Annotated in this window: 46 protein-coding genes and 1 pseudogene; 36 read left to right on the forward strand and 11 right to left on the reverse strand. The window is 69.9% G+C overall.

Annotation, left to right across the window (positions count from 1 at the left end; all coding sequences use genetic code 11):
- The 5 genes from HV824_RS13855 to ybaK form a co-directional block, all read left to right on the forward strand.
- A partial coding sequence (locus tag HV824_RS13855) for a VWA domain-containing protein (protein ID WP_176423483.1) occupies positions 1-1,288 on the forward strand: 1,288 nt, incomplete at its 5' end.
- Between the two features lie 160 nt (positions 1,289-1,448).
- Positions 1,449-3,263 (forward strand): long-chain fatty acid--CoA ligase, encoded by a 1,815-nt coding sequence (locus tag HV824_RS13860; protein ID WP_176419470.1) that lies wholly within the window; start codon positions 1,449-1,451, stop codon positions 3,261-3,263.
- A gap of 189 nt (positions 3,264-3,452) precedes the next feature.
- Positions 3,453-3,950, forward strand: a complete 498-nt coding sequence (gene purE, locus HV824_RS13865) for a 5-(carboxyamino)imidazole ribonucleotide mutase (protein WP_176419471.1) — start codon at positions 3,453-3,455, stop codon at positions 3,948-3,950.
- Complete coding sequence (purK, locus tag HV824_RS13870; RefSeq protein ID WP_176423484.1) at positions 3,947-5,089, forward strand: 5-(carboxyamino)imidazole ribonucleotide synthase; 1,143 nt, start codon at positions 3,947-3,949, stop codon at positions 5,087-5,089. The genes purE and purK overlap by 4 nt, the downstream gene beginning before the upstream one ends.
- Before the next feature lie 4 nt (positions 5,090-5,093).
- The gene (gene ybaK / locus HV824_RS13875; protein ID WP_176419473.1) at positions 5,094-5,570 is read left to right on the forward strand and encodes a Cys-tRNA(Pro) deacylase; all 477 of its coding nucleotides are present in this window, start codon (positions 5,094-5,096) and stop codon (positions 5,568-5,570) included.
- A 7-nt stretch (positions 5,571-5,577) separates the two neighbouring features.
- Here ybaK and HV824_RS13880 read toward each other — a convergent pair whose 3' ends face one another.
- A complete protein-coding gene (locus tag HV824_RS13880) occupies positions 5,578-6,606 on the reverse strand; it encodes a zinc-binding dehydrogenase (protein WP_255208020.1) in 1,029 nt (342 codons plus the stop codon).
- Between the two features lie 69 nt (positions 6,607-6,675).
- Here HV824_RS13880 and HV824_RS13885 point away from each other — a divergent pair, with 69 nt between their 5' ends.
- Positions 6,676-7,881: a hypothetical protein gene (locus HV824_RS13885; protein WP_255208021.1), complete on the forward strand. Its 1,206-nt coding sequence runs from the start codon at positions 6,676-6,678 to the stop codon at positions 7,879-7,881.
- 105 nt (positions 7,882-7,986) lie between these two features.
- Positions 7,987-9,174 (forward strand): EAL domain-containing protein, encoded by a 1,188-nt coding sequence (locus HV824_RS13890; protein ID WP_255208022.1) that lies wholly within the window; start codon positions 7,987-7,989, stop codon positions 9,172-9,174.
- Positions 9,175-9,616: 442 nt separating this feature from the next.
- On the opposite strand, the gene HV824_RS13895 is transcribed toward HV824_RS13890, so the two are convergent.
- Positions 9,617-10,153, reverse strand: a complete 537-nt coding sequence (locus HV824_RS13895) for a DUF192 domain-containing protein (protein ID WP_176423495.1) — start codon at positions 10,151-10,153, stop codon at positions 9,617-9,619.
- A 17-nt stretch (positions 10,154-10,170) separates the two neighbouring features.
- Positions 10,171-10,569 carry a motility regulator PlpA gene (gene plpQ, locus HV824_RS13900; RefSeq protein ID WP_002639025.1) on the reverse strand — a complete coding sequence of 133 codons (399 nt, stop codon included), beginning with the start codon at positions 10,567-10,569 and terminating at the stop codon, positions 10,171-10,173.
- Between the two features lie 25 nt (positions 10,570-10,594).
- Here plpQ and HV824_RS13905 point away from each other — a divergent pair, with 25 nt between their 5' ends.
- From HV824_RS13905 to HV824_RS13915, 3 genes are all read left to right on the forward strand, one after another.
- A complete protein-coding gene (locus HV824_RS13905) occupies positions 10,595-12,955 on the forward strand; it encodes a tetratricopeptide repeat protein (protein ID WP_176423486.1) in 2,361 nt (786 codons plus the stop codon).
- 66 nt (positions 12,956-13,021) lie between these two features.
- On the forward strand, positions 13,022-13,549 hold the full coding sequence (locus HV824_RS13910) for a hypothetical protein (protein WP_163782400.1): 528 nt from the start codon (positions 13,022-13,024) through the stop codon (positions 13,547-13,549).
- Between the two features lie 71 nt (positions 13,550-13,620).
- The gene (locus tag HV824_RS13915) at positions 13,621-14,088 is read left to right on the forward strand and encodes a nuclear transport factor 2 family protein (RefSeq protein ID WP_176419476.1); all 468 of its coding nucleotides are present in this window, start codon (positions 13,621-13,623) and stop codon (positions 14,086-14,088) included.
- Between the two features lie 13 nt (positions 14,089-14,101).
- Here HV824_RS13915 and HV824_RS13920 read toward each other — a convergent pair whose 3' ends face one another.
- Positions 14,102-15,073: a homoserine kinase gene (locus HV824_RS13920; protein WP_176419477.1), complete on the reverse strand. Its 972-nt coding sequence runs from the start codon at positions 15,071-15,073 to the stop codon at positions 14,102-14,104.
- Positions 15,074-15,209: 136 nt separating this feature from the next.
- Between HV824_RS13920 and HV824_RS13925 the strand changes: the two genes are divergently transcribed.
- Entirely contained in the window at positions 15,210-16,790 is a 1,581-nt protein-coding gene (locus tag HV824_RS13925) for a tetratricopeptide repeat protein (protein ID WP_176419478.1), read from the forward strand.
- Here HV824_RS13925 and HV824_RS13930 read toward each other — a convergent pair.
- The 3 genes from HV824_RS13930 to HV824_RS13940 are packed head-to-tail and all read right to left on the reverse strand — an operon-like array spanning position 16,782 to position 20,776.
- Positions 16,782-17,282 (reverse strand): hypothetical protein, encoded by a 501-nt coding sequence (locus HV824_RS13930; RefSeq protein ID WP_176419479.1) that lies wholly within the window; start codon positions 17,280-17,282, stop codon positions 16,782-16,784. The genes HV824_RS13925 and HV824_RS13930 overlap by 9 nt on opposite strands.
- A 7-nt stretch (positions 17,283-17,289) precedes the next feature.
- Entirely contained in the window at positions 17,290-18,621 is a 1,332-nt protein-coding gene (locus HV824_RS13935; protein ID WP_176411073.1) for a cyclic nucleotide-binding domain-containing protein, read from the reverse strand.
- Positions 18,622-18,661: 40 nt separating this feature from the next.
- Complete coding sequence (locus tag HV824_RS13940) at positions 18,662-20,776, reverse strand: FHA domain-containing protein (protein ID WP_176423487.1); 2,115 nt, start codon at positions 20,774-20,776, stop codon at positions 18,662-18,664.
- A gap of 177 nt (positions 20,777-20,953) precedes the next feature.
- Here HV824_RS13940 and HV824_RS13945 point away from each other — a divergent pair, with 177 nt between their 5' ends.
- The 20 genes from HV824_RS13945 to HV824_RS14040 all read left to right on the forward strand — a co-directional run bounded on the left by HV824_RS13945 (position 20,954) and on the right by HV824_RS14040 (position 43,463).
- Positions 20,954-22,435, forward strand: coding sequence for a TldD/PmbA family protein (locus tag HV824_RS13945; protein WP_176419480.1), 1,482 nt, complete (start codon positions 20,954-20,956; stop codon positions 22,433-22,435).
- A 15-nt stretch (positions 22,436-22,450) separates the two neighbouring features.
- Positions 22,451-23,797, forward strand: coding sequence for a TldD/PmbA family protein (locus tag HV824_RS13950; protein ID WP_176419481.1), 1,347 nt, complete (start codon positions 22,451-22,453; stop codon positions 23,795-23,797).
- A 95-nt stretch (positions 23,798-23,892) separates the two neighbouring features.
- Positions 23,893-24,900: a ParB/RepB/Spo0J family partition protein gene (locus HV824_RS13955; protein WP_176423488.1), complete on the forward strand. Its 1,008-nt coding sequence runs from the start codon at positions 23,893-23,895 to the stop codon at positions 24,898-24,900.
- Positions 24,901-24,932: 32 nt separating this feature from the next.
- A complete protein-coding gene (locus tag HV824_RS13960) occupies positions 24,933-26,345 on the forward strand; it encodes a sigma-54 dependent transcriptional regulator (RefSeq protein ID WP_176419483.1) in 1,413 nt (470 codons plus the stop codon).
- A gap of 193 nt (positions 26,346-26,538) precedes the next feature.
- Positions 26,539-27,453, forward strand: a complete 915-nt coding sequence (gspC, locus tag HV824_RS13965; RefSeq protein ID WP_176419484.1) for a type II secretion system protein GspC — start codon at positions 26,539-26,541, stop codon at positions 27,451-27,453.
- 25 nt (positions 27,454-27,478) lie between these two features.
- Positions 27,479-30,049, forward strand: a complete 2,571-nt coding sequence (gene gspD / locus HV824_RS13970; protein ID WP_176419485.1) for a type II secretion system secretin GspD — start codon at positions 27,479-27,481, stop codon at positions 30,047-30,049.
- Positions 30,050-30,054: 5 nt separating this feature from the next.
- Positions 30,055-31,872 (forward strand): type II secretion system ATPase GspE, encoded by a 1,818-nt coding sequence (gspE, locus tag HV824_RS13975; protein ID WP_176419486.1) that lies wholly within the window; start codon positions 30,055-30,057, stop codon positions 31,870-31,872.
- A 40-nt stretch (positions 31,873-31,912) separates the two neighbouring features.
- Positions 31,913-33,169: a type II secretion system inner membrane protein GspF gene (gspF, locus tag HV824_RS13980; protein ID WP_176419487.1), complete on the forward strand. Its 1,257-nt coding sequence runs from the start codon at positions 31,913-31,915 to the stop codon at positions 33,167-33,169.
- A gap of 11 nt (positions 33,170-33,180) precedes the next feature.
- A complete protein-coding gene (locus HV824_RS13985; protein ID WP_176419488.1) occupies positions 33,181-33,336 on the forward strand; it encodes a hypothetical protein in 156 nt (51 codons plus the stop codon).
- A 61-nt stretch (positions 33,337-33,397) separates the two neighbouring features.
- Positions 33,398-33,820: a type II secretion system major pseudopilin GspG gene (gene gspG / locus HV824_RS13990; protein ID WP_176419489.1), complete on the forward strand. Its 423-nt coding sequence runs from the start codon at positions 33,398-33,400 to the stop codon at positions 33,818-33,820.
- A 40-nt stretch (positions 33,821-33,860) separates the two neighbouring features.
- Complete coding sequence (locus tag HV824_RS13995) at positions 33,861-34,310, forward strand: type II secretion system protein GspG (RefSeq protein ID WP_176419490.1); 450 nt, start codon at positions 33,861-33,863, stop codon at positions 34,308-34,310.
- Positions 34,307-35,029, forward strand: a complete 723-nt coding sequence (locus tag HV824_RS14000) for a prepilin-type N-terminal cleavage/methylation domain-containing protein (protein WP_176419491.1) — start codon at positions 34,307-34,309, stop codon at positions 35,027-35,029. The genes HV824_RS13995 and HV824_RS14000 overlap by 4 nt, the downstream gene beginning before the upstream one ends.
- Entirely contained in the window at positions 35,026-35,880 is an 855-nt protein-coding gene (locus tag HV824_RS14005) for a prepilin-type N-terminal cleavage/methylation domain-containing protein (protein WP_176419492.1), read from the forward strand. The genes HV824_RS14000 and HV824_RS14005 overlap by 4 nt, the downstream gene beginning before the upstream one ends.
- On the forward strand, positions 35,880-36,551 hold the full coding sequence (locus HV824_RS14010; protein ID WP_176419511.1) for a type II secretion system protein GspJ: 672 nt from the start codon (positions 35,880-35,882) through the stop codon (positions 36,549-36,551). The genes HV824_RS14005 and HV824_RS14010 overlap by 1 nt, the downstream gene beginning before the upstream one ends.
- A gap of 3 nt (positions 36,552-36,554) precedes the next feature.
- Positions 36,555-37,925, forward strand: a complete 1,371-nt coding sequence (locus HV824_RS14015; protein WP_176419493.1) for a general secretion pathway protein GspK — start codon at positions 36,555-36,557, stop codon at positions 37,923-37,925.
- Position 37,926: 1 nt separating this feature from the next.
- The gene (gene pilM / locus HV824_RS14020; protein WP_176419494.1) at positions 37,927-39,528 is read left to right on the forward strand and encodes a pilus assembly protein PilM; all 1,602 of its coding nucleotides are present in this window, start codon (positions 37,927-37,929) and stop codon (positions 39,526-39,528) included.
- Positions 39,529-39,530: 2 nt separating this feature from the next.
- Positions 39,531-40,088, forward strand: coding sequence for a type II secretion system protein GspM (gene gspM / locus HV824_RS14025; RefSeq protein WP_176419495.1), 558 nt, complete (start codon positions 39,531-39,533; stop codon positions 40,086-40,088).
- Positions 40,089-40,091: 3 nt separating this feature from the next.
- Positions 40,092-41,060, forward strand: coding sequence for a type II secretion system protein GspN (gene gspN / locus HV824_RS14030; RefSeq protein ID WP_176419496.1), 969 nt, complete (start codon positions 40,092-40,094; stop codon positions 41,058-41,060).
- 97 nt (positions 41,061-41,157) lie between these two features.
- A complete protein-coding gene (locus HV824_RS14035) occupies positions 41,158-42,798 on the forward strand; it encodes a sigma 54-interacting transcriptional regulator (protein ID WP_176419497.1) in 1,641 nt (546 codons plus the stop codon).
- 161 nt (positions 42,799-42,959) lie between these two features.
- Positions 42,960-43,463, forward strand: a complete 504-nt coding sequence (locus tag HV824_RS14040; protein WP_176419498.1) for an RNA polymerase sigma factor — start codon at positions 42,960-42,962, stop codon at positions 43,461-43,463.
- Positions 43,464-43,475: 12 nt separating this feature from the next.
- Here the strand turns inward: HV824_RS14040 and HV824_RS14045 are convergent, their stop codons facing one another.
- Both HV824_RS14045 and HV824_RS14050 read right to left on the reverse strand, forming a co-directional pair.
- Positions 43,476-44,132 (reverse strand): hypothetical protein, encoded by a 657-nt coding sequence (locus HV824_RS14045; protein WP_176423489.1) that lies wholly within the window; start codon positions 44,130-44,132, stop codon positions 43,476-43,478.
- Positions 44,132-46,309, reverse strand: a complete 2,178-nt coding sequence (locus HV824_RS14050) for a S46 family peptidase (protein ID WP_176423490.1) — start codon at positions 46,307-46,309, stop codon at positions 44,132-44,134. Before HV824_RS14050 ends, HV824_RS14045 begins: the two co-directional genes overlap by 1 nt.
- 247 nt (positions 46,310-46,556) lie before the next feature.
- Between HV824_RS14050 and HV824_RS14055 the strand changes: the two genes are divergently transcribed.
- Complete coding sequence (locus HV824_RS14055; RefSeq protein ID WP_176423491.1) at positions 46,557-47,591, forward strand: hypothetical protein; 1,035 nt, start codon at positions 46,557-46,559, stop codon at positions 47,589-47,591.
- Between the two features lie 99 nt (positions 47,592-47,690).
- Positions 47,691-48,428, forward strand: a complete 738-nt coding sequence (locus HV824_RS14060) for a M50 family metallopeptidase (protein ID WP_176419502.1) — start codon at positions 47,691-47,693, stop codon at positions 48,426-48,428.
- A 76-nt stretch (positions 48,429-48,504) separates the two neighbouring features.
- On the opposite strand, the gene HV824_RS14065 is transcribed toward HV824_RS14060, so the two are convergent.
- Entirely contained in the window at positions 48,505-49,095 is a 591-nt protein-coding gene (locus HV824_RS14065; RefSeq protein ID WP_176423492.1) for a hypothetical protein, read from the reverse strand.
- A 293-nt stretch (positions 49,096-49,388) separates the two neighbouring features.
- Here HV824_RS14065 and HV824_RS14070 point away from each other — a divergent pair, with 293 nt between their 5' ends.
- The 3 genes from HV824_RS14070 (at position 49,389) to HV824_RS14080 (ending at position 51,444) form a co-directional block, all read left to right on the forward strand.
- A complete protein-coding gene (locus tag HV824_RS14070; protein ID WP_176423493.1) occupies positions 49,389-50,105 on the forward strand; it encodes a double-CXXCG motif protein in 717 nt (238 codons plus the stop codon).
- Positions 50,106-50,284: 179 nt separating this feature from the next.
- Entirely contained in the window at positions 50,285-51,217 is a 933-nt protein-coding gene (locus tag HV824_RS14075) for a VOC family protein (RefSeq protein ID WP_176419504.1), read from the forward strand.
- A gap of 26 nt (positions 51,218-51,243) precedes the next feature.
- The gene (locus HV824_RS14080) at positions 51,244-51,444 is read left to right on the forward strand and encodes a hypothetical protein (protein WP_176419468.1); all 201 of its coding nucleotides are present in this window, start codon (positions 51,244-51,246) and stop codon (positions 51,442-51,444) included.
- A 61-nt stretch (positions 51,445-51,505) separates the two neighbouring features.
- Here HV824_RS14080 and HV824_RS14085 read toward each other — a convergent pair.
- A pseudogene (locus HV824_RS14085) lies at positions 51,506-51,875 on the reverse strand (hypothetical protein); the annotation flags it as partial.

A 51,875-nucleotide genomic window follows, 5' to 3' on the forward strand; every position in this document is an offset into this window, starting at 1 on the left:
GCGCTGCGTCCCCGCCACGGGGGGCTCGCTGACGCTGACGAGCCGGCTGTCCCATCCGTACATCCCCACGGGCGCCTCCGACCTGTTCGCCACGTTCGACCTGTCGGGTGCGCAGGTGCCGGGGGCGCAGCGCAGCCCCGTCAACCTGGCGCTCGTCATCGACCGCTCGGGCTCCATGAGCGGCTACAAGCTGGCCCAGGCCAAGCAGGCGGCGCGGCACCTCATCGGGCTGCTGAGTGACGCGGACCGGCTGGCCATCATCCACTACGGCTCGGACGTGAAGAGCCTGCCGTCCCTGGAGGCCACGGCCGCCAACCGCGAGCGGATGTTCCAGTACGTGGACGGCATCTGGGACGAAGGCGGCACCAACATCGGCGCGGGCCTGTCCGCCGGGCGCTACCAGCTGTCCACCGCGCAGCGGAACTACGGCGTCAACCGCCTCATCCTCATGAGTGACGGCCAGCCCACCGAGGGCCTCACCTCCGACGACGAGCTGACGCGGGTGGCGCGGGAGCTGCGCGCCACCGGCATCACCCTGAGCGCCATTGGCGTGGGCACCGACTTCAACGAGGACCTGATGCAGGCCTTCGCCGACTACGGCGCCGGCGCCTACGGCTTCCTGGAGGACGCCGCCCAGCTCTCCACCCTCTTCCAGAAGGACCTGCAGCAGGCCGGCACGACGGTGGCGCGCGGCGTGACGATGACCTTCACCCTGCCCCCTGGCACGTCCCTGGGCGAGGTGCTGGGCTACCGCGCCAGCCAGTCTGGCAATCAGGTGCACGTGTCGCTGCCCGACTTCTCCGCGGGCCAGTTGGAGCGCGTGGTCATGCGGCTCAACGTCACCGGGGACGCGGCGGGGCGGACGGCACGGGTGATGGACCTCAAGCTGGCGTACACCGACCTCATCCGCGACGCGGACGTGGCCACCGAAGCCTCTCTGTCCGCGGTGGTGACCCACCGGCGCGAGGAGGTGCTCGCCCGCCAGGACCGCGAAGCCACCGTCTACGCCGCCCGGGCGCGCAGCGCCGTCAACATGCAGAAGGCGGCCGAGGCGCTGAGCGAGGGACGCAAGGACGAGGCGAAGCTCTACCTCCAGCGCAACCAGGCGCTCTTCGACGAGGCCAGCGAGGTGTCCGGGAGCGCCGCGGTGGCGGCGGACCAGGCCGAGCAGCGGGCCGTCATGGATGCGTACGACAGCGCGGAGGGCGAAGAGGCCCGGCGCTCGCTCGTGAAGCAGAGCAAGGTGAAGGCCCTCAAGAGCTTCGGCAAGCTCGGCTCCACGTACTGAGAGTCGTCCCGCACGTCACCCAGACGCCCCGCCGCACTGCGTCGTGTTCACGATTATGTGCAGGTGGAGCGTGAAGTTTCAGGAATGGGCCCACCCGGGACGCGTTCAGCCTTAAGCTGCGGCGCCTCAAACCAACCTGTTTCCGAGTGGAGCCCCCCTCATGCAGCTCCCGCAGTTCCAGACCCTCATCGACATCTTCAAGCGCAGCACCTCCACCTTCGGCAGCCGCGACCTCTTTGGGGAGAAGAAGAACGGCCAGTGGGTCTGGACGACCTACTCCCGCTTCGGAGAGATGGTCGACGACCTGCGAGGCGGGCTCGCACAGTTGGGCGTGGGCGTGGGCGACCGCGTGGCCGTCATCTCCAACAACCGCCTGGAGTGGGCGGTGGGCGCGTACGCCACGTACACGCTCGGCGGCGCCTACGTCCCGATGTACGAATCGCAGCAGGTGAAGGAGCTGCAGTTCATCATCAACGACAGCGGCGCCAAGGTCGTCTTCTGTGCCACGGATGAAATCGCGCAGCGCATCCAGTCCGTGCGCGCGGAGCTGCCGCACCTGGAGCACATCATCCGCCTCAGCGGCACCCCCAGCGACGCGGACAGCTTCGCGACGCTGCTGCGGCGGGGCGCGGAGACGCCCACGCCGCTGGTGAGCCCCAAGCCCACGGACCTGGCCGGCCTCATCTACACGTCGGGCACCACGGGACAGCCCAAGGGCGTGATGCTCAGCCACGCGAACATCGCCCGCAACGTGTCGGCGATGCACGAGGTGTTCCCCATGAGCACGGAGGACCGCTCCCTGGCCTTCCTGCCCTGGGCGCACGTCTTCGGCCAGACGGTGGAGCTGCACGCGCTGCTGTCCATGGGCGCGTCCATGGCCATCGCGGAGGCGGTGGAGAAGATCATCGACAACCTCTCCGAGGTGAAGCCCACGCTGCTGTTCAGCGTGCCGCGCATCTTCAACCGCATCTACGACGGCCTGCAGAAGCGCATGGCCGGCGAGAAGGCGGTGACGCGGTTCATGTTCCACCGCGGCCTCGCGGTGGCGGCCCAGCGGCGCGCGCTCGCGGAGGCGGGCAAGTCGAGCGGCCTGCTGGACTTGCAGCACGCCTTCTTCGACAAGGTGGTCTTCTCCAAGGTCCGCGCGCGCTTCGGCGGGCGGCTGAAGTACGCCTTCTCCGGTGGGTCGGCCATCTCCAAGGAGGTGGCGGAGTTCATCGACAACCTCGGCATCACCGTCTACGAGGGCTACGGCCTCACGGAGACGTCGCCCATCGCCACGGCCAACTTCCCCAACAACCGGAAGATTGGCTCGGTGGGCAAGGCGCTGCCCGGGGTGCGCATCGAAATCGACACGGCGGCCACCGGCGAGGCGACGCAGGGCGAAATCGTCGTCCACGGCCACAACGTGATGATGGGCTACTACAACAAGCCCGAGGAGAACGAGAAGGTGTTCACCGGGAACGGCGGCTTCCGCACCGGTGACATGGGTGTCCTGGACGCGGACGGCTACCTCTACATCACCGGCCGCATCAAGGAGCAGTACAAGCTGGAGAACGGCAAGTACGTGGTGCCCAGCCCCATCGAGCAGTCGCTGACGCTCTCCACCTACATCGCCAACGCGTTGGTCCACGGCATGAACAAGCCGTACAACGTGGCCATCATCGTCGTGGACGTGGACACGCTGAAGAAGTGGGCCACGGAGAAGGGCCTGGACACGACGTCCATGCCGGAGCTGCTCAAGCGCCCCGAGGTGCTCCAGCTCTACCGCGAGCAGGTGAACGAGTTCACCCGCGACGTGAAGGGTTATGAGCGGCCGCAGCGCTTCCTGCTCGTCAGCGAGGACTTCACCGTCGCCAACGACATGCTCACCCCCAAGATGAGCGTGAAGCGCCGCAACGTCGTGGCCCGCTACAACGACGCCATCGAGGCCCTCTACCGCGAGGGCAGCGACCGCAACGTCTCCGCGGCCTAGCCGTCTGGGTGGCGGGCAGGGGCTCCTCCCCTGCCCCACCCTGTGTGCGGGTGCACACCGGGAATGCGGGAAGGCCGGCGTGTCATCCGTGTCACCCGCGCCTTTCCGTGTTGACCCGCGGAATCCCCCCGCCCTATCTCCGCGTTCCTCCTGGTTTCGGCGGGACAGCGCACGGAGGCGCGCACACCAATGGCGAGCACGGTCACCCCATGGGTCGGGGTCATCATGGGCGGGAAGAGCGACCTGGAGCACCTGCAGCCCGCGGTCGACATCCTCAAGGAGCTGGGCATCCCGCACGAGGTGCGCGTGGTGTCCGCGCACCGCACCCCGGACTGGATGATGGAGTACGCGTCCACCGCGGAGTCGCGCGGGCTGTCCGTCATCATCGCCGCGGCGGGCGGCGCGGCGCACCTGCCGGGCATGGTGTCCAGCAAGACGCTGCTGCCCGTCATCGGCGTGCCCATGCCCACCACGCTGCTCAGCGGCCTGGACGCGCTGCTGTCCATCGTCCAGATGCCCAAGGGTGTGCCCGTGGGGACGCAGGCCATTGGCAAGCCAGGCGCGGCCAACGCAGCCCTGCACGCCGCGGCCATCCTCTGCCTGAAGTACCCGGAGCTGCGCGAGCGGCTCGGGGCCTGGCGCAAGGCGCGCACCGACGAGGTGCTGGCGCACCGGGAGCTGTCATGAGCTCGCGCGTGGTGCTGCCCGGCGGCACGATTGGCATGCTGGGCGGCGGCCAGCTGGGGCGGATGATGGCCCTGGCCGCGCGCACGCTCGGCTTCCAGGTCCAGGCGTTGGACCCGGACGCGGACTGCCCGGCCCACTCCGTGGTGGACCGGTGTGTCACCGCGTCCTTCGGTGACACCGCGGCCGCGGAGACGCTGGCGCGCGCGTGCGACACCGTGACGCTCGAAATCGAGAAGATTCCCCTCGCCACGCTGGAAGCGGTGGCGCGGCACGCGCCCATGCGCCCGGGCGCGGACGTGCTCCGCGTGATTCAGCACCGGGGCCGGCAGAAGGGCTGGCTCGCCAAGGGCGGCTTCCCCCTGGGCCCCTGGCGCGAGGCGCACTCCGCCGCGGAGCTGGCCGAGGCCATCCAGGCGCTGGGCGGACGCTGCTTCGTGAAGTCCAGCGAGGGCGGCTACGACGGGCGCGGGCAGGTGGAGGTGACGTCCGCGGGCGAGGCCGCCCAGGCGTGGCGCGAGCTGGGTGAGCGCTCCGTGGTGGTGGAGGCCGCGCTGGCGCTCCAGTCCGAGCTGTCCGTGCTGGTGGCCCGCAGCCCCAACGGGGAGGTGGCGGTGTATCCGCCGGCCTTCAATCACCACGAGGAGCGCATCCTCGCGTGGTCGCTGCTGCCGGGGCCGCTGCCGCCCGCGGTGCTGGACAAGGCCACGGAGCTGGCGCGCGGCATCACCGAGTCGCTCCAGGTCGAGGGCCTGCTCGTCATCGAGCTGTTCCTGCTGAAGGACGGCGGCGTGCTCGTCAACGAGCTGGCGCCGCGCCCGCACAACAGCTTCCACTCCACCGAGGTGGCGTGCCTCACCTCGCAGTTCGAGCAGGCGGTGCGCGCGGTGTGCAACCTGCCGCTGGGCTCCGTGGAGGTGGTGCGTCCGGCGGCCATCGTCAACCTGCTCGGGGACTTGTGGCTGAAGGACGGCGGCCCGCGCTTCCAGCAGGTGCTGGCCATGCCTGGCGTCCGCCTGCACCTGTACGGCAAGCGGGAGGCGCGCAAGGGCCGGAAGATGGGGCACCTGTCCGCGGTGGGCAGCTCGCCCGAGGACGCGCTCGCCCGCGTGCAGGCCGCCGCCACCGCGCTGGGGATGTAGGGCCGTGAAGACGAACGCCGCCCGGCTCCTGGACTCGCTCGGCGTGACGTACTCGCTGCGCGACTACGACGTGGACCCGGAGGACTTGTCCGCGGAGACGGTGGCGGCCAAGGTGGGCATGCCCGCCGAGCAGGTCTTCAAGACGCTGGTGGCGCGCGGCGACCGCACCGGCGTGTTGATGGCGGTGGTGCCCGGCAACGCGGAGCTGGACTTGAAGGCCCTGGCCCGGCTCAGCGGCGATCGCAAGGTGGACACCGTGCCGCTCAAGGAGCTCCAGCCGCTCACCGGGTACATCCGGGGCGGCTGCACTGCCATCGGCGGCAAGAAGGACTTCCCCGTGTACGTCGACGAGACGATGGCGCTGTTCGACGCCATCGCCGTGTCCGCGGGCGCGCGTGGCACGCAGCTCGTGCTCGCTCCCGCGGACTACCTGCGCGTGACAAAGGCCAAGACGGGCCCCATCTCCCGCGACAAGGCGTGAGTCCGGCTCACGGTGACTGCCCCTGCCCGGGCATGAAGAGCACCTTGCCGGACGTCATGTCCGCGGAGGCGATGCGCACCGCCTCGCCCGCCGACTCCAGCGGGAGCCGGGCGCGCACGGGCGTCTCCAGCGTCTGGCCCACCAGCGATGGCACGCCCATCAGCGCCTTGATTTGCGCGGCGCCGAAGCCCTGGCGGTGCCACTCCGACAGCCAGAAGCCCTCCACCCGCTTGCGCCCGAAGATGAGGTCCGCGGGCGCGATGCGGCACTCCTGTTCGGAGAGCGCCCCATACACGATGACCGTGCCGCCTTCCGGCAGCGCGTGGAGCAGTTGCCCGGTGAGCCGGCCGCCCACCGGGTCGAAGGCGAGCGACACCTTCAGCTCGTGACAGACGCGGAGCAGCCGCTCCTCGAACTCGGGCTCGTGGGTGCTCAGCACGTACTCCGCGCCCAGGTCCTGAAGCAGGGCCACCTGCTCCGGGCGCCGCACCACGTTCACCAGGGCCACGCCGCGTCGCTTCGCGAGCGCCAGCAGCATCCGTCCCATGGTGCCCGCGGCGGCCGTCTGGGCCAGCGCGGCGTGGCCGCCCTCCTTCGCGCGCTCCATCAACACCCACGCGGTGAAGGGGTTGATGAAGAGGCTGGCGCCTTGTTCGTCGGAGACCTGGGAGCGCAGGGGCAGGCACTGGCCCAGCGGCACCGCCGCGTACTCCGCCCACAGGCCGTCCCCCTCACCGGGCGCCACACACGCCACGCGGCGCCCCACCAGGAGCCGGCCCGCGACGCCGCCCGAGTCCACCACCGTCCCGCTGGCCTCCAGGCCCGGCACCACGGGCAGCGGCTTGCGGATGCCGTACTGCCCGCGCATGAACATCAAGTCCGCCGGGTTGATGGGCGCCGCGGCCACGCGAACCAGGACCTGGCCCGTGGTGGGCCGGGGCACCGGCCGGGACTCCACGCGCAGGGACTCCGGCCGTCCGTCATAGGCGGTGAGGACCAGCGCGCGCATCGTCTCGGGAACGACGGGGCTCTTCATCGCAGACCTTTTTCGCCACCCATGCGTGAAAGGAACAGTTCCTGCCCGGCCTACATCCGTGGGGAGTCGATGAACGCCACTCTATTGCAGCTCCATCACCGCGAGGCCTTCGAACAGACCGTGACGCGCGCGCTCACTGCGGGGGCCGGGGCCGGCATCCTGCATCTGGCCATCACGCGTCTGGGCCTGCCGCTGCCATTGGCGTGGATGGTCCCCGCCGCCGTCGTGCTCGGGTGTGCGCGAGGCGACAGGTGGGACCGCGTGCTGCTCGGGGGCCTGGGGGTGCTCCTCACCGCGCTGCCCTATGCCCTGGGCATGGCCCCAGGCTGGACGGTGGCGTTCAGCGCGGCGGCGGCGGGGGCGCTGCTGGTGCGCTCGCGACTCAGTGAGCGCGGGGAGAATGGCCAGGTGGCAGAAGCGCGCCCCACCCTCTTCCACTTCGGACTGGGCGCGGCGCTGTGCACGGGATTGACGCTGGGCGGCATGGAAGTGTCCCGCGTCTTCTCCGCGCGACTGACGGACCTGGCCACGCCGGCGCTGCTGGGCGCGGGCGTGGCGGGCGGCATCCTGGGCCTCTTCGTGGGACTGAGCGCGGTGGCCGCGCACCTGGCGCTGTCAGCGGACCCCGTGGAGGCGCGCGTGGAGGCGCTGTTGCCGCAGCTCGCCGGTGACTTCCATGCGCTGACCGAGCGGGCGTTGAACCTGTACCGGCAATGTGGCCAGTCCCTGGCGATGCTCCCTCGTGAGCCCGCGCGCGAGGAGCTGGCGCGCACGCTGGGGAAGATGACGCGCGACGCGGCGGAGCTCGCGTCCGAGTGGGCGGGCGTGGAGGCTCAACTCGAGGAGCACGCGCAAGCGGACCTCCAGGCCGAGCGCGAAGACTTGGAGCGCAGCGCCCGCGCCAGCACGGATGCCTTCGCGCGACGTCAGCTCGAGCTGGCCGCGGCCTCCCTAGGCGAGGAGGTGGAGCGGCTGGGCGGCCTGAAACAACGGCGCGAGCGCATCCTCGCCCGCCTGAGGGTAGAGGTGGCGCAGTTGGAGCGGGCCCGCGTGGCCCTGCTGTCACTGCGCAGCGGCCAGGCCCAGCTCAAGGCCGCGGAGCTGTCCGCCCTGGCGCGCCGCTTCCGGGCCCTCTCCTCCCTTCAGTCGGAGGAAGCTCAGTCCATGGAGGACGTAGTTCCAATGATTCAGGGGGCTTCCATGCACTCGGATGCGTCGGACGGCAGCCCGGCGTCTGGCTCGGCAGGCGAGCTGCCGAGGGTCCGCGAGCCTTGAGCGCCGGCCTCGCCCTGGCGTTTTGCCACGCCATGACATGCGGCCCTGCAGCTTCTTTCGGGGAGGGCATGGAGCCTGCGGTGGGTTCGGCTACAATTTCCACACATGAGCCTGCCCCTCTCCTCCGCACCAGCCCCCGCCTGGCTGTGGAATGGTGACGAGCCGAGCGTCACCTCGGTGTTTCAGCCCATCGTGGACTTGCTGCGAGGTGAGGTCATCGGGCACGAAGTGCTGTCGCGAGGACCAGGCGAGTTCCGCGAGCCGCACGTGCTCTTCACGCAGGCGCGCTTGGAAGGCTACACGTGGGAGCTGGAGCGCGCGTGCTGGACCTCCGCGCTGCGCTGCATCGCCACGCTGCCAGAGGCGCAACGCAGCGCGCCCTTCTTCTTCAACGTCAGTCCCGACGTGTTGAGCGACCCGCGCTTCGGGGATGGCTCCACGGAGGAGTTGCTGGCGCGCTACGGGCTGAACCCGAAGAACCTGGTGCTCGAAATCACGGAGAAGGCGGCGTTCGAGGACAACGCGCTGCTACAACGGCTGACGCGGCAGTGCTCGGCGCTGGGCTTCGGCATCGCGCTGGATGACTTCGGCGCGGGGCACTCCGGACTGGTGACGCTGGTGAACAGCGCGCCGCAGTTCATCAAGCTGGATCAGGCGCTGGTGCGGGACATCCACCGGCACAGCTACCAGCAGCACCTGGTGAAGTCGCTGGTGGCCTTCGCGGCCAGCGTCAACGCGACGCTGATCGCCGAAGGCGTGGAGACGTGGGACGAGCTGACCGTGCTGCTCCGCTTGGGCATCCGGCACGCGCAGGGTTACCTGGTGGCCCGCCCCGCGCCCGTGCCGGTGCTGCCCAGCGGCGAGTTCGAGGCGCGGCGCCATGAGGCCATGCGCGCGCTCGACTTCCGCGAGGACGAGGACGACGAGACGGTGGGCAGCATCGTCATCCGCCGCAACTGCGTGGAGCGGCCCGTCACGCCCGAGGAGTTGGAGCGGCTGTTCCAGCAGAAGGTCGACGTGGACCACGTCGCCGTGGTGCATGGCGAGCGGCTGGAGGCGCTGGTGCTGCGGCGCCTGACGGGCACGAAGGGCGCGGCGCAGGTGGCTCCGCTCATCGTCGAGGACCGGATGGCGCTCACCACCCTGGCGCGGCTCGCCATGGAGCGCGCGCCCGAGGCGCTCTATGACCCGGTGGCCGTCACGGATGCCCAGCAGCGGTTCCTGGGCACCGTCACCATTCAGCAGCTCATCCGCCGCGCCACGGAGCTCCTGGAGCGGCGCACGCCAGCTTGATTACGGGCAGGGCATTTCGGGCAGCCGCGCGATGACGTGCATCGACCTGCGTCCCCAGGCCACTGGCGTCGAGCCGCACGCACACCCGACTTGTCCGACGAGCGTCTGGTACGAGCTGGCGCTGTAATAGTCATACCAATCATCTGCATACCCCCTCGGTTGCGTCACGCGTTGTTGCCTCAACCACGGACTGTGATGGGGTGGAATCGGTCCGTCCATGACTTGCCGAGCAAGCGCGCTCATTCACAGACACGGGCTCGTGCCGTCCGCGCCTGGCGCTGACTCCAGTGCGCGTCGATTCGTGACGCGAACGACTCCAGCACGCCGGGTTCCGCGGGCAGCAACGTCTCGTCAATCTCATCGAGATTCGCCCACCACGCCGGGGCCCGGATTGTCCCACGGGTCGGTCATGTCACTTTGGTTCGGAGGTCGTGGCCGTTCCTCACGGCTCGATATCCAAGCCCGCCACGCCCTCGAAGCGGACGGTGCTGCCCTTGCGGATGCCGACCTTCTCCGTCCAGCCGCCAGGCACCTCCAGCACGTACTGGCTGGGCGCGCCCACGGAGCGCGTCGCACGCGACCGGGGCTCCGCGCGCGACACGATGCCCGCCACACGCAGGTCTGAAGTGATGAAGAGCATGTCCAGCGGAATGAGCGTGTTGCGCATCCAGAAGCCCTGGACCTCTTCGTGCGGGAAGAGGAACAGCATGCCCTTCCCATCCGCCAGCTCCTTGCGCCACATCATGCCCCGGGCCCGCGCACCCGCCGTCGCGGCGATCTCCACCTCCACCCGGTGCGCTCCACCGAATGCGTCCTCCAGCCGCACATATCCACGCGGAAGCGGCTGCATGACGTAGTCCTCGGCGGTGACGTCGGTGACGCGCGGCCGGGGCTCGGCGGCCTTCGGCGTGGCACGGGGCGCGCTGCCCTGCGCCTCTTGCTGGCAGGCCGATGCCAGCAGCGGCACCGCCACCACCATCCACCGAAGGCCGTGCTTCATGAGTGCGAGTGCAGCGGCTTGTTGAGCAGCTTCTCCGTCAGCTCGCCACCGAGACTGTCGGACATCAGCCCCTCCACCACCGTCTCGAACTCCACCCGCTGCGCTTCGCTGCTGTAGATGAAGCGGATGCCCATGCCGGGCTCGTCCGCGTCCGCCTTGGACCAGACGACCTCACCCAGCAGTTCGAAGGGGGCCTCCCGGTGTGGAACCGTCAGCTTGAAGAGGAAGCGCGTGCCGATGGGCAACGGCTTCTTCGTCTTGATGAACGTGCCACCCTTGCTGATGTTCTTCGTGTAGTCCGCGAAGAACGAGTTGAGCTTCTTGTAGTCGACCTTCAGCTCGATGGGCGCCCGCCCGTTCTGGCGGTGCTCTGGACCTGTCTTCTGTTCGGACATGCTGGCCGGGAGTATAGGAGAGGCCATGCGGCAAGTCCTCACCCGCGCCTCTGGCCTGTTGCGTCGCCCCGCCGTCCTGGCCACCGGCCTCCTGCTCGCGGGCGGGGGCTCGGCGCTCGTCCTGCTCCCCCTCTTCGGCGTCCCCGGCTTCGAGCTGAGCCTGGCCCTCTCCATCGCCGTGGGCCTGCTCGGAGGGGGGATGGGCATCGCCGCGGCCGCCCAGGAGCGCCTAATCCTCATGGGCACCGCCCCGACGCCCCCCGGGGCCCTCCGGCCCCAGACGCCCGCCGGCGCGGTGGCCCGGGCCCTGGGTGCCGCCCTGCTCCTCAACGTCGGCGTCCTGGTGCCCCCCTTCCTGGTGGCCACCCTGTTCGCCTGGCTGCGCACCGAGTGTGACCCGTTCGCACTGGTGGGCTTCTATCCGATGCTCACCCTCCCTTCGGCCGCGCTGGCCGCCTCGGCGGGCGTGCTGTGCGGCTTCACGGCCGAGCGCCCCCGCCGGGCCGTGGGGCTGTACGCCCTCCTCATCCTCGTCTCCGCCGTGCCCACCGCGTGGCCCATCGTCGCCGGGCCCCAGGTGTTCGCCTTCAACCACTTCCTGGGGCACATGCCCGGGCCCCTGTACGACGAGGCCCTGGGCGTCTCCGCCGCGCTCGGCTGGTTCCGCCTGGAGACGCTGCTGTGGGTCACCGTGCTCGCGGGGCTCTCCTGCGCCCTGCTGGACCTGGGCACCGGGCGCCTGCGCCGTACCGGCCTGCGCCGCGCGACGCTGGCCGCCCTGGCGCTGCCCCTGGCCGCCATCGCCTACATGGAGGCGCGCGGTCCCGCCCTGGGCCTGCGGATGACGGATGCGTGGCTCACCCAGGAGCTCGGCGGCCTGCGGGAGACGGAGCACTTCGTCTTCCACTACTGGCGAGGCAAGCCGCGCGAGGACGTGGACCGCTTCGCGAGGGATTTGGAGTTCCGCTGGGCCCAGACGCGGCACTTCCTGGGCGTGGCCCCCACCGAGCCCATCCACGTCTGGCTCTACCGCGACGAACACGAGAAGCAGCGCCTGGTGGGCGCCGGCCGCACCCAGTTCGCCAAGCCCTGGCGCCATGAGCTGCACATCCAGGACCGGCCGTTCCCCCACTCCGTGCTCCACCATGAGCTGGCGCACGTCATGGCAGCCCCCGCGGGCAGCGGCCCCTTCCGCGTCACCACCCGGCTGGGCGTCTGGCCGCTCATGGGCGTCATCGAAGGGTTCGCCGTCGCCGCGGACGGGCCGGTGCAGGGCGACCTCACGCTGCACCAGTGGGCGGCGGGCATGCGCCGGCAGAAGCTGGCGCCAGACATGCGCAAGCTGATGGGGCCGCAGGGCTTCTACCAGTCGGCGCCCGCGCGTGCGTACACCGTGGCGGGCTCGTTCCTGCGCTACCTGGCGGACACCTATGGCGCGGACCGGCTGCGCGCCGTCTATGCCCACGCGGACTTCGACGCCGCCTACGGCCGTCCCCTGGGAGAGCTCGTCACCGAGTGGGAGCAGTACGTGGACGCGCTCCCCCTGGACGACGCCTCCGTGGCGCGGGCCTTCGCGCGCTTCCGCGCCGGCAGCCTCTTCACCCGCGCCTGCGCCCGCGAGGTGGCGCGGCTGTCGGACGCCGCCCGGCAGGCGCTGGCGAGCGACCCCGAGGACGCGCTGGCGCGCTACCGCCGCGCCGCCGAGCTCCAGCCCGACGAGCCCTACTTCCGCCTGGGCGAGGCCGTCGCCCTGTCCCAGTTGGAGCGGTACGCGGACGCGGACGCCGTGCTCGCCGCGGTGGGCGAGCGCATGAAGGGACAGGCCGTGCTGGAGGCGGAGGTCGCCATGGCGCGGGCGGACGTCGCGCTGCGCCGTGAGCAGCCCGGCGAGGCCCGCCGCTTCCTCGACACCGTCCTGTCGAAGGACGCCGGGCCGGAGCTGACGCGCACCGCCCAGGTGAAGCTCGCCGCCATGGAGGACGCCGCGCGCCAGGCCCCCATCGACGCATACTTCCGGGCCGGCCAGGACGAGGTGCGCCTGCTGCTCCTCGCGCGCGCCCTGGACGCGGTGCCCACGGACCCGTTCCTCAACTACCTCATGGGCCGGCGGCTCCAGCAGGTGGGCTCGCCCACGCTGGCCACCGGCTACCTGCAACAGGCTCTGGCGGCGGAAGGCCTGCCGGACGCGCTGCGCCGCGAGGCCCTGCGCATGCGCGTGGAGTCCGCCTACTTGTCAGGCGACTGCGGCGCGGTGCGGCACGAGGTCGGTGCACTACCAGACTTTGGCGCCGCCTTCCGGGCCTCCGCCGACGAGTGGAGGGAGCGCTGCGACTTCGAGGAGAAGACCTTCCGTGGACTGCTCGTGCCACGACAGGCTTTCCGCTAGCCACGCTTTTCGGCTAGGCAGGCAGCCAGACAGCGGTGACGTGCCAGCCTGGCAAGGAGGACGTGGATGCGTTTCGAGTCGCGGCATCGGATTCAGGGGACGGTGGATGAGGTGGAGCGCGCGCTCCTCGACGAGCGGTACTTCGCGTTCCTGCTTCAGCACCACGGCGTGCTGCTGGAGCTGCAGCCCCTGGAGGTGAAGCCGGACGGAGACGTCGTGCGCCGCCGCGTGCGCTACCGCCCCAGGCCCGTCATCGAGAAGATTGGCCCCAAGACGGTGCCCCCGGAGTGGTTCGCGTTTGTCGAGACGTCCACCTATGACAAGCGCCGCAAGGAGCTGAGGTTCGAGAACGTCCCCACCTCGAACAAGATCTCCAAGATGTTGGTGAACACCGGCACCATGCGCTTCCGCGACGTGGGCGGTGGCCAGACGGAGCGGGTGATGGACGGTGAAATCGCCCTCAAGCTGCCCTTCCTCCTCAAGCCCCTGGGGCTCATCGCGGAGAAGGTCATCCAGTCGGAGGGCCTGAAGATTCTCGACAACGAGGTGCCGGTGCTCAACCGGTTCATCGCCGAGGTCATCCGCCCCGGTTAGTCGTCCACCCGCCCCTGGCGGGGCCTGGGAATGGGTTGACTTCCGTTGGGTTGTCCCAATAAGGCCCCGCCATGCTCAAACGCTTCCTCGCCTTCTGCGTCCTGTCCCTGCTGGCCGCGTGCGCCCCGAAGCGCATCCCCGGCACGGACATCGTCGACAACTCCGACACGCGCGCCATCCTGGCCGTCATGGAGCAGTACCGCACCGCGCTGGAGGCCCGGGACGCCCAGGCCATCCAGAAGCTCATCTCACCTTCGTTCCGGGATGATGGCGGCACGCCGAACGACCCCAGCGACGACCTGACGGCGGAGACCCTGGTGCCCTACCTGGAGCGGGTGTTCCCCCGCATCCAGGGCCCGCGCATCGAGCTGAGCATCCGCCGCATCCAGGTGGGCGAGGACGTGGCCGCCGCCATCTACTACTGGGACGCCACCTGGCGGATGCCGTCGCTCCACTCGCGCCCCATGAAGGAGTCCGAGCTGGAGCAGATGGTGCTGCGCAAGGAAGACGGCACCTGGAAGATCATCACCGGCATCTGACGCCGCCGGGCCCTCACAGGCCCAGCAGCGCGGCGAAGCCCTCGGGCCCCATGGCATTCAAGGCACGGGCCCGGTTCAGGTAGGTGCGGTAGTCCTTGCGCACCAGCTTGTCCGCCGGCAGCGGGGACAGGTGATAGTCGCGGATGCGGCTCGCCGTGAAGCGCACCGCCCCGTAGAGCGCATGGCCGAAGAGGTTCGTGCGCTCCACGGCGGACAGCGGCCGGACGTCCACGTAGCCACGGATGAAGGCCCGGCACAGCTCCGGCAGGTACTGCCCGCCGTCGAAGCACCAGGCATTGAGGGTGATGGCCACGTCCAGGCCGTAGTCCTCCCGGCACGCCATCTCGAAGTCGAAGAAGGCGCCCACGCGGTCCCCCAGCCACTTCACGTTGTCCATGAAGAGGTCCGCGTGGATGACGCCGCGAGGCTCCAGCCCCTGCCGCAGGGTGCGCGACGTCTCCATGTCGCGTTGAAGCTCACGCGCCACGGCCGCCAGCGCCGCGTCCGGGTGCGCCGCCAGCGCCTCCAGCCAGCCGCTCACCGTCTCCGGGCCGTAGGGATTCTCCCGCGAGCCGGAGAAGGACTGCGTGTCGCGGTGCAGCTTGCCCAGCTCCGCGCCCAGCCGCTCCAGGTGGTCGGCGGTGAGGGCCGGGTGGCGCAGCTCCTCGCCCGGCAGCCAGCGGAAGACGCTGACGCGGCCGCCCTCCAGCTCCAGGAAGGTCGCCCCGTCGAGCGTCGTCAACTGCACGGGCCCGGGGAAGTGGTACGCGGCCAGGTGCGCGAGCAGCGCGGATTCGAAGCGCAAGTCGTCCGCGGAGCGCACCGTGGTGTGCCGGACGAAGTAGCGCCCGCGCTGCGTCTCCACGCGGTGGTTGGTGTTGATGGAGCCCTGGGGAATGGGCGTCACCTCGTGCACAGCCCCCAGCCCGAATGCCTCCGCGACCCGCTCGAATGCCTCGGGGGGTAGCGCCGTGTGTACCGCCATACCTCTGACCTCCCACGTCCGTGTTCACGCCGCCGCCCCCCGTTGACAGCCCGGGGGACCATTCCTATCTGAGCGCGGCTCCTATACCCGGCATCACGGCCGGCGCACATCCAACTCCAGCGCGGGGGACAGGTCCATGGGCACCGAAGGGCGCAAGGACTGGCAGCGGCGCGAAAGTCTCACCAGCGCGCTGGTTCAGGTGGGCGTGGTGGCGGTGCTGCTCGCGGGAGCGGTGGCCCTCTTCGTCCACCGAGGCACCGTCCGCAAGCAGACGGAGGAGCACCTGCGCGCGGCCCGCACGGCCGCCATGCGTGGCAACCCCGCCGACCTCGCCCGCGCGATGACGGAGCTGGAGGCCCTGTTCCAGCTCGACGCAGAGGCCCGCGACGCCCAGGCCCTGGCCGCCGACATCCAGACGGTGCTGTGGCTGGAGCACCGTCAGCCCGGCGCGGACGCCAAGGCCCGCGAGCACCTCTCCCGCGCCGAGCAGTTGGAGTCGCAGTCCGGCGAGCGCTACGGCGCCCACGCCCTGCACCTGCTGGCCGCGGGCAAGGCCGCCGAGGCGGAGCAGTACCTGGCCGGGCTCGAGGCCCGCGGCGCCAACAACGCCCGGCTGACGCTGGCCCGGGCCCTGGCGCTCCAGGCGCGCGGCGACCTCCCCGGCGCGAGGCAGGCCTTCGCCCGCGCGGCGGAGGCGGCCTGGCGCGACCCACGCTTCACCACCGCATACGGCGAGGCCCTGCTGGATGAAGGCCAGTACCCGCAGGCGGTGGAGGCCTTCGCCAAGGCCACCAGCGTCAACCCGGACCACCTGCTGGCCCGCGTGTCCACCGCGCTGGCCCACACCTACCAGGGGCGCAAGGCGGAGGCGGCGCGGCAGGTGCTCTCCGGCGTGGAGGCCCGAGGCGCGGAGCTGACGCCCGGCCTGAAGGCCCGCGCGGGCGCGCTGAAGGCGGAGCTGGCGCTGGCCCGCGGCGCACCCGACGAGGCACTGAAGGCCGCGGACGAAGCGCTGAAGGCCGTCCCCGATGAGCACTACGCCCTCTTCGCCCGGGCCCGGGCCCTGGCGGTGAAGCGTGACGCCCAGGCGCGCGCGGCGTTCGAGGCGGCCGTGGCCCGGCGTCGCAACGCCCCCCTGCTCTACCTGGACGGCGCGCGGGCGCTGCAGACCGCGGGCGACACCGACGGCGCGGTGGCCCTGCTGGACGCATACGAGGCCACCTTCGGCCCGGTGCGGACCACCAGCCCGGACGGCACGCAGGTGGGCCTCCTGGAGAAGGACAGCCGCTACTGGCTGGCGCGCGGCGGCGTGCTGGAGGCCGCCTCTCGTCAGGACGATGCCCTGGCCGCCTACGACAAGGCCCTTGCCGCGCGCGGCGTGGACCTGGCCCGGGCCCAGTACGCCAAGGGCGCGCTGCTGCTGGCGCGCAAGGACTACGAGGGCGCCCGCCCGCTGCTGGCCGCCGTGGCCCCCGACAGCGGCGCGGGGTTGATGGCGGAGGCCTATACCGCCATGGGGGACCTACTCTTCGCGCAGGGCGAGCACGCCGCCGGCTGCCAGCACTACTTCTTCGGGCTCGCGCGAGCCCGGGCGCAAGGCACTCCGCGCGAGGCGCTGGCGGAGCGCGTGGAGGACATCCGCGAGCGGCTGGAGTCCGCCGGCCAGGCCCGCATGGCCAAGGCCTGGAAGGCGGAGTCGGGCTCGCTCCTAGAGTAGGTCCGTGGGGCTGATGGACTCAGGGCGGGCGCGCACCACGCGCCACTCGCCGTCCTCTTCCTTCTCGAAAGCGCCTTCGATGAGGTAGGCGCTCAGCACGCTGTCGGCGGCCAGGTCCTCCACCTTCTCCGCCTGCGAGCGGCCGAAGATGAAGCGCGCGTTGAACTCCCCTTCCGTGGGAGACACCTCGCGCACCTCCAAATTCGTCACGAAGACGCGCACCCACTGGCCGCGCAGCACCTGCGCGGTGAGGATGCCGCGCACGTCCTTCTTCGACCAGCCGCCCTGCCCGTTGGAGCGGAAGCGCTCGGAGACGTGCGCCATCACCCCGCCCACGTCCTTCTCCTCCGCCTCCCGCGTCATCACCACCACCTGGCGGCGAATGGCCTCCTCCACGGTGAGCTGCTGCCGAGGCCAGAAGTACAGCACCGCGCCGGCCGCCAGCAGCGCCAGCACCCCGCCCACCACCTGCGAGCGCGTCACGTTCACCATGGCCGCCTCACGCCGCCTCGGGCTCGAGCACCAGTTCGTCCGCGTCGATGATCTCCGCGGGCCGCAGCGCCTCGCCAATCTGCTTCAGCCGGCGGTCCGACAGCTGCTCCAGGTATGTGCGGATGTCCGGGACGGCCGTCACCAGCTCGTGGAAGGCCGCGCGCTCCAGGAAGGCCGCCGCCGTCTTGCGCGCCGCCGCCACCGTGGCCGTGGCGCGCAGGCCCGTCAGCAGGGAGATTTCGCCCGCCACCTCGCCCTCGCGCAGCATGCCCAGCGTCACCACGCCGCCCGCCGGGTCCTCCTTCTGCACCACCAGCTCCCCGGCCAGCACCAGGAACAACCCCGGCGAGTGCTCGCCCTCCACCAGCACCTTCTCCCGCGCCTGGAGCGCCCGGAAGGTGAAGCGCCCCAAGAGCGCGCCCCGCTCCGACTCCGGCATCGTCTGGAACATGGGCGAGGTGGCCATCAGGTTGCGCGCCATGCGCTGCTGCGCGAAGTCCGCCAGCACCTGCGGCACCGAGGGGTGGCTCTTGGCCACCGCGTTGAGGTGCTCGCGGCGAATCTCGAAGACCTCCGTGTCCGACACCGCGGACACCGTCGCCGTGGGCGGCGCGCCCGTCAGCAGCGCGATTTCACCGAAGATGGAGCCGCCGCCGAGGAAGCCCAGCGTGCGCGCCTCGCCCTCCATCTGCCGCGTCACCTCCGCCTTGCCAGCGACCAACACGTAGAGGGAGTCGGCGGGCTCGCCCTCGCGGCTCACCGCCTCCTCCGGCTTCACGCGGCGCCACGCCATCAGCCGCACCAGGTCCACGAAGGCATCCCGCTCCAGCTCCGCGAACAGCGGCAGCGGCGGACGGCTGTTGGGGTCCGCCGCGCCGCCCGGGTCCGTCGCGGCCAGCACTTCGATGGCGCGGCTGGACAGCTCCTCGCCCTGCAGCCCCATCAGGTCCGTCTCCACCTTGCCGTCGTAGAGGACCTCGGGCGGCAGCGGCGGGGGCACCACCGCGCGGCCCGGCGCGTTGCGCACCGCGCGCGCGTGCACGCGAAACAGCGTCTCCTTCAGGCGCCGCTCGTTGGGCGCCAGGTCCAACGCCAGCTTGCACGCGGCCATGGCGGACAGCAGGTAGTCACGGCGCAGCAGCCCCTCCGCGCAGGCGTGGTAGGCGGTGACGGCGCGCTCACGCTCGCCCAGCTCCGCCAGGCAGCGCGCGGCCAGCATCCGCGCGCGGTGGTCCGCGGGGACGCGGCGGACCGCCTCGGCGAATACGGCCAGGGCTCGCTCGAACTGGCGCTCCTCGATGAGGTCCATCCCGAGCTCACGCAGCGACGACTCGTTCATCCCTTTTCTCCCCGGCAAATCATGGTCGGCCCGCCGCCACTCACGGCTGCAGCTCGCTCAGATACATCTCCGCCTTGCGCTTGACGTCGGAGCCTTCCGAGGCCGTCTCGATGACGACCTTGAACATCTCCGCCGCGGCCTGCGGATCCCTGTCCCGCTGGATGTAGGCCCGGAGGAAGAGCTCCTCCGCCTTCTTCTGCAGGGTCTCCAGTCCCTCACGCGCCCGCCCGTCGCCCGGGTTGAGCCGCAGCGCCTCGCGGAAGTGCGCGCCGGCCGCGCCCAGGTCGCCCTTCTTGAGCGCGCTCTGCCCCGCCGCCAGCGAGGACGACGCGAGCTGTTCGTCGATGCTGTTCCCCAGCGAGCCCCGGAAGCCAATCTGGCGGTACAGCGCCGCCGCGCGCCGCAGGGGCTTCGCCGCCGCCTCCAGCGAGTTGGCGTCCAGCTTCTTCTGCCCGTCCTCCAGCGCGCGCCGGAACTGGGGAATCAGCCGCTTGAGGGCCAGGGCCCGGTCCTTCACGTCCTTCTCCGCCCGGTGCTTGTCCATCACCCGGTCACACTCCAGGACGGCGCGCTGGTAGTCCCCCCCGTTGAAGCGGCGCTCCACGTCGGCGAAGGCCTCGGCGATGAACTCCTTGCGCCGCTCCTTGGCCAGCTCCGCCGCGCGCGCCGCGGCGTTGCGGTTGCGCCGCGACGCGTCCTGGGCCTCCTTCGCCAGCTCGGCCTCCAGGTCCGTCAGCTTCACCTCGTAGGCCGGCCGGTTCAGCGGCGGCAGCTGCGAAATCAGCGGGCGAATCGTCTCCGGGTCGCGCGAGGCGAAGGACTCCTCCACCTGCTGGAGCCGCCAGGCGATGTCCTGCTCCTCCAGCTCCGTCGCCAGCTTGCGGCGCAGGTCATCCGTCTTCGCCGTGCCCTGCGGCGTCGCCTCCAGCTTCGCGCGCGCCTCGTCGAACTGCTTCTCCTCGATGAGGCCCCGCACCGCGTCCAGCGAGGTCATCACCTCCAACTGCGTGCGCGCCCCCCGGGCCAGGTTGTCCGCGTCGATGCCCGGCACCAGCTTCTCCGCCTCCCCGACGAGGCGGACGGCGTTGGCGAAGTCCTCCGCGCGCACGGACTCGCGCGCCTGCTGCATCAACACCTTCGCCCGCTCCACGTTCGGGTCCGGTGGAGGCGGGGGCGGCGGCCCGGACGGAATCAGCATCAGCCCGATGACCAGCACCACCACCAGCGCGCCACCACCGCCGATGAGCGCCTTCTGCTTGCCCGTCAGGGCACCGCCGCTCGAACGCGTCGGCGTGCTCCGGATGGGCGGACGGGACCGGGGCACGGCCACCGCGCCCTTGCCGCCGGAGCCCTCCTTGAGCGAGTCGGGCAGCTTGTAGTTGGCGTTGGTGGCCTCGTTGAAGCGCGGGTCGTTCGGGTCCGCCTCGCTGCCACGCGCGGCGGCCTGGTTCTTCCGCTTCTCCTCCGCCTCGCGGGCGGCCGCCTCGCGCTCGCGCTTCTCCTCCGCCTCGCGGGCCTCCGCCTGGGCGCGCAGCTCCTTGATCTGCTCCGCCTCGTCCACGAAGCGAAGGCGCGTCTTGCCCACGGAGATTTCGTCACCGTGCTTCAGCAGGCACTCGTCCACGCGCTGGTCGTTGACCTGGGTGCCACTGACGCTGCCTAAATCCCGCATCACCACGCCGGCCTGCCCGTACACCAGCTCCAGGTGCCGGCGGGACACGGACTGGTCCTCCAGCACGAAGTCGCAGTCCTTGTTGCGGCCCACCACCATCCGCACGCTCTGGAAGCGCTTCCTGCGGCCCTTGTCCGGCCCCTCCAGCACCTCCATCTGCACCGGAGGACCCGCGCGCGTGGCGTCCGCGTTGTCGTCTTCGTCCTCGTCGCGGGAGCGGCGCTCCGCCTCCACCGACTCGACGGAGGCCACGCGCGTCTCACCTGTGCGGGAGCGGCCCGGTTCCTCCTCACCGTAGAGGTCCGGGTTGGGCGGCCCGTCGTCTGGGTAGCCGTCCTCGCCGGATGCGGGCGCGGCGAAGTCCTCGTCCTCGGACACGGGGCGGCGCCGGGCGGGGGACTTCATGGAGTCTGGGTCCTCACCCGCAGCACCACCGGAACGACCGGCGCCAGCACGGGAAGAGGGAGGAGGACGAGGAGGCATGGGGCGGTTTCCAGTCTCGAAGCGCCGGGCATCTTAGAGCGCCGTCTCCATGGTGGGAATGCGGACAGGCCGCGGATCAGGGAAAGAACGGGGGCCCTTGAGCGTTGCTCCCGGCGGCGCCCCCTCCTATGTAGGCTGCCACATACCCCATCGACTTCACCGCGGGAGTTCCGAAATATGCCCCGAGCGTCTGCGCCCTCGAAGCGCGCCCCCTCTTCGAAGCTGGCCCCACCCGTGGCCCGGCGGTCCACGCCCGCCGCCCTGCTGCCCCAGCCGCTGCTCGAGCGCCTGCTCGCCGTGGCCATGGAGCGTGGGGGCGACTTCGCGGAGGTGTACGTCGAGCGCACGCTCACCACGGCGGTGCAGTTGGAAGAATCCCGCATCAAGAGCGCCCAGACGGGCCTGGTCCAGGGCGTGGGCGTGCGCGTCATCTCCGGCGGGAAGGTGGGCTACGCCTTCTCCGACGACTGGGACGAGCCCGCACTGCTGCGCGCGGCCTCCACCTCGGCCATGATTGCCCAGGGTGGCGGCGCCGAGCGCAGCTTCCCCGTGCGCCGCGCCGCGGTCCCCAGCCACTACCACGTCAGCACCCCGCTGATGGACGTGGAGGTGTCGCTGAAGACGGGCCTGCTCATGCGCGCCGACAAGGCCGCCCGCGCCTTCGACGCACGGGTGAAGCAGGTCAACGGCGGCTACGTGGACCAGACGCGGCGCATCGCCGTGGCCAACACCCACGGCCGCTACACCGAGGACACCCAGGACCTGTGCCGGCTTTCGGTGAGGGTGGTGGCCCAGGGCAAGGGCGGCGAGCAGCGCACCGGCATGTACGGCGGCGGCGGGCGCGTGCCCTTCAGCCACTTCGACGCCTTCTCCCCGGAGGACGTGGCCCGGGAAGCGGCGCGTCAGGCGGTGGCCACGCTGGGCGCGGTGGACTGCGCGGCCGGCCCGCAGACGGTGGTGCTGGCGCCGGGCTGGAGCGGCATCCTCCTGCATGAGGCGGTGGGCCACGGCCTGGAGGCGGACTTCATCCGCAAGGGCACCTCGCTGTTCGCGGGGAAGCTGGGTGAGCAGGTGGCGTCCGACCTGGTCACCATCATCGACGACGGCACCGTCTCCAGCGGGCGCGGCTCCATCAACATCGACGACGAGGGCAACCCCGGCGAGCGCAAGGTCCTCATCGAGAACGGCGTGCTCAAGGGCTACCTCTACGACAGCCTCAACGCGCAGCTCATGGGCCAGCGCAGCACCGGCAGCGGGCGGCGCGAGTCCTTCAAGCACCTGCCCATGCCGCGCATGACGAACACCTTCCTGGCCCCGGGTGACCACGCCCCCGAGGACATCCTCAAGGAGGTGAAGCGCGGCCTGTACTGCGCCACCTTCGGCGGCGGGCAGGTGGACATCACCAACGGCAACTTCGTCTTCGAGGTCAGCGAGGCCTATCAAATCGAGGACGGCAAGCTGGGCCGCCCGGTGAAGAACGCGACGCTCATCGGCGTGGGGCCGGAGGCGATGAAGAACGTGTCACGCGTGGGCTGCGACCCCATGCCGGACCCGGGCATGGGCATATGCGGGAAGAATGGCCAGTCCATGCCCGTGGGCGTGGGGCTGCCCACCGTGCGCATCGACAACATCACCGTTGGCGGAACCAAGGTCGCCTGAGAGAGAGCACCAACCATGGACTACCAGCAGCTCGCGAAGAGAATCGTCCAGCGCGCCAGGCGCAAGGGTGCCCGCCAGGCGGAGGCCTTCCTGGAGGTGGGCCGCCAGAGCAGCGTGCGCGTGCACCAGGGGCAGATTGAAGACCTCACGCAGTCCACCAGCAAGGGCGTGGGCGTGCGCGTGGTGCTCAAGGACCGCCTGGGCTTCGCCTATACGTCCGACTTCGAGCCCGGCGCCGTGGACCACATCGTGGACCAGGCCCTGAAGCTGGCCGAGTTCTCCGCCCCCAGCAAGCTCAACGGCCTGCCCTCCGGCAAGGACCTGGGCCGCTTCGGTGACACCGGCCTGCTCTTCGACACCCAGGTCGCCGAGCTCCCCGGGGACTGGAAGATCAAGACGGCGCTGGAGGTGGAGAAGGCGGCCCGGGCGGAGGACTCGCGCATCATCGCCTTCAACGGCGTGGGCGCCGGGGACTCCGTGTCCGAGGTCTACATGGCCTCCAGCGAGGGCGTGACGGGCGCGTACTCCGGCACCTACGTGTACCTGTACGCGGCGCCGGTGGCCTCCGACGGCAAGGGGCTCCAGACAGGCTACTGGATGGACTACCGCCGCTTCCTGGATGACCTGGACGGACCGGAGTCCATCGGCCGCGAGGCCACGCGCCGCGCGGTGCGGATGCTGGGCGCCAGGCGGGTGAAGACGCAGCAGGTGCCCGTGCTGTTCGACCCGCAGGTGGCCGCGTCCTTCGTGTCGGACGTGGCCGGCGCGGCGGACGGCAACGCCGTGTACCAGAAGGCCAGCCTCCTGGCCCCGCTGCTGGGCAAGCGCCTGGCGGGCGCGCACGTCACGCTGGTGGACGATGGCCTCATGCCCCGCGGGCTGGCCACCGCGCCCTTCGACGGCGAGGGCGTGCCCACGCGGCGCACGCCCATCATTGAACAGGGCGTGCTCAAGTCCTTCCTCTACGACGCGTTCACCGCTCGCAAGGCGAAGGCGCGCACCACCGGCAACGCGTCACGCGGCTACAACGGGCTGCCCTCCATTGGCACCAGCAACCTGTACCTGGAGGCGGGCTCGAAGACGCCGGAGGCGCTGCTGCGCGAGGTGGACAGCGGCTTCTACGTCACCGCCCTGCTGGGCCACGGCACCGACGCGGTGACGGGCGAGCTGTCCGCGGGCGCCAACGGCCTGTGGATTGAGAAGGGCGAGCTGACGCACCCCGTGCAGGAGGTGACGGTGGCGGGCAACCTGCTGCAGATGCTCAAGGACCTGGACGGCATCGGCAGCGACCTCCAGTTCCGCGGCGGCTCGGTGGGCGCGCCCACTGTCCGCTTCCGGCAGCTCACCGTTTCGGGCGAGTAGCCCACCCTGACACGTCCCCCCTACCGTGCGCCGGCGGGGGACGTGTCAGGGCCCCCTCGTAGAACGCTCCAAGCAGCACGAGGAGGGTGCAGCCCATGGCAGCGAAGTCCGCACGCAAGTCCCCCGCCGTGAAGAAGGCGGCCACGCCGCGCAAGCCCCGCCGCGAGAAGGCGGCGGCGAAGTCCCGGGGCCTGTCCCCCGCGGAGGTGGCCAGCGACTCGGTGGAGTACCCCACGCAGCTGCTGGAGGCGGTGCGCGAGGACGGCGGCGAGGTGCTCGGCGTGTACCGCGACCCGCTGGGCGGCCACCCTGTGGTGTTCTCCGTGCTGCCCATCGACAAGGTGGAGCCCACGCCCTACCAGCGCGACGTGTCCGAGCCCCACGTGAAGCGGCTGGCCGGCGCCATGGAGCGGTTGGACCGCTTCCTGGACCCCGTCATCGCCGTGCGCAAGGACGGACGGTACTGGACGCCAAACGGCAATCACCGCCTGCACGCCAGCCGGCTCCTGGGCGCCAAGTCCATTGTCGCCCTGGTGCTGCCGGAGGAGGACGTGGCCTACCAGATTCTGGCCCTCAACACGGAGAAGGCCCACAACCTCAAGGAGCGCTCGCTGGAGGTCATCCGCATGTACCGCGGCCTGGTGGGCGCGGAGCGCAGGGGGCCGGAGACGGCCTTCGCCCACCTCTTCGAGGAGCCCTCCTTCGTCACCCTGGGTGCCGCCTACGAGCAGCGCCCCCGCTTCTCCGCGGGCGCCTACCACCCCTTCGTGAAGGCGGTGGAGGACTTCCTCGACACGCCGCTCCAGGACGCCCTGCCCCTGCGCGAGGCCCGGGCCCGGCGGCTCCTGGAGCTGGATGACGCCGTGGTGGCCGTCGTGGACGCCCTCAAGGAGCGGGGCCTCCAGAGCCCGTACCTCAAGAACTTCGTCGTCGCCCGCATCAACTTCCTGCGCTTCCGCAAGGACGGCGGGAAGCCGGACTTCGACGCCACCGTGGACCGGATGCTGGCCAGCGCCCGGAAGTTCAACGTCGACAAGGTGCGGCGCGAGGACATTGGCCGGATGGGCGGAGGGCCACTGGAGCCGGACGAGGAATCCGCTTGAAGGAACACGACTTGCAGGAGGTTGCGCACAACATGACATCCCCCACGGTCCTGGTCGTCGACGACGACCGCGCGAACCTCGACTCGGTCGTCCGCATCTTCCAGCGCGAGGGCATGGCCACGCTGGCCGCCGCCAACGGCACGGAGGCGCTGGAGCTGCTGCGCCGGCCGGAGGTCGCCGCCATGGTGACCGACCTGATGATGCCCAACATGGACGGCCAGGAGCTGCTGCGCGCCGCGCGCGCCATCCGCCCGGACGTGGAGGTGGTGCTGATGACGGCCTACGGCACGGTGGAGACGGCCGTGGCGGCCATGAAGGACGGCGCCTACGACTTCATCACCAAGCCCCTCAAGCGCCACGCGCTGGTGAAGGCCATCCAGAAGGCGCTGGAGAAGCGGGCGCTGGTGGCGGAGAACCAGTCGCTCAAGGCGAAGCTGGCGGAGATGAGCGCGGCGGGCGGGCGCTCCATGGTGGGCCAGTCCCCCGCCTTCCGCGCCATGCTGGACACCATCCGCCAGGCGGCCCCCTCCACCGCCACGGTGCTGCTGCTGGGGGAGTCCGGCACGGGCAAGGAGCTGGCCGCGCGCTCCGTCCACGAGTTCTCCCAGCGGGTCCGTGGCCCCTTCGTCGCCGTCAACTGCGGCGCGCTGCCGGAGAACATCCTGGAGGCGGAGCTCTTCGGCGTGGAGCGCGGCGCCTTCACCGGCGCGGTGGCCCGGCGCGAGGGCCGCTTCGAGCGCGCCCACGGCGGCACCCTCTTCCTGGACGAAGTCGGGGAGATGCCGCTGCCCGCCCAGGTGAAGCTGCTCCGCGCGCTGGCCGAGGGCGAAATCGAGCGGCTGGGCGGCACGCAGACGGTGAAGGTGGACGTGCGCCTCGTCGCCGCCACCAACAAGGACCTGCAGAAGGAGGTGGCCGAGGGCCGCTTCCGCGAGGACCTCTACTACCGGCTCAACGTGGTGGAGCTTCGCGTGCCCGCGCTCGCCTCACGGCGCGAGGACATCCCCCTGCTGGCGGACGCCTTCCTGCGCCGCTTCGCCGCCAAGAATGGCAAGGTGCTGCGCGGCTTCTCGCAGGAGGCGCTGGGCGTGCTGGAGAACTACGCCTGGCCCGGCAACGTGCGCGAGCTGGAGCACGCGGTGGAGCGCGCGGTGGTGCTGGCGCGCGGCGAGGTGCTGGAGGCCAGCGACCTGCCCGAAGCCGTGCGAAAGGGCCCGCTGGGCTCGGCCGGACAGCTCGTCATCCCCATTGGCACGCCCATGGAGGAAATCGAGCGCCGGGTGATCCACGAGACGCTCCGTCACACCCGCGGAGACAAGACGCTGGCCGCACGGCTGCTGGGCATCGCCGCGCGGACCATCTACCGCAAGCTGGAGCGCGAGCAGTCCACCGGGGACGGCCCCGGCGCCGCGCCGCCAGGCCCCGACACCGACACCGACGACTGACAGGGCGTCACACCGCCCCCCGCCTGCCTTTGACAATTTGTCCGGCGGGGTTTCAGGGGCCACAGCGCGTGTCAGGGGCGCCTGCTATTCCGAAATAATTTCAAGTAGTTGGCCGTAGGTCCTGTCTTGCCCGCCTGGCCCGCGATGGCACCTGGCTTGCTCAATGAGGGCCCGGCTTTCTCCTGGAAGCGTGATGGAACTCTTCTTTCGAAAATACTTTTGGACGGTGAACCTGGTGTTCATCCTGCTCGTCGGAGTGCTGGCGGCGAGCACGGTGAACCTGTTCGTCGAGTCCGCCATCTCCCCCGTTCCCACCGGGGGGTCGTCCGCTCGCGCGCCTTCACAGCCGCGCCGCAGCGAGACGGCCATGGCGATGCTCGACCTGGACCGTCTGTCGCGGCTGACGGGCATCAGGCTGCCCGAGCCCGAGCCCGAGGTTCAGGAGCCCGGCGGCGCTTCCGCGGAGGTGGACCCCAACGCCGCGCCCGTGAAGAGCGGCCTGCGGGTGAAGCTGCTCGGCACGCTGGTGGCGAGCAACCCCGACTGGTCCTTCGCCTCCATCCTGGACATGACGACGCAGCGCTCGCAGACCTTCATGGTGGGCAACTCCCTGCAGGGTGCCACCGTGGAGGCCATCGAGCGCGAGCGCGTCATCATCATCAACGGCGGTCGGCGCGAGTTCATCGACGGCAACCCGGGTGACGGGGCCTTCGTGCCGCCCTCGCCTCCGGTGGCCCAGGCCAACACCGCGCCGCCTGGTGACGGCAGTGGCATCCGCGCCACCAGCGAGAATGAGTACGAGGTTCCGCGCGCGGAAATCGACAAGACGCTCAACAACCTCAACAGCGTCGCCATGCAGGCGCGCATCGTGCCCGCGTTCAAGGACGGTCAGGCGGTGGGCTTCAAGCTCTTCTCCATCCGTCCGGACTCCATCTACTCCAAGATTGGCGTCCAGAATGGCGACGTCATCCGTCGCATCAACGGATTCGACCTCAACAGCCCGGAGAAGGCGCTGGAGGTCTATTCGAAGATGAAAGACGCAGCCCGCATCGAGATCGAAATCGAGCGCAACGGTGCGCCGATCCGCAAGTCGTACAACGTCCGTTAATCACCTCCGCAGCGCCCGCTCCTCCATGAAGACGCTCCCGTCCTGGATGCTTTGCCTGTGCCTCGCGCTCGCCGTTCCCGCGCAGGCCCAGCGCCGCTCACCGCCCTCTGGCTCCGCCGGAGAGCGGACGATTTCCCCTCAAGGCCCTGGCTCCACCAACGCCGGTGAAGCCAACGCGGGTCCCCGCCGCACGCCCACGTGCGAGGAGGCCCGCCGCAATGCCCGTTACGGCATCTACTTCGACAAGGTGGAGATCGAAAAGCTGGTCCAGACGGTCGCGGACGCCACCTGCCGCACCTTCATCCTGCCGGAGAACGTGCGCGGGAAGATCTCCATCATCGGCCCGGAGAATGGCCGGGTGGAGGTCAACGCGGACGCCTTCTACTCCGCCTTCCTCGCCTCGCTCGACGCCAACGGGCTCGCCGTCTACCAGTACGGCCGGTTCATGAAGATCGTCGACAAGCGCTCGGCGAAGCAGAACCCCATCCCGACCATCATCGAGGACGGTGAGCCGTACACCACCAACGAGCAGATGGTGACCAAGCTGTTCCGCGTGCAGAACGTGGAGGTGGAGCCGCTGCGCGGCGTGCTCCAGCAGCTGGTGTCCAAGGACGGCGACACGATTCCGTATCCGCCCGACACCATCATCATCAACGACGTGGGCTCCAACATCCACCGCCTGGAGCGCATCATCCACCAGTTGGATACGCGCGCCGCCAGCGATGAGATGCGCATCATCCAGGTGCAGTACGCCTCCGCGCAGGACGTGGCCAACACGGTGCAGCGCCTCTTCGAGGCCAAGGGCGCCCGCCCCGGCCAGCCCGCCGCGCGCAACCTGCCTGCCGGCAGCCCCCAGGCCCAGGCGGCGGCGCAGGCGGCCCAGGGCGCTACGGGCGGTCCGGTGACGCTGTCGCAGATCATCCCGGACGAGCGCACCAACAAGCTCATCATCGTCGCCAGCCCCGCGGCCTTCGACCGCATCCAGGACATCGTCGGGCAGATTGACATCCCCACCAGCGGCGGCGGGCGCATCAACGTCTACTACCTGGAGAACGCCAACTCGGAGGAGCTGGCCAGCACGCTCCAGTCGCTGGCCCAGGGCACCGGCGGCACGCCCCAGCGAGGCCGCATGCCGATGCCGGCCCGCCCGCCGGGCGCGCCCGCCGCGACCACGACGCAGGCGGCGGAGCTGTTCAGCGGCGAGGTGAAGATTTCGGCCGACAAGGGCAGCAACTCGCTGGTCATCGTCGCCAGCGCGGCGGACTACAAGAACATCGTCCAGGTCATCCAGCAGCTCGACAAGCCGCGCCGCCAGGTGTTCGTGGAGGCCGTCATCATGGAGGTCAACCTGGACCGCAACGCGCGGTTCGGCATGAACCTGCACAGCGGCTTCAGCCTGAGCACGGAGAATGGCCCGGTGCCCGGCCTCATCGGCACCAACACCTCCGGCAACGGCCTGCCGCCGTCCCTGTCGCTCACCAGCCTGGCGTCCTACGGCGGCTTCCTCGCCGGCCTCCAGGGCCCCGTCATCCCCGCGCTGGAGAAGCTGGGCATCCCGGCCTTCGGCGTGGTGCTGCACGCCATGCAGCAGAGCTCGGATGTGAACGTGCTCTCCACGCCGCACATCCTCACCAGCGACAACGAGGAGGCGGAGATCACGGTGGGCCAGAACGTGCCCTTCCAGTCCGGCTTCAACCCGTCCTCGCTGGGCTCGCTCGGGGGCGGCGTGGGCACCGGCGGCGTCGCGGGTGGCCTGGGCGGCGGCCTGCTGGGCGGCCTGGGCGGCCTGGGGTCGCTCTACGCCCCCATCACCCGTCAGAACGTGGAGCTGAAGCTGACGGTGAAGCCGCAGATCAACGAGAGCGACTACATCCGCCTGGTCATCAACCAGCAGACGGAGGAGATCGCCTCCACCGACCCGGTGCTCGGCCCCACGACGTCCCGCCGCAGCGCGAAGACGACCGTCATCGCGCGCGACCAGGAGACGCTGGTGATTGGCGGCATCATGCAGGACCGCACCCTGGAGAGCGTGTCCAAGGTGCCGCTGTTGGGAGACATCCCGCTCCTGGGCCACCTGTTCCGCGACACGACGCGCCGCAAGACGAAGACGAACCTGCTGCTCTTCCTGACGCCCTACATCATCCGGGGGCCGGAGGACTTCCGCGTCATCTTCGAGCGCAAGATGAAGGAGCGGCAGCAGTTCGTGGAGCAGTTCTATGGCCAGGTGCCCGGCTACGACGTGGCGGTGGACTTCACCCGCAAGCCCGGTCCGCTGTCGCGCATGGGCCAGAAGGTGACGCAGGAGGAGCAGCGCGCGGAGAACGGCGGTCCGGGTGTATCCGGCGAGCGCATCATCGCCCCGACCCCTCCCCCGGGCAGCAGCCCGGGAGCCGTGCCCTCCACGCAGCGGCAGGCGCCTGTTGCCCCGGCGGAGGAAGGTGAACCGGCGGTGCGGGAAGGCATCCCGCCTCCGGATGGTTCGGAAGAACCAGTGCCCGCCCCGCAGAACTTCGAGCAGCCCCCGCCCGAGGCCATCCCGGTCCCCGAGGCGGGAGACGCCGAAAGCCTGCGCATCCAGCCGGAGGCGGGGGAATAGACGCCATGAACCCGACCGCCGACCCCATCCTCACCAGCGCCGCCTCCAGCGGCGCGGCTTCCCCGCGCAACGACGCCACGCAGCTCGTGGCGCACGGACAGGCCTACCTGTGTGGCCGCCCACTGGGGGAGATCCTGCGCGCCATCGTCCCCTCGCTCACCGCGGAGAAGCTCCAGGAGGCGCTCGCCGTCCAGGACGAGAAGGGGCAGCGCATTGGCGAGGCCCTGGTGGGGATGAAGGCGGTCTCCGAGGAGGACGTGGCCAAGGCCCTGGGGCACCAGCTGGACTTGCCCTACCTGGCGCGCATCTTCGCCGAAGAGGTGGACGCGGAGCTGGTCAAGCGCATCCCCATCAACTTCGCCAAGCAGTCGCGCATCCTCCCGCTGTCCCTGGAGGGGGACACGGTGGCGGTGGCGGTGGCCGACCCGCTGGACACCGCGGCGCTGGACCACGTGCGCGTGCTGCTGGGCCAGAGCGTCAGCCAGCGCATCGCGCTGGGCTCCACCATCACCGACGCCATCAACAGCGTCTACGACCGCTCCGTCAATGAGACGGAGCAGCTCGTGGACGAGATGGAAACGCAGGACCTGGACGCCATCGCCCATGAGCTGGACGAGCCCAAGGACCTGCTCGACGAGGACGACGAGGCGCCCGTCATCCGGCTGGTGAACTCCGTGCTGTTCCGCGCCGCCAAGGAGCGCGCCAGCGACATCCACATCGAGCCGATGGAGCGCGAGCTGCTGGTGCGCTTCCGCGTGGACGGTGTGCTGCAGGAGGTCATCAAGCCGCCCAAGCGCTACCAGAACGCCATCGTCAGCCGCGTGAAGGTCATGGGGCAGCTCAACATCGCGGAGAAGCGCCTGCCGCAGGACGGCCGCATCCGCATCAAGCTGGCCGGCCGCGACATCGACATCCGCCTGTCCACCATCCCCACGTCCTTCGGCGAGCGCATCGTCATGCGTCTGCTGGACAAGACGGCGACGCTGCTGGACCTGGCGGAGATCGGCATGAGCCAGAAGACGCTCGAGTCGATGGAAGCCGTCATCAAGCGCTCGCACGGCATCGTCCTGGTGACGGGCCCCACCGGCTCCGGCAAGACGACGACGCTCTACGGCGCGCTGTCCAAGATCAACACGCCCGACCTCAACATCCTCACCGTCGAGGACCCGGTCGAATACCAGCTCAAGGGCATTGGCCAGATGGCCATCAGCCCGAAGATTGGATTGACGTTCGCCCAGGGGCTGCGCTCCTTCCTCCGCCAGGACCCGGACGTCATCATGGTCGGCGAGATTCGCGACAAGGAGACGGCGGAGATCGCCATCCAGGCGTCGCTGACGGGCCACCTGGTGCTGTCCACGGTGCACACCAACGACGCCGCGGGCGCCGTGACGCGGCTGGTGGACATGGGCGTGGAGCCCTTCCTCGTGGCGTCCTCGCTCACCGGCATCCTGGCCCAGCGGCTGGTGCGCCGCGTGTGCCCGGACTGCCGCGTGCCCCACGAGCCCACGGACGCGGAGCTGAAGGAGCTGGGCCATTCAGTGGCCTCCTTCAAGCAGCGCTACGGCGTGGAACGCATCTTCAAGGCCACGGGTTGTCCCTCCTGCAACCGCAACGGCTACCGCGGGCGAACCGGCATCTACGAGTTCCTCCCCGTGGATGACGACGTGCGCCAACTGGTGCTGAAGAACGTGGACGCCTCCACCATCAAGCGGTCCGCCACGTCCAAGGGCATGACGACGCTGCTGGATGACGGCGCGCGGAAGATCGCCCTGGGCGAGACGACCATCGCCGAGGTGCTCAGCATCACCCAGGAGGACATGTAGCCGACAGCTCCTCCCTGGGAGGGGCCGGGGTTCCTGAACCATGCCGGTCTTCGAGTACAGAGGTCTCAATTCCGCGGGCAAGCAGATCAAGGGCCTGCTCGAGGCGGACTCACCCAAGACGCTGCGGTCCAAGCTGCGCGCCGACGGCATCTTCCTCACGGACGTGCTGGCCCAGGCCGAAGGCAGCCGGGCCGCCGTGTCCAAGGGCACCAACGCGGCGCTGGTGGCGCGCGACATCGACCTGCGCAAGCTGGGCCGGGGGCGCGTCAACACCGACGACGTAGCCATCTTCACCCGCCAGCTGTCCACGCTGCTGGGCGCGGGCGTCACGCTGGTGGAGTCGCTCAGCGCGCTGGTGGACCAGGTGGAGAAGGAGCGCTTCAAGCGCGCCCTCTCCGACATCAAGCAGCGCGTCAATGAAGGCTCGTCCCTGGCGGACGCCATGGGCCAGCACCCGAAAATCTTCCCCAGCATCTACGTGAACATGGTGCGCGCGGGCGAGGCCTCCGGCGCGCTGGACGCGGTGCTCACGCGCCTGGCGGACTTCACGGAGAACCAGGCCCGCCTGCAGCAGAAGATCCTCAGCACCATGCTCTACCCCGCCATCATGATGGTGGTGGGCGGCGGCATCCTCGTGGCCCTCATGGTCTTCGTGGTGCCGAAGGTGACGAAGATCTTCGAGACGATGAAGGCCACGCTGCCCCTGAGCACGCGCTTCCTCATCGCCTCCAGCAACTTCTTCCAGAGCTGGTGGTTCATCCTGCTGCCGGGCATGGCGCTGGGCGTGGTCCTCTTCATGCGCTGGACGCAGAGCCCGACGGGCAAGCCCAAGTGGGACCGCTTCACGCTCAAGGCCCCCGTGGTGGGCAACCTGGTGCGCCTGCTGTCCATCTCCCGCTTCGCCCGCACGCTGTCCACGCTGCTCAAGAGCGGCGTCCCGCTGCTGGCGGCCATGGACATCGTCAAGGCCATCATGACGAACACCGTCCTGGCGGAGGTCGTGGAGAAGGCCCGCGACTCCATCCGCGAGGGCGAGAGCATCGCCAACCCGCTGAAGCGCTCCGGGGAGTTCCCCCCGCTGGTGTACCACATGGTCGCCATTGGCGAGCGCTCCGGCCAGCTGGAGGAGATGCTCACCAGCGTGGCGGACAACTACGAGACGCAGGTGAACGTGCGCATCAGCGCCCTCACCTCGCTGCTGGAGCCCCTCCTCATCGTGGTGATGGGCGCGGTGATTGCATTCGTCGCGCTCTCCATCCTGATGCCGATTCTGCAGGTGAACTCGGCCATCCGGTGAGGTGTGGCGGAATGATGAACGACATGGCGGACCGTTGGATTCAACGCGTCACCCTGGCGGCCATGGTCGCCATGGCGGCGGCGCTGCTGACCGTGGGGGCCCGGCTGTATGGTCCCCAGCAGCCGCGCCCGCCCGCCGGGGCGGCGGACAGCGCCCGGACGCCCTGACAAGAAGACACGACGACACCAGGGTGGACTGCCAGAAAGTCACCCGGGATGGAGAGCAGACATGCGCCAGAGCCAGAAGCAGCAGAAGAAGCAGCGCCGCAACCGCGGCATGACGCTCATCGAAATCATGGTGGTCATCACCATCCTCGGGCTCATCGCCGCGGCGGTGGGCGTGGCCGTCATCCCGCAGCTGGAGGCGGCCCGTAGAGACCGCGCCGCGCTGGACATCAAGAACATCCAGGGCGCGATGAAGCTCTACTACACGAAGAAGGGGAAGTACCCGGACACGGCCTCCGGCCTGCAGGCGCTGGTGGAGGTGCAGGCGCTGGAGCAGATGCCCAAGGACCCCTGGAACAACGACTACGTCTACATCAACGAGGGCGGCAAGCCGGTCATCATCTCCTACGGCGCGGACGGCGCCTCCGGCGGTGAGGGCAGCGACGCGGACATCTCGTCCGCGGACACGGCCACCGCGAACAAGTAACGAACAAGTCGCGCGCGCCACGCGTTGACAGGGCTTGGGCATGAAAGAGCACGACGCCATTCCATCCCCGACGCCCTCGCACGAGGGGCCGGACCGCCGCCGGCTCCTGGGGCGGATGCTCCTCGCGTTCGTCTTCGTGGCGGCCACGGGGCTCGCCTTCACGCTCGTCTATGTGACGGAGGACCGGACGCTGGACGCAAGCCAGCGCCGGGCGCGCACGGACATCCGCAAGCTGGAGGGCATGTTCAAGTCCCACCACCGGCTGATGGGCCGCTTCCCCACCAAGACCGAAGGCTTCACCCCGCTCATCCAGGCCCGGCTCCTGGACCGCGTGCCGGAGGACCCCTGGGGCCACCCTTACGTGTACTGGATGGACGGCTCCACGGGCGCCGTCATCTCCTACGGCGCGGACGGCAAGCCGGGCGGAACGGGGCCTGACGCGGACCTGAGCAGTGGCGGTGTGCTGGCCGCCGGTTGGGGGGAGCCATGACGAAGCGGAGCCACCGCCACCAGCGTGGCCTGACGCTCATCGAAATCTCCATCGCCATCATCATCGTCGCGATGCTGTTCTCCGCGGCGGTGATGGGCATTGGCTCCATCACCGGCGCCAAGGCCAAGGGCAGCGCGGGCGAGCTGGCGGGCCTCATCCGCTCGCTCTATGACTCCGCGGCGCTGCGCGGGCAGACGTGCCGGCTCGTCTTCGAGATTCCCGACCCCAAGAGCGAGCAGGCCACGCGCTATCACGCTGAATGCGCGGAGGGCGCCGTCACCACCGCGAGAGACCGCGACGAGACGCTGCGCGCGGAGAACAGCGAGCGCGAGCGCGCCGCGCGCAACCGGGGCAGCGGCAGCGGCCGTGACGAGCGGCGCAACTACCTGGGCGGCGGCAGCGGGACGAACGCCCCCAGCGCGCAGGAACTGCTGGAGGGTGAGCAGCTGCGCGTGGAGAACGCGGCCCGCTTCTCCTCCTACACGTCCGAAGAGGTCCCCGCGCGGGAGCTGCCCGCGGACGTCAAGGTCTCCGTGTGGACGCGCAACCAGCGTCAGCCGGTGGAGAACGGCGTGGCGTACCTCTACTTCTTCCCGCAGGGCTACACGGAGAAGGCCTACGTCTACGTGCAGCAGGGAGACAACGTCTGGACGCTGGACGTGTCACCGCTCACCGGCAAGGTGCAGATTGTCGCCGAGGCGCTGGAGGTGCCGCGATGAAGCGCGCTCAGGGCTTCACGCTGCTGGAGGTGGTGGTGGCGCTCGCCATCCTCGGGCTGGCGCTGATGGCCATCTTCGACCTCAACGCGGGCGCGGTGTCCAACCACGTCTACACCAAGCGCCTCACCGTGGCGTCGCTGCTGGCCCGGTCGAAGATGACGGACCTGGAGCAGGACCTCTACGACGACGGCTTCAGCCTGGACGACCAGGAGGAGTCCGGGGACTTCTCCGATGAAGGCTGGAACCAGTTCAAGTGGCGCGCGCGCATCATCGCGCCCAAGACGGACGGCGTGACGCCGGACCAGCTCATTGGCGCCATCTTCAACCTGCCCATTGGCGACAGCGGCGGCGGTGATGACCCGCTGTCCGGACTGGCGGGCCTCTTCGGAGGCGCCGCCGGCGGCACGGACGGCGCGTCCTCCGGCGGGCCCCAGGCCGCGGGCCTGGGCGGCATGGGCGGCGCGGCCATGGGCATGGCCCAGCCCATGTTCACGCAGATGGTGGAGCAGATCACCCAGACGGTCCGCGAGGTGCATCTCACCGTCTACTGGCAGGAAGGCACGCAGGTGGAGAGCATCGACCTGGTGACGCACGTCGTGTCGCTCGGGCCGGGCTCGGACCGCAACGGCGGCGCCGCCGCGGCCCAGGGCGGAGGCTCCGACAACCAGTGGGTGACGCAGGACGGGCGGCCCGTGGCCAACCCCATCCCCGGCCCCAACGGCATCATGCTGGACCCGGCGACGCGGCAGCCGCTGCGCCGCCTGGGTGACGCCCAGCAGGACCTGGGCCGCCGCGGCGGCAACATGGGCAGCAACCCGCTGATGCCGGGCGGCCCCCGGGGGGTGCAATGATGCGGCGTCGCATGCGCGGGTTCACGTTGATGGAGGTCATGGTGGCCGTCGCCATCACCGCCCTCATGGGCACGGTGGTGGCCATGGCCTTCCAGACGGGCCTGACGGCGAAGGAGACGGTGGAGGTGGACGCGGACCGCTACCGGCAGGTCCGCGTGGCCATGAACCGCATGGCGCGCGAGATTGGCTCGGCCTACGTGAGCGACCGCTACGACTCCACCCGCTTCCGGGACCAGAACGACCGGCCCACCAACTTCGTGGGGGAGCGTGGCAAGCTGCTGCTCACCACCTTCGCGCACCAGCGCCTCTACACGGACGTGAAGGAGTCCGACCAGGCCATCGTCGAGTACTTCGTGGAGGCGTCGGAGGACCGGGAGGCCCGCGGCCGGCAGGACCTCAAGCGGCGCGTCAACCCGAACATCGACGAGCGCATGGAGCAGGGCGGCCACGTGGACGTGCTCTTCGAAGGCGTGAAGGAGCTGGAGTTCGCCTACTGGGATTCGGAGAAGAAGGAGTGGGACGACGAGTGGGACACGCGGCGCACCGAGCGCAAGGCGATTCTTCCCACCCGGGTGCGCGTGACGCTGACGGCGGTGGACGAAACCGGCAAGGAGGCCCGTTACGTCACCCAGGCCCGAATCATGCTCAACACGGAGCTGCCGAGGTACTGAGCCATGCCCCTGCCCTTCTTCCAGCGGCCGCCCCGGCGGCGACAAAGGCCCCTGCCCCGCCCGGCTCGGCGTGAGCGGCGCTCGCGCGGCGTGGCGCTCATCATCGCCATCGTCTCCATCGCCATCCTGACGGTGATTGCCACCGACTTCGCCTACAACAGCCGGGTGGACCTGCAGCTGGCGGCCAACCAGCGGGACGAAGTGCGCGCCTACTATCTGGCGCGCTCGGGCATCTCCCTGTCGCGGCTGCTGCTGCGCTTCCAGAAGCAGGTGGACCAGACGCCCATCCCCAACCCGGCGGCCATCCTGGGGCAGCTGGGCATTGGCGGCACGCCGCAGGCCGGGCAGGTGCAGCCCTCCTCGCTCAACATCCAGCTCTTCAAGATGGCGCGCGTGGACTGCCACATGCTCCGCGGGCTGGTGAAGAACGACGGCGCGGGCGGCGGAGAGCTGTCCGCGCTGGAGCCCGAGCAGGACGACAACTTCAAGCTGGATGACGAGGACGCGGACCCGGCGGCGCGCGAGGTGGCCTCGGAGATGACCATGCGCTCGTTCGGCGGCTTCGAGGGCTGCTTCCTGGCCACCATCACCGACGAGGAAGAGAAGCTCAACGTCCACCGCCTCATCGCGGGCGCCGGCGACGCGCGGCCCACGGCGCTGCGGCTCATGGACATGATGGCGGACCCGCGCTTCGAGTTCCTCTGGGAGCGGGATGACGCCAACAACGTGCGCAGCACGCCCCAGGACGTCCTCCTGGCCCTCAAGGACTGGGCGGACGACGACCGGACAGGCTCGGCCTTCAACCCGGTGGACCCGGTGAATCCGCTGCCGGGCGGGTTCTCGGATGAAGGCGCGTCCTACAGCCGTTATGAACCCAGCTATCAGCCCAAGAACGCGCGCTTCGACAGCGTGGACGAGCTGTACCGGGTCCACGGCGTCAACGACCAGTTCATGTCGGCGTTCCGGGACCGCCTCACCGTCTTTCCGGACATCAACCGCCGGCCCAACATCAACACCGATGACCCGGTGATGATGGGGCTGGCCATCATGTCGGTGGCGGACCAGACGCGGCCGGACCCGCGCCTGAGAGATCCGGTGTTCCTCAACGAGCTCATCGAACGGGTGCGCGCCGCGCGCATGTTCAGCTTCTTCGGGATGTCCGTGCAGGACTTCGTCGCGGTGGTGGAAGCGGCGGGCATCCTGGTGGACCCGGCCGTGAAGTCCAACGTCGCGGGCAACCGGCTCGTGGGCGACAAGAGTCAGACCTTCACCATCAAATCTGTGGGAGAAGCGGGCAGCGTGCAGAAGACGCTGACCGCCGTCATCCGGCTCGACGACACCCTGGGCCGGCTCCTGTATTGGAGAGAGGAATAGCATGGCCCGTATCCTTGGCCTGGACCTCGGCAGTCACGCCGTGAAGGGCGTGGTGCTGGAGGCGAAGACGAAGACGCACACCACCCATGGGTTCGCCGAGGTCCGGCGTGCCCAGGAGGGCGAGCGCGCCGACACGCTGCGAGCCGCCGTGCAGGAGCTGCTGGGCCAGCTCCCGCCGGGCAACGTGGACCAGATTGTCGTCGCCCTGCCCGGCCCCGCGCTCACCACGCACGCGCTGAGCCTGCCCTTCTCCGACGCCCGGCGCGTCGAGGCGACGCTGCCCTTCGAAATCGGCAGCCAGCTGCCCTTCGACATCTCCGACGTCGTCTACGACTACCAGGTCGTGGGTTTGAAGGACGGCGAAGGCAAGGACAAGGCCAGCGACCTGCTGGTGGGCGTGGTGCGCAAGGAGGAGCTGACGGCGCTGCTGGCGCTGCTGGCCGAGCTGAAGGTGGACCCGCGCATCGTCACGCACCCGGGCCTGGCCTACCAGAACCTGTTCCAGCAGCACCCGGGCCTCTTCCAGGGCACGGGTGAAGGCGGCGCGGTGGCGGTGGTGGACATCGGCCATGAGCGCACCACCGTGTCGGTGGGCAAGCCCGGGGAGGGCGTCCAGTTCGCGCGCACCTTCTCCGGTGGCGGCAAGGACTTGAGCAAGGCGCTGGCGACGGAGTTCCAGACGTCGCTGGCGGAGGCGCACCACTGGAAGGAGCAGCACGGCGCGGTGGCCAGCGCGGCCCAGGGCCCGGACGCGGAGCGCGCGGCGGCGGCCTTCGTGCGCGGCCTGCAGCCGCTGCTGCGCGAGCTGCGCCCCACCCTCAAGGCCTTCACGGCCCGCAGCCGTCAGCAGGTGGGCGCGGTGGTGCTGTGCGGCGGCACGGCGAAGCTGCCGGGCCTCGCCGAGCAGCTCTCCCGGGACTTGAACCTGCCGGTGCGGGTGCTGGCGCTGCCCGCGGACGCAAAGCCGATTCCCGAGGCGGAGCAGCCCGTGGCGGCCCAGGCGTACTCGCTGGCCCTGCGCGGCAACGCGGCGGGCGTGCGCGCGCCGCGCTTCAACCTCCGCCGGGGCGAGTTCGCCTTCAAGGGCGACTTCGACTACGTGAAGGACAAGCTGGGACTCCTGGCGTCCTTCGCGGCCACGCTCATCCTGCTGCTCATCGCGTTCGGCGTGGTGCGCAACTCGGTGCTGGCGCGGCGCGAGGCGCAGGTGGACGCCGTGCTGTGTGACACCACCCAGCGAATCCTGGGCCGGTGCGAGAAGGACTACAACCGCGCGCTCAACATGCTCGCGGGCGTGGAGAGCCCGGCGGCGGCGCTGCCCCGGCTGACGGCGGTCAACCTCCTGGCGGAGGTGACGGGGCGCGTGCCGGACGACATGCCGGTGAAGTTCACCCGCATCCAGATTGACCTGGGCCGCGTCATCCTCGAGGGCGAAACGGACTCCTCGAAGCAGATAGACACGCTGTCCAACGCCATCAAGGGCCACGACTGCTTCAAGGACGTCCGGCAGGGCAAGGTGGAGAAGACCCGGGACGGCAGCAAGATGTCCTTCCGCCTGGACGTGCAGGTGCAATGCCCTGGTGAGCAGGGAGGAGAGAGCTGACCATGGCCAAGCTTCAGGAAGTCTTCGCCCCCATCCAGACGTGGTTCGAGCGGCTCAGCGAGCGCGAGCGCCGCATGGTGTCCATCGCCGGCGCGGCGGTGCTGGTGTTCGTCCTGTTCGCCGTGGTGATGACGTTCACGAACAGCGCGTCCGGGTACCGCAAGCGCACCGAGGAGAAGCTGACCAAGCTGCAGGAGGTGAACACGCTGGCCGCCAGCTTCCGCGAGGCGCAGGCCAACCGTCAGTCGGTGGAGCAGCAGCTCACGTCCAACAACGTGCAGCTCATCAGCTACATCGAGGACAAGGCGACGCTGGCCGGTCTCCAGGTGCCCAACATGACGCCCAAGGGCGAGGTGGGCATCGGCGACGGAAAAATCGTGGAGAGCGCCGTGGAGCTGACCTTCACGGACGTGGACCTGCGCAAGCTGACCGACTTCCTGCAGACGGTGGAGAGCGGTCCAGGCGTGGTGAAGGTGAAGCTGTTGCGCATCGAGCCGCGGCCCGCGTCGGACACGCTGACGGCGTGGACCACTGTCGCCACCTACCGGATGAAGCCCTGACCCATGTCCTCTGACTCCAAAGCCGCCCGCTGGAAGATTCTCCTCGGCTACGCCGCGTTCGCGGTGGTGGCCTTCGTCGTGGGCCTGCTCATCACCTTCCCATACGACGCCATCCGCAAGCGGCTGGTCAGCGAAGCGGCCCAGGCGGGGCTCGCGGTGCGCATCGGCTCGCTGCGGCCCGGCCTGGCGGGCATCACCGCCACCAACGTGCGCGTGAGCAAGCCGCCCCAGCCGCTGAGCGCGGACACGGTGGCGTCGCTCGCGCAGGGCGAAGGCATGCTGGGCGCCGCGGAGCTGGGCGAGCCGCTGGTGCTGGAGAGCGTGGCGCTGCGCCCCGCCCTCTTCCCGCCGGGCGTCGCGATGCGCGCCAGCGTCATGGGCGGCACGCTGAGCGCCTCCGTGGGACTGCTGGGTGACACGCGCGTCAAGGTGACGGCGGACGGGCTCCAGGCCTCCGGCGGCAACCTGCCGGCCTTCACCGGCCTGGACCTGGACGGCGAACTGAACGCAGCCCTGTCGCTGACGATGCCCAAGAGCGGCGCGCAGGCGGACCTGTCCCAGGCCGACGGCGAGCTGACGCTGGACACCCGGAACATGGTCATCAAGGGCGGCAAGGTGGCCATCCCCATGGGCGGCGGCACGGCGGTGCCCATGGACCTGCCGCAAATCGACCTGGGCGCGCTCACCGGACGCATCCAGTTCGTCAAGGGCCTGGGCACGGTGGAGTCGCTGCGCCTGAAGAGCAACGAGCTGGAGGCCCTGGCCACCGGAACGCTGAAGCTGGGCAAGCGGCTGGAGTACAGCGAGCCCGGCATGGATGTGAATATCAAGCTGGACCCGGAGTTCCAGAAGCGGCTGGGCCTGGTGGGCGCTGGCGTCACCATCCTCCCGCCGGACAAGAAGGACCCCAGCTTCCGCGCCGCACGGCTCGGCGGCTTCCTCAACCGGCCGACGTTCCTCCCGCGGCGCTGACGACCGCCTCCTTGGCGTGCCTGCCGGGGCGCGGGGTTGAAAGCGGAACGCCAGGGCGTGTAAAGCGCTCACGGGCTGGACTGCACAGAGGGCTGGGATGCCGGAGCTGGTGTTCTTTCGTCGTGGCGAGGAGGTGTTGCGGGTGGGGGTGGACCGGGCACGGCTGGTGCTTGGTCGCGGCGAGCAGAGCGACGTCGCCATTCCCGACCCCGAGGTGAGCCGCCTCCAGGTAGCCCTGCTGTGGGACGGCGAGCGCTGCCGGGTGGAGGACTTGTCCGGCAAGGGCACCACCGTCGCCGGCCAGTCCATCACCCACGGCGAGCTGCCGGACGGCGCGGACCTGGCGCTGGGCCAGTGGCGCGCGGTGTTCCGCATCAGCGGCGGCAGCGAGGGCGCGGACGTCACCACCGAGGTCGGCCACACGACGTCCGTCCAGTCCCGCGACGCGCAGGCCCCACGCTGGCAGCCCGCGCAGGTGCGGGTGAAGCAGGGCCTCAACGAGTCCGTCCACCGCTTCACGGGTGACGGCTTCACGGCGGGCAAGGACGCCAGCTGCGACCTGGTGCTCCAGGACCGCTTCGCATCCAGCCGGCACCTGAAGGTGACCCGCCGCGACGGCGTCTTCCACGTCGTGGACTTGCGCTCCACCAACGGGACGTGGCTGGGCCCGGCGCGCATCTTCGAGGCGGAGGTCCCGCTGCCCACCGTGCTGCGCGTGGGTGAGACGGAGCTGGTGCTGGAGCCCGCCGCGCCCACCTCGCGCAAGGAGCCCACGGCCTTCCACGGCATCATCGGCGGCGATCCATCCGTGCGGCAGCTGGCGGAGCTGATTGAGCGGGTGGCCCCGTCCTCCGCGGCGGTGACGATTCTGGGCGAGTCCGGCACCGGCAAGGAGCTGGTGGCCCGCGCCATCCACGCCTGCTCGCAGCGGGCGAACCGGCCGCTGGTGCCCGTCAACTGCGCGGCCATCTCCAAGGAGCTCATCGAGAGCGAGCTCTTCGGCCATGAGAAGGGCGCCTTCACCGGCGCCCTGGGCGCGCGCAAGGGCGCCTTCGAAGAGGCCGACGGCGGCACGCTCTTCCTGGATGAGATTGGCGAGCTGCCGCTGGACTTGCAGGCCAAGCTGCTGCGCGCGCTGGAAGGCGGCGAAATCAAGCGCGTGGGCGCCAGCCGTCCGCAGACGGTGGACGTTCGCGTGGTGGCCGCCACCAACAGGGACTTGCTGGCGGCGGCGCGCGAGGGCCGCTTCCGCGAGGACCTGTACTACCGGCTCTGCGTCATCCCCCTGCACCTGCCGCCGCTGCGCAGCCGCAAGGCGGACCTGGGCGCGCTGGCGGAGCACTTCGTGCGCACCTACGCCCCGCGTGGCCAGTCCGTGCGCTTCACGCCCGCGGCCCTGGAGCGGCTCCAGCACCACGCGTGGCCGGGCAACATCCGCGAGCTGCGCAACGTGGTGCACCGCGCGCTGCTGCTGCGCAAGGGGCCCCTCATCGACGCGGGGGACATCTCCTTCGACCAGGAGCTGAACCGCGAGACGGGCATCGCCGTGCCGGAGCTGCCGCCGGGGATGACGCTGGAGCAGATGCTGGAGAAGCTGGAGCGACAAATCGTCGAGGCGGCGCTGCGGCGGTACAACAACAACCGCGAGCGCGTGGCCCGCGAGCTGGGCGTGGCCCGCTCCACCCTCTTCAAGCGGCTGAAGGACTGGGGCCTCACGAAGCAGGACGAGCAGGAGTAGCCGCTGTCTTCCAGGGAGGTGGGGGTGTCCGCGGATGGACGCCCCCGCCCGGAAGACTGTGTCCCACGGTGCATGGCCCCGGAGGGCGATAGACCCTTCTGGCGGCTCGTTCGTTCCTTGTCCTGTTACGTCCATCCCGGCGTGTCAGGAGAGCACCCGTCATGCACGCATACGCGCTTCCGCCGCTGTCCGAGTTGTATACCGAGCACCGTCCTCGCGCGCTGGCCATTGCCCGACGCATCGTCGGTGACACCGCCGACGCGGAAGACGTGGTGCAGGACGTCTTCGCCCGGCTCGCCCGCCGCGCCCCCGGCTACGGCGGCCGCGCGGCGTGGAGCACCTGGCTGCACCGGGTCATGGTGAACAGCAGCATCAACTGGCTGCGGGCGCGCAAGCGCCGGGACAGGCTGAGCCACGATGTCCAGGAGCCCCTGTCCCCGGAAGCCCTCGCCGTGGGCGCGGAGATGGAGCGCCACTTCGGTGAGGCGCTGGAGGACATCAACGAGCAGCAGCGACAGGTGCTGTACCTGCGCGAGGTGCGCGGGCTGAGCTACCCGGAAATCGCCCGACTGCTGCGCATCCCCGAAGGCACGGTGAAGAGCACGCTCCACCGCGCCCGCCAGCGCACGCTCTGCCTGATGGAGGAGCGCGGCCAGCAGCCCTGAGCGGGGACGGGCTCAGTCCTCGCTCTTCGAGCCGACGAACTGGTCCGTCTTCTCCTTGAAGAGGACGTTGAAGCTGGTGAGCGAGCCGTAGACGCGGGTGATGTAGCTCTGCAGCTCCACCTTCTCCGCGTCAGACAGCTTCGGGTGCGCGTTGAGCTTCTGCTCCAGCACCCGGAGCCTGTCTCGCACCATGACGACCTTGTGGAACAGGTTGTCGATGGGCAGGTCCTTGGGCTGCAGCTCGGTGTTGGCGGGCACCAGCCGCATCGTGCCGCCCTCCCACTTGTTGGCCAGGGGCGGCGAGTCCAGCAAGCCAGACGCCTCCCGGAAGATGTCCATCAGCTCTTCACGCGTCATGCTCAACCCTTCCAGGTCCACCACGTCGTTGGGGTCCGCGCGGCGCCGGACCACCACCGGCGCCACGCTGCGCGCGGTCCGCTCGCGCGCGGGTGCAGCCGCCAGGGGGGCCGCGCTCCCCCGGGGCGTGTACTTGTCGCAGATGGGCGCGGACGGGGGAAAGTTGCCCCGCCACGAGTGCAGCCGGCATGCGCCCACCCAGCCCCGGCGCTCATCCACCGACTGCGGGCTGAACAGCTTGCAGTTGCCACACACGCGCTCTTCCGGCTTGAAGACCGGAAAAGGAAGCGAGCCGTCCCCCGCGTCCGACATCAGCGCGTCTCCCTCGCCACCGGCGGGCCCTTGCGCACGCCCAGCTCGCGCAGCAGCACGTCCGCGTCCTCCACCTGGTCCAGCATCCAGAGGATGTAGCGCACGTCCACGTTGACGTTGCGAGCCACGTCCGGGTTGTAGCCGAAGTCGTTGGCCACGTTCTCCCAGACGCGGTCGAAGTTGACGCCCACCAGCTGGCCCTTGCCGTTGACGGTGGGGCTTCCGGAGTTGCCGCCGGTGGTGTCCGCGTCCGACAGGAAGTTCACCGGGACGTCCTTGAGCTTCTTGTCCTGCCACGCGCCGAAGCGCTTCGCCTCGGCGACCTTGGAGACCTTCTCCGGGACGTCGAAGGGCTCCTCGCCGGTGTGCTTGGCCAGCATGCCCGACAGCGTCGTCTGCGGCGTGTAGATGGCGCCATCCCGCGGCGCGTAGCCCCGCACCTTGGCGAAGCTCACGCGCAGGGTGCTGTTGGCGTCGGGGGCCACCGGCTTGCCCGCGTGCGCCAGCACCGCCTTGCGCCACTCCGGCCGCAGCCGCAGCGAGGCGCCCTGGCGCCGGTCCTTCACCTCGTCGAGCGCGGCCTGCTCCCTGGCCAGGTCCAGGCCGAACGCGAGCAGCGGGTCCTTGCGCGCCTCGAGCTGGCCCACCGACTCGGTGGCCATCTTCAGGCGCTCGTCCAGCTTCAGCACCTGGGTGCCCGCGTACATGGCGTCAATCTTCGCCAGGACGGCCTTCTCAGAGAACGTCTTGCCGAAGTGCTTGTCCACCGCGGCGATGCGCTCGTCGGCGCCCAGCGCCTGCGCGCGGCGCACGAAGGCCAGCAGCAGCTGGCGCTCGGCGGGGAGGAACAGGTTCTTCTGTTCACGCTCCAGCCGGTCCTTGATGCGGACGTGCTCGCGCTCCATGTACTCCGGGCGGCGCTCCAGGTCCGGCCTGGCGCGCTCCGCGGCCAGCCGCGACACCGTCACCGCCAGGGCCGGGGCCCGCGCCAGGCGCGACGACGCGGCCAGGAGGAACTCACGCTCGAAGGCCTTCGAGATGGCGGAGAGCTCGACGAGCAGCGCGGCCCGCGCGTCCAGCGCCGGCTGCCACTTCGCGCCCGCCTTCTTCGCCCACACCGCGACGGCGGCCTCCGCCTCGCGCTGCTTCTCCACGATGCGGCCCCGCTTCAGGCCCGCGAGCTGACCGCCCGAGTTCTTGTAGACGTTGTGCAGGCCCTTGAGCTGCGAGGCGACGGCGATGCTGCCCGCGGGGTCCTTCTCCCCTTCCGCCTCCAGGATGCGGATGGCCTCGCCGAACACGTCGCGCATGCGCGGGTAGAGGCGCGACTGGCGCTCGGCCATCTCCTCCGCGAGCAGCGCGCGGTACGTCATGCCCGGGTAGCCCAGCACCATGACGAAGTCGTCGGGCTTCACGCCCTGGGTGGCCAGCGGGAAGAAGAACTCCGCCTTGTAGGGGACGTTCTTGTCGCTGTACGGCGCGGAGGCGCCGTCCGGCGCGGTGTACGCGCGGAGGATGGCGAAGTCACCGGTGTGGCGCGGCCACATCCAGTTGTCCTCCTCGCCGCCGTACTCGCCCACCGCGCGCGGCGGCGCGTAGACGAGCCGCACGTCGGTGAGCTCCACCGCGTCCACCAGCGTGTAGTTGACGCCGCCATCAAACGTCGCCACCTGGCAGCGGGTGGCGGGGCGCTTCTCGCACTCGGCGACCAGCTCCTTCTGCTTCCGCTCGATGGCCTTGTAGCGGGTGATGTCATCCGCGTTCGCGGGCACCGCGGCGAGCACCGTCTTCGTCACGTCGGTGAAGCTGCGGGGCACCTGGACGCGGGAGCCCTTGCCGGGCAGCTCGTCCTCGCGCTTGGAGGCGAGGAAGCCCTGGGTGATGAGGTCGCGCTGCGGCGTGCTGTGCTCCTGGATGACGCCGAAGGCACAGTGGTGGTTGGTGATGACCAGGCCCGAGGCGGCGATGAACGCGCCCGAGCACCCACCGACGTTCACCGCGCCCGCCAGCAGGCCGGTGCCACGCTTCGGGTCCCAGAGCTTCTTGGGGGAGACCTGGAGGCCCTGGGCGCGCAACCACGCCGGGTCCAGCTCCAGGACCTGCTGGGGAGTCCACTTGCCTTCCCCGGCCAGAGCGGGGGCAGCCACGAGCGACAGGAGGAGGAGCGTCTTCTTCATGGTATCCCTCCCTACTCCGTCCGGCGCCCGCAAGCGACTCCCTTTGCCGTGACGCTTCGCGGCCTGGAGACCGGGCTTTCTCGTGGAAGGCGCACCCGGACGAGGCGGCCTCTGCGCAGTGGCCTTCGCCGAGGGGCGGAGGTCGCCAGGCCTGTTCACGGGCAGCACCGCGCCACCACGTCCCCGTTTCGCGCAACTTCCGGACGCCTCCCGGGTTCACAGGACATTCCCCCGGAGGAATCACCCCATGAAGCACGACAGAAGGAAGACGCTCATCTCCGCGCGCGGGCTGCTGGCCCTGGGCCTCATCGGCTGTGGCACCGCCGAGGACGCCGTCGCCCCCCTCACCGATGCGCCCCCGGGCACCTCCCGCGCGGCCCTCACGGTGTACGAGCAGGCCGCGCTGGACACGGCCAACGCTTCCGCGAGCTGCGCGCCGCTCGGGAACTTCTACTGGGAGCTTGGCGATGGCGCGGGGCCGCTCTATGGAATCCCGCGAGGCAGCGGCGTGTCGGCCACGACGGTGATGCCCATCGCGTCCGCGAGCAAGTGGCTGTACGCGGGCGCCTACGTGCAGTCGAAGGGGTACGCCAACCTCACCCCGGATGAGAAGAAGCGCCTCAACTTCACCAGCGGCTACATCGACGGGAACACCACCTTGTGTGGGGACGCCGGGACGCGCGTCTCGGATTGCTACGGCCCCGCCTACAAGGACGTCTCCTACCGCCCGCTTCAGGATGGCCGGTATTTCTATAACGGAGGCCACATGCAGAAGCTGGCCCTGGACGATATCGGCGCGAGACGGGGCACGGGCGTGTTGAGCGTCATGGACTGGCTCAACGCCCGGCTGGGCACCACCCTGCCGGAGTCCGACAGCGACGTCGCTCCGGCCGGAGGCTTCTCGGGCAGCGCGGCGCACTACCGCGTCTTCCTGATGAAGCTGCTCAACGGGCAGTACGCGCTGTCCTCCAAGCTGACCGCGGATGCCGTCCCCGCCTGGCAGGGGGGCCCCGGCGTGTCCTTCACGCCGTGGACGGCGGGCACGGCGTATTACGGGCTCGGGCATTGGATTGAGGGAGAGACTGTCAATGGCGCGTGGACGGTGACGGGCCACTCCTCAGCGGGAGCGTTCGGCTTCTATCCCTGGGTGAACGCCGCCGGGAACCGGTACATGCTCCTGGCCCGCAGTCGCCAGCTCGGCGCGAATGGAGAGGGCGAGAAGTCACGCGCCTGCGCCCAGGCCATCCGCGAGGCCTACGAGTCGGGCGTGCCGCAGCCGTAGCCGCCGCGCGTCCGCGCATGCCCCGGCCTCCCCGTCCCCCGCTCGGGCCCCTGACGCGGTAGTGTCACGTGTTGGGGTGTTCCAGGAAGGGAGCGACCGATGCGGACCGCCAGCGGTGCACAGCTCGATTTCGGCCGGTTGGCCCTGCTCGTCCTCATGCTGGGGGTGGGCTGGTACTTCTGGGATTCGCCCGCCCTGTGGCCCATGAAGGTGCTGGTGGTGATGATGCATGAGAGCGGGCACGCGCTGGCGTCCTTGCTCGTGGGGGGCTCGGTGGACCGCATCCACCTGGCCGCCAACGAGTCGGGCTCCTGCCTGTCCCGCCTGCCGCCGGGGCTGTTCGCCAGGGTGGCGGTCTACTCCGGGGGATACCTGGGCAGCGCGGTGGCCGGCGCGGGGCTGCTGCTGGCCACCTTCCGCTTCCGGCTCCGCCGCTGGGTGCTGGGCGCCGCCAGCGTGTGGCTCACCGTCATGGGCGTGCTGTACGCGGGGGACGGCTTCACCCTGCTCTTCTGCCTGGGCACCGCCGTGGTGCTCGCGCTGGGCGCGAAGTTCCTGCCGGATGGCGCGGTGGACGCGCTGAACCTGTTCATCGCGGCCTTCACGGCGCTGTATGCGCTGTTCGATTTGCGCTCGGACTTGTGGAACAGCGAGGTGCGCTCGCAGAGTGACGCGGCGCTCCTGGCGGACCTCACCTACGTGCCCGCGGTGGTGTGGGCGGCGCTGTGGTCGCTGCTCGCCATCGTCCTGCTGGCGGTGGCGGCGTACACGTCCCTGCACGCCAGGCCCAAGGGGCTCCAGATGCCCCCCGTCACGACGCGGGCGCGTCGGGTGTAGCGGCACCACTTGCGACTGGAATGTTCATGGTGAGAGCCAGCAGACGCCTCAGTCCACAAGCACAAGCAACTCAATTTCACAATTCACTCGCTCGGCGCATCTGTTCTTTGAGCTGCTCGGATTCCAGCGCACGTTTCAACATGACGCTACTGTAGTGGACGACGAGAGCGAAACTGCCCTGATAGGAGGGCGATGACACAAGATTGATAGTGGACTCAGCCGTCTCCCAAACTGATCGACCCCAGAACGGACTCCCCGCCAACCTGTCGAGCGCCTTGTCTTCCCGCATTTCCCGCGCTTCATCGCGAATGGCCTCTGCAGTCGACTCTTCGCGGTCGTCCCCTGCGATTAGGCGTGCACTGTCACGGAATCCCCTTCCGATTTCTCGTGCTGCCCTACCAGCCGCCCTCGACTCCAATGCCTTGTCTGTCGATTCCTCCTGCATTGGTTCCCCGTACTTCAAAGCGAGCAAATGGCGCAGGTCCGCATAGCTTCCTCGGCCATCCGCACCTTCAAAAAACAAAACATCTACCATTGCAAGACGGCCACCAGCAAAACGGTACATTACCTGCGCTCTGCGTTCGGCAACTGTAGCTTCGGATGAAATGCTCCCATCAGGAAGGCGCATGGCGGATGTCACCGTGCTGAGAACCTCTTCCTGATTCATTCCCCATCGGACAGCCTGAAAACCTTCCTGGCTCCTCCATGCAGGCCCAGCTGCATTCATTGCCCGAATTGCATCCCGTCGGTGAACAGCCCGACTCGGAGCACTTGTGCACCCAATTAGGAACCCGAGAGGGATGGCGAAGAGTCGAAATGCGAGCATGGAGCAACTCTCGGGCGTACGCGAAGCACTCGTCAAGTCAGTGAGATGAAGGGGCAACTACGGCAAGGACCGCTTCATCCTCACAGAGGTTTGACATCCTACCTCCCTTCGCTGCCAAATGACCTGAACGGACAATGCGGTGCTTCTGGATACGCAAGGAGCGGACGCCGGCATTCACCGGCAGCTTCGATGCCACGCACAAGTGGCGTCTGCCCGGCGTGCAGTGCCACGCCTGTGGCGTGACGTGGGGTGGAGCCGGGCACCAGTACCCCTCGGTGGACCTTTCTCACCTGCCTGAGCGGTCGCGCTTCGTGCGCCCCTGGCCTGTTCCCGTTTCGGAACTCGCGCAACTGAGAGAGTGGGTTCGCCCCTGGGTGCCCTCCGGCGTGCAACTTCCGCCGGGCACGCAACTGGGGCCTCTTGAGGGCACTGCCTCTGGGAGATTCGGCCCACTGACGTCACAGGGGGACATTCTGTGGCTCGTGCGGCGAGATGCTCTCGAGCGCCTCCAGGTTCAAGGCATCAGGGGGCTGCTTGGCTGCAAAACGGAATTGCGGTTCCGCCAGAAGGAGCCCCCGGAGTTGCTGGAACTCCAAATCGAACCTCGCGGCCGACTTCATCCGGACTGCCTTCCATCGGACCTTGCTCCGCCATGCGACGCCTGCGGCCGGGTCGCGCTTCGATTGCCGGACGAGCCCCTTCTTGACGCAGCATCCCTGCCCGTCGACTGCGATGTCTTCCGCGTCGGTGACTACGCCACCGTCATCGTTTGCACCGAACGGTTCATGGAGACCGTGCGCCAGCTCGGTTTGGAAGGAATGGCGTTTCGCGAGCTTCCCACGCGCGGATGACGCTGGAGTCCGCCGCCGTTCAGATGTAGCGCCCGAGGGCCAGACGGCGTCACGCCGGACACAGCGGCCCCACCCACAATCGCACGCATGCGTCCCGTGGGTTGTCGCGCGAAGGCCGCCGCCTCATATCGAGGCCTCCAGCCCGCGAGCGGCCTTGGGCCGCGGCACGAGGAGAGACGATGAGATTTCCTGGCACGTGGCGCGCGAGGCTTCGCGGTGGACTCCTGCTGGCCAGCGTGTGCGCCGTGGGAGGCACGCTCGTCACCCAGGGCGGCTGCGCGTCCACGCCCGACAGCGCGGTCCGCGCGGCCATCCCCCTGTCGCCCACCCCGCTCTACGGCAAGTTCGTCTGGCACGACCTCGTCACCGACAACCCCGCCGCCGCGAAGCGCTTCTATGGCGACCTGTTCGGCTGGGAGTTCGTGGACATCCGAGGCGGCCGCCGCCCCTACTCCCTCATCCGCGCCCAGGGGCGCTGGATTGGCGGCATCGTCCATCCGGCGAACGCGGCCGAGAGACGCGAAGGCGCGCTGTGGCTCGGCTACCTCTCCGTGCCCGACGTGGACCGCGCCGTCACCGAGGTGAGCGCCCGCGGCGGCAAGGCGCTCGATGGCCCCATCGACGTGCGGAACATCGGCCGGGCCGCCGTGGTCTCCGACCCGCAAGGCGCGGCGGTGGGCTTCGTGCGCTCCCAGCCCGGTGACCCGGCCGACACGGGCGTGCCCGATGAGGGCCAGTTCTTGTGGATGGAGTACCTGGCCCAGGACCCCGTCGCCGCGGCGGGCTTCTACAAGGAGCTCCTGGGCTACGAGGTCCGCGAACGCCCACTCGGCGGCGGGCCGCACTACGTCCTCGCCCAGGGACCGCATCCCCGAGGCGGCGTGCTGGCCAACCCGGTGAAGGGTGCGCGCCCCAACTGGCTCACCTATATCCGCGTGAAGGACCCCGCCGCGCTCGCCGCACGGGCCCAGGCCCTGGGGGGCCGCGTGTTGCTGGCCCCATGCCCGGAAGCGCGGGGCGGCTCGCTCGCGCTCATCGCCGACCCGAGCGGCGCGGTGCTCGCGCTCCAGCGCTACCCCTTCGAGACGTCCAACTCCGCAACGGCGCCGTGATGCGCCACCCTCGAGGAGAACCCCACATGCGTCTGCGCCGACACACATCCCCCCGCTCGCTGTCCTGGGCCGTCCTGATGGCCGGTGCCCTCCTCACGTCCGGCTGCACGGAGCAGCCCGCGGGCGTCGGACTCGGCTTCACCACACCGTCGCCCTGGAACGCGGCGCCGCAAATGGAAATCACGACCACCTGGAACGGCGGTCCGATGTACTGGACGTCGCCCTGAAGACTGCCTCCCCGGAGGCGGGCGGCGGACCTCACCGTCGCGCCTCCGGGGAGACGTCGCATCACGCCTGCGGGGCGTGCACGCCGTTGGACAGCTCGTTGCGGACGACCTCGGAGACGCGCTCGCGGACCATCTCGCCCACGCGCTCGCGGACGTCGGCGCTCACGCTCTCACGCACCGCGCTCGCGATGCGCTCGGGGTCGACGGCGCCACCACCGCTGTGCTGCATCTGCGGCGTGGACGGACCGGCGCGCATCGCCTCACCGAGCGCGGAGCGGACGGCCTCGGGGAGCTGCGAGCGGAGCGCCGAGTCCAGCTCCGAGCGCATGCTGCTGATGAGCCGCTCACGCAGCGAATCCGCCAGGCGGCCGCGGATGGCGTCCGCCAGCCGCGGCCGCCTGGCGGATTCGCTGCGTGAGCGGCTCATCAGC

The sequence above is a fragment of the Myxococcus sp. AM009 genome, assembly GCF_013372605.1.
Taxonomy (GTDB): domain Bacteria; phylum Myxococcota; class Myxococcia; order Myxococcales; family Myxococcaceae; genus Myxococcus; species Myxococcus vastator.

What these genes read in the sequence shown, in the direction of transcription:
- gspG (WP_176419489.1), top strand. Translation starts at nt 33,398, where the DNA reads ATGCGCCAGAGCCAGAAGCAGCAGAAGAAGCAGCGCCGCAACCGCGGC.
- gspC (WP_176419484.1), top strand. Translation starts at nt 26,539, where the DNA reads ATGGAACTCTTCTTTCGAAAATACTTTTGGACGGTGAACCTGGTGTTC.
- HV824_RS13920 (WP_176419477.1), bottom strand. Translation starts at nt 15,073, where the DNA reads ATGGCGGTACACACGGCGCTACCCCCCGAGGCATTCGAGCGGGTCGCG.
- HV824_RS13925 (WP_176419478.1), top strand. Translation starts at nt 15,210, where the DNA reads ATGGGCACCGAAGGGCGCAAGGACTGGCAGCGGCGCGAAAGTCTCACC.
- HV824_RS13910 (WP_163782400.1), top strand. Translation starts at nt 13,022, where the DNA reads ATGCGTTTCGAGTCGCGGCATCGGATTCAGGGGACGGTGGATGAGGTG.
- gspE (WP_176419486.1), top strand. Translation starts at nt 30,055, where the DNA reads ATGAACCCGACCGCCGACCCCATCCTCACCAGCGCCGCCTCCAGCGGC.
- purK (WP_176423484.1), top strand. Translation starts at nt 3,947, where the DNA reads ATGAGCTCGCGCGTGGTGCTGCCCGGCGGCACGATTGGCATGCTGGGC.
- HV824_RS14035 (WP_176419497.1), top strand. Translation starts at nt 41,158, where the DNA reads ATGCCGGAGCTGGTGTTCTTTCGTCGTGGCGAGGAGGTGTTGCGGGTG.
- HV824_RS13935 (WP_176411073.1), bottom strand. Translation starts at nt 18,621, where the DNA reads ATGAACGAGTCGTCGCTGCGTGAGCTCGGGATGGACCTCATCGAGGAG.
- HV824_RS13950 (WP_176419481.1), top strand. Translation starts at nt 22,451, where the DNA reads ATGGACTACCAGCAGCTCGCGAAGAGAATCGTCCAGCGCGCCAGGCGC.
- HV824_RS14080 (WP_176419468.1), top strand. Translation starts at nt 51,244, where the DNA reads ATGCGTCTGCGCCGACACACATCCCCCCGCTCGCTGTCCTGGGCCGTC.
- HV824_RS13960 (WP_176419483.1), top strand. Translation starts at nt 24,933, where the DNA reads ATGACATCCCCCACGGTCCTGGTCGTCGACGACGACCGCGCGAACCTC.
- gspM (WP_176419495.1), top strand. Translation starts at nt 39,531, where the DNA reads ATGGCCAAGCTTCAGGAAGTCTTCGCCCCCATCCAGACGTGGTTCGAG.
- HV824_RS13860 (WP_176419470.1), top strand. Translation starts at nt 1,449, where the DNA reads ATGCAGCTCCCGCAGTTCCAGACCCTCATCGACATCTTCAAGCGCAGC.
- HV824_RS14045 (WP_176423489.1), bottom strand. Translation starts at nt 44,132, where the DNA reads ATGTCGGACGCGGGGGACGGCTCGCTTCCTTTTCCGGTCTTCAAGCCG.
- HV824_RS13880 (WP_255208020.1), bottom strand. Translation starts at nt 6,606, where the DNA reads ATGAAGAGCCCCGTCGTTCCCGAGACGATGCGCGCGCTGGTCCTCACC.
- HV824_RS13930 (WP_176419479.1), bottom strand. Translation starts at nt 17,282, where the DNA reads ATGGTGAACGTGACGCGCTCGCAGGTGGTGGGCGGGGTGCTGGCGCTG.
- gspF (WP_176419487.1), top strand. Translation starts at nt 31,913, where the DNA reads ATGCCGGTCTTCGAGTACAGAGGTCTCAATTCCGCGGGCAAGCAGATC.
- HV824_RS14070 (WP_176423493.1), top strand. Translation starts at nt 49,389, where the DNA reads ATGCGGTGCTTCTGGATACGCAAGGAGCGGACGCCGGCATTCACCGGC.
- pilM (WP_176419494.1), top strand. Translation starts at nt 37,927, where the DNA reads ATGGCCCGTATCCTTGGCCTGGACCTCGGCAGTCACGCCGTGAAGGGC.
- HV824_RS14075 (WP_176419504.1), top strand. Translation starts at nt 50,285, where the DNA reads ATGAGATTTCCTGGCACGTGGCGCGCGAGGCTTCGCGGTGGACTCCTG.
- purE (WP_176419471.1), top strand. Translation starts at nt 3,453, where the DNA reads ATGGCGAGCACGGTCACCCCATGGGTCGGGGTCATCATGGGCGGGAAG.
- HV824_RS14010 (WP_176419511.1), top strand. Translation starts at nt 35,880, where the DNA reads ATGCGGCGTCGCATGCGCGGGTTCACGTTGATGGAGGTCATGGTGGCC.
- HV824_RS14065 (WP_176423492.1), bottom strand. Translation starts at nt 49,095, where the DNA reads ATGAATCAGGAAGAGGTTCTCAGCACGGTGACATCCGCCATGCGCCTT.
- HV824_RS14005 (WP_176419492.1), top strand. Translation starts at nt 35,026, where the DNA reads ATGAAGCGCGCTCAGGGCTTCACGCTGCTGGAGGTGGTGGTGGCGCTC.
- HV824_RS14060 (WP_176419502.1), top strand. Translation starts at nt 47,691, where the DNA reads ATGCGGACCGCCAGCGGTGCACAGCTCGATTTCGGCCGGTTGGCCCTG.
- HV824_RS14015 (WP_176419493.1), top strand. Translation starts at nt 36,555, where the DNA reads ATGCCCCTGCCCTTCTTCCAGCGGCCGCCCCGGCGGCGACAAAGGCCC.
- HV824_RS13905 (WP_176423486.1), top strand. Translation starts at nt 10,595, where the DNA reads ATGCGGCAAGTCCTCACCCGCGCCTCTGGCCTGTTGCGTCGCCCCGCC.
- plpQ (WP_002639025.1), bottom strand. Translation starts at nt 10,569, where the DNA reads ATGTCCGAACAGAAGACAGGTCCAGAGCACCGCCAGAACGGGCGGGCG.
- HV824_RS13915 (WP_176419476.1), top strand. Translation starts at nt 13,621, where the DNA reads ATGCTCAAACGCTTCCTCGCCTTCTGCGTCCTGTCCCTGCTGGCCGCG.
- HV824_RS14050 (WP_176423490.1), bottom strand. Translation starts at nt 46,309, where the DNA reads ATGAAGAAGACGCTCCTCCTCCTGTCGCTCGTGGCTGCCCCCGCTCTG.
- HV824_RS13885 (WP_255208021.1), top strand. Translation starts at nt 6,676, where the DNA reads ATGAACGCCACTCTATTGCAGCTCCATCACCGCGAGGCCTTCGAACAG.
- HV824_RS13945 (WP_176419480.1), top strand. Translation starts at nt 20,954, where the DNA reads ATGCCCCGAGCGTCTGCGCCCTCGAAGCGCGCCCCCTCTTCGAAGCTG.
- HV824_RS13940 (WP_176423487.1), bottom strand. Translation starts at nt 20,776, where the DNA reads ATGCCTCCTCGTCCTCCTCCCTCTTCCCGTGCTGGCGCCGGTCGTTCC.
- gspN (WP_176419496.1), top strand. Translation starts at nt 40,092, where the DNA reads ATGTCCTCTGACTCCAAAGCCGCCCGCTGGAAGATTCTCCTCGGCTAC.
- HV824_RS13955 (WP_176423488.1), top strand. Translation starts at nt 23,893, where the DNA reads ATGGCAGCGAAGTCCGCACGCAAGTCCCCCGCCGTGAAGAAGGCGGCC.
- HV824_RS14000 (WP_176419491.1), top strand. Translation starts at nt 34,307, where the DNA reads ATGACGAAGCGGAGCCACCGCCACCAGCGTGGCCTGACGCTCATCGAA.
- HV824_RS14040 (WP_176419498.1), top strand. Translation starts at nt 42,960, where the DNA reads ATGCACGCATACGCGCTTCCGCCGCTGTCCGAGTTGTATACCGAGCAC.
- HV824_RS13985 (WP_176419488.1), top strand. Translation starts at nt 33,181, where the DNA reads ATGATGAACGACATGGCGGACCGTTGGATTCAACGCGTCACCCTGGCG.
- HV824_RS13895 (WP_176423495.1), bottom strand. Translation starts at nt 10,153, where the DNA reads ATGGTGGTGGCGGTGCCGCTGCTGGCATCGGCCTGCCAGCAAGAGGCG.
- gspD (WP_176419485.1), top strand. Translation starts at nt 27,479, where the DNA reads ATGAAGACGCTCCCGTCCTGGATGCTTTGCCTGTGCCTCGCGCTCGCC.
- HV824_RS13995 (WP_176419490.1), top strand. Translation starts at nt 33,861, where the DNA reads ATGAAAGAGCACGACGCCATTCCATCCCCGACGCCCTCGCACGAGGGG.
- HV824_RS14055 (WP_176423491.1), top strand. Translation starts at nt 46,557, where the DNA reads ATGAAGCACGACAGAAGGAAGACGCTCATCTCCGCGCGCGGGCTGCTG.
- HV824_RS13890 (WP_255208022.1), top strand. Translation starts at nt 7,987, where the DNA reads ATGAGCCTGCCCCTCTCCTCCGCACCAGCCCCCGCCTGGCTGTGGAAT.